Origin of the sequence: Acinetobacter yuyunsongii (assembly GCF_041021915.1) — a bacterium.
Classification (GTDB): domain Bacteria; phylum Pseudomonadota; class Gammaproteobacteria; order Pseudomonadales; family Moraxellaceae; genus Acinetobacter.
Genome location: NZ_CP157436.1, coordinates 57,672 through 115,342, shown reverse-complemented (window position 1 = coordinate 115,342; position 57,671 = coordinate 57,672). Strand labels below are relative to the sequence as shown.

The window sequence follows — 57,671 nt, the reverse complement described above, 5'->3', positions numbered from 1 at the left end:
TCCCTTTTAGCCATTCCATTTTATGAAGCAAATGCAAATGCAAATCTTCAATATGAAGTTGTATCGCCTCAATTTCAGTCTCAAGTGCAAACATTAAGTGCGACCATGACAACCAATTTCGCTACTACACAAGCGAACTTGCTTTATGCCATTCAGGAAAATACTAGACAGATTTCTTCAGCAATTAGTGTAGCAGTTACTCAATCAAGTGCAGGTGCAACACAAGTAATTGATGCAAGAAAAAATGCAGCACAAGGCTTGGCAACAGCGATCCAAGCAATAGGTCAACAAGATAAGATTATTGATACTGTTCTAAGTTATGGATCAACGGGTCAAGGCTATAATACTTGTAAAGTTCTTGTTGGTAATGCAACACTAAGTAATGGTAAAAACGAATCGCAAAAGCTCGCTGCAAAAATGGTTAATAATACCAGTACGGGTACAGGGCGATTAGTACACGATATTAATCAAGTTAATAAAGAGACTATTCAACGTCATCGTGAACTTTTTTGTACAGCAGAAGAAGCTGCAAAAGGTTTATGTACTGTAAGTAAGCTTGCAGGTGGCGACACCAATGCAGCTTTACTATTCCAACCTGCCAAAACGAATAGTTTAGAAGCTGAGGCACGTAGAAGTTTACGTGGAAATATTTTAGGTGCTCCAGATGTAGCATTGAATAGCGTCAACGGGATGACACCTAGAGGTCAACAATACTTATTTGCTTTGAACCGCAAAACAGCTTTACAAGCCTTTCCTGCCTATTCTTTAGCATCAATTGATGCTGCTAATCTTCAAACGATAAAAAATGAAAATGGTGAGCTGCGATCACCTAACCAGATGATCGATGATGTCATAGGTCGATACTATGGCACGGAAGAAGCAAAGAAATGGCAGGCTACAATGATGAATCAAAGTACACGAGGATTATTGGTTGAGATGGCACGCCAGAAAGGTGCAAATATTTGGCTCTTAAATGAGGATTATGAACGTGGTCTTCGACTTGAGGGTAATCTTGCATCACTGCTTTTAATCAGCGCAGATGAAGCGAATAGTAAAACTAAGAAAAGCTATCAGTCTATTGCAGGCCGATCTTAGGAGAATAATATGAATCGTAAAACTGGATTCTTGGCACTTTGCTTATTTAGTACATCTGTAGCTGCATATTACTGTCCACCTTATATGACACCTACATTTTTAACTCAAATGAGTACAGGCTTTGCACAGCTCAAAGCAACATTCACTACAGGTTTAAATACATTAGATACATCTGTAAGTTCTGCATTGCAACTCGAACGAAGTATGATACTTGGGGCAATTGGAGTTCAAACTCAACAAGAAGCTGTAAATGCTTCTAATATTGCACATGCAGATATGGAAATTGCACGTACAACAGCGAGTGCAATTGGGGCAATGAAACAATCAGACAGAATTAAAGATACAGCTCTCAATTATGGAGCAGCTGGTCAAGGTTACAACCCATGTCTAGTATTGAATGAACGTAGAACTATCACTGAGACACAGGAAAAGGATAAAGAAATAAGAGCTGATATGGTTTTCCAGAACGTTACAGCAGGAACAGGAAAGTTTGCAAATCCCATAAAGGCACAAGATGAAGCTTTGAAGCTTCACCACGATTATTTCTGCACATCCGAACAAGCAGCAGCAGGTCTCTGTTTGAGTGTAGGTGAAATGCAAGGAGCAAATTTACAAGCCTCTACGCTATTTGAGTATTCATCATCTACAGATAAATACGCTATGGCTAAAACCAGTTTTATTAATAATATGGTTGGTCTTCCAGATGCACCATTAAGTGCAACAGCAGCTAAAACTCCTAGAGGTCAGGAATATTTGCGTCAAAAATTTGAAAAAGATGCTGTAATTTCACCTGCGCTTAACTCTCTTATGGCTATTCAGTCAGAATTTACGGCTACACCAAATGGAACTGAGTCTGGTCAACCCGTAAAACCTTTAAGACAACAATATCGTGAGCAAGTAGATCGTTATCTTGGTCATGGTGAGGAATATAAGAACTGGAATCGAAGTTTAGTGGGACAGACTGAACGTGGAGTTTTAGTTGAAATTCTTAAAGAGGGAGCTTTGGAGCTTGCAATAATGGGTAATAAACATGCGCAAAATGAACGTATCGAATCTATGCTTGCTTCTTTAGTATCACAAGAAAATAAGAAAGTTAATTCTTTGACCAATAAAAATCTAGCAGGTTCAGCAACAGCTCCAAAGTAAACTTTAGAAATCTTTCATTTATGAAAGATATTTGAGGGTGGTTGAACCAGATTGAGATTTTGAAAAACTTTCATAAATGAAAGTTTTTCATATTGAGGATTGTAAAATGAAATGGTTAAACTTGGAAAATTACGGTCTAAATGTTGGTTTTAGACACCCGACAAAAAATCGTGACAAACTTGCTATTGTCTCAATAAATGATATTAAAAGATTGAATCATTTTTTTGATCTAGACCAATTTCAATTACACATGGAATCCATAGGTTTTAATCGTGTTAATTCTGAGAATTCTTATCCTAAATTTGTAAAAGCAGACAATAAAATTCAACCATCATTATTTAGAAAATTTCTAAATATAGATAACTCTAATATTGTTGAAATGCCTGAAAGTAATGCGATAGCTAGATTGAAAATTGATAAGGATCAGTGGCTAAGCTTTTCAAAAAGTCAAAATACACAAAAAGAATTCTGGTTTGTTGATTCAAAGGTTTATGCAGAGAAGTTCAAACTTGAAAGCTTTGCAGACATTGAAAAACAATTTAATGAGTTTAATAAAAATAAGGATGAACGATTCATAGATTTATCTTTTGAAAACCCGTTGCCAATAGATACATTAAAAAAATATGGATACGATAGTAAGATTTTTGGAGTTATCACATCTGATAAATCAATGCTAATGAACTTAGGATTTCCTGAATCTGCATTTAAAAAAGCAGATTTATCTTTTGTTCTGCCTGTAAGTGTTATGGAGAATAAGACGTTATTAGCTATATCAAATATAAAAGAAACACCTGAAATATTAGAGTATTCAGCGGATTCATGGCAGGAAGCAATAAAGGTACAAAATGCTTTGCCTGAAATTGCGAAGATAACGCAGAATTTAAAAAATTTTATTGAAAGTCCTGATGAGGAATTCATAGATTCACTTCTGTTGGAAATTAAGAAATTTCACGAAAAAGACTATGTGGATGTGTTATCTCATCAATTTAAAGCTGAACTAGCGGATGTAGGGATAAACAATAGCAACCAGAAGTTAGAAACTCTTATAGCATACATTCATAAAATTGATATTTATAACGAGTTAGACTCGAACAAATTAGAATTAATAAAAAAACAGCAGCAAAATTTTGAAAATATTGAACACAGTAAGACAACGGATGTTGTCATAGAAACAATAGAGAAAGGGAAGAACAGGACTGCCGATAGAATTGAAGATTATGGCGAAAATGTTTTTGGTGCACGAAAGCACTTTTACGAAAATAGAGATTCAACATTACTTGAGATAGAAAAAGATAGAAATCATTCTTTTGAAATATTAGTTGATAAATATAAAAAAAGCTCATTGTGGAACTTCAAAAAAGAGACATTGCCTCAGTTGGAGGATAAATCGAATGAATTATTCTTTTTTGCACAATCAATTTACAATATGATCCCAAATAAATTGAGTATGGCTAAAATTGATAAAAATAAACCTGAAATTTTCATTCAAAGATTAAAAGACTATTCAAAGTTTGTTGGACATTTTAAGGAAATTATTCAAGCAGGTATTGATTTACATGACCGCTACCCATTATCAGCTATGACTAACATGCTTGTAAACTATAAGAATGTTATAGATAAAGTAGCTTCAAATCCACAACAGTTTTACTTTGATGATCTAGATCCTGAGTCGCCAGAATTTAATGATTCATCTCGGTCTAACATCCGAGAGTTCATTAAAGGAGTAAATAGAAAATCCTCAAACTTATCAAAAACAATGTCTTTTCTTGAAGACGTAAAAGTCGGTTCAATAAAAGTTATGGTGAATACCATAAATGAGGATACTTCTGAAATAGATGAGATCTACTTTAGAAGATATGTTGAAACTGGAGGAGAGATTAATCATACAAATCAACTTTCAAAATATGAAATACCTCCTCATGCTAAATTGGAAAATGCTTTTTATACATTCGAGAAAGTTACAGGCCAAGATGGGTTTTTTCAAATTATAAGGAATGGGAGTGGTTTCAAAGATCAAATCCAGAAAGTTATAGAAAAGCTTAATTTAAGTCTAGAAATTCAAAAAAATATAACACCTGAAAAAGAGATTTCATATTTTAGAGCAAGTTATGATCCAAATTATAAGGATCTAGAATTAAATGACTTAGAAAATAAATCGGATAATGTCATTTCAGAAAGCAGTATAAAAATCACTGAAAGATTTGATTTAGAGTATAAAAAGCAAATCAAGCAAGATCAACCAGAACGTCTAGATCTTAGGTATCCTCAGATTCTCCAGAATTTGACACACGAAACATCAACTGACTATAGAAATAGTGAGGATGTTACAGTCGATGACTTTGGTAGGAATTTCGCATTTCGAGCTGTGCAATTTGGTAATTGGGTTACACAAAATGAAAGACAGGAACTACTAAACATTACTTATGATGGCTTAAGTGAGCTAAAAAATGTATTGAACTTGACTGACTCTGATATTTCATTTAATGGTGAATTGGCAATAGCATTCGGTGCAAGAGGTAGAGCAGGCAGAGGTGCAGCAGCAGCGCATTATGAGCCTTATAGTCAAATATTTAATTTAACAAAAGTACGTGGAGCAGGTTCAGTATCACATGAATGGTTTCACTCATTAGATCACTATGCTGCGAGGGTTTTAGAGGAACAAACGAAAAAGTTAGTTTACAAAAGTGGTAGTTTTAATGCTGTAGAGAAAAATTATTATTTGAGTGAACTCATGGCAGATGTTGATTATGAAAGTTCAAAATATATTATTGATTCAAACCCAATACTTAAGTCCTTTTATAATTTGCAAAAAAAATTGAATGGCAAAATGGAAGCTGATGAAATATTCACTAAAGAGGGTATAAATCTAATTAAAGTACGTTCTGAGGAAGTGATTGAAAACTCATTACAGAGATTAATAATAAAAAAAGACCAATTAATTAATGCTGTTAGAGAAATTGGCAAAGATGATGCTGCTCAATTTCTGAATAAAACGATGAGTGAGATTGTTGATAGTCTTTATAGACTTAAAACAATAGAATTGGATCAACATTATAAAAATCCCTTATTTATACCTGATCTTCGTTTGCATCAGTCTAATACTGCTAGTATGTATCGTGCTATTGGAGCTGCATTGAGAAAAGACAATATCTCTTTTGGAAGATATACGTTATCAAATCCGATAACTGAGGAAAGTAATCGGTTATTGAGAGCTAAAAATGAAGTTGGACAGGAGAGTATAGCCTCTACTAGAGAATTATACAGTCATCTCAGATTACACAGAAATGTAAAAGGACTTGAAAATGAAATACATGCTGTTGCTTTTCAAATAATTCAAAGCCAGATTTTACCCTTAGCAATTAGTGAACTTATACGGCATTCAGATCCTCAATATAATAAAATGAAAGAAAGATCACTGCGTATCTTGATTGATAGAGCAGAGGCATTTTTCAAAATTAACTCATCAAAAAATAATAATGATCTTTCATTAGATGCGATGTTTAATAAGAATAATTTCGCAAGTAAAGCTCGGTTACTCGATGTTACAGCTAATGCTTACTGGTCAAGAACCTGTGAGAAGTTTGCACGATGTGGAGAAGCATTGGTTACGGATCTCTTTAAAGAAAAGGGTGTAAGTGTGGGTTATATCGTTCAATGTATGGAAGATCCCAAAACGAATGGTGAAAGATCTGGTATTACACCCTCTGGCCAAGATAGGGTAGAGATATTGCAAAGTTACAAAGAGACCATGCAAAGTTTGCGTGAGTATGTTTTTAAACCAAAACATTCTGCTAAAAACACTCTTGAGGTGAACGCAGAGTTAGAAAATTCTGTGAGAGTATGATATGGAACTAAATAATACAAATTTTCAATTGAAGACAGTTTTACTCAGCTATTGTCGAATGCAAAGTGAAAAATTGAAATATAAATATATGGATGGTTATGTAGATCCAGAGAGCTGTGCAACTTATCTATATCCTGTAGTTTGTTTTCTTACAGAATCGGAGTTTATGTATTACTACAGCCGTAACAAAGATCATGATTCAGAGATACTTTTTGAATATGAAGAAAATAAAGATTTGTCATTATTTAAGCCGATTAAAGTAACACCGACTACTGCACTAAAATCCATATCATTTAGTATGATAGCCCCATTTTTCTATTTTTGGCTAAAGATGTTAGTTGAGCGATATTTTGACAAACTTGAACTCATTTATATACATTTTCCCAAAGAACAAATTTTTAAAAATTGACACTTTAAAATTTTTAAAATACTCTTAATGTATCTCCGTAGCAATGAGTCTGGCCATGAATACAACAATACGAAATACTTATGACATTGGCTCTGAACTTTTTGGTTTAAAGGTTCGTCAGGTAGCAAATTTGCCCAAAGAAAAAACTCAAGATTTCATAACGGAATTGTTGGACTCATATCCAAAATCTGATGGGCAGGGGTATGTTTCTAAAGAGAAATCAAAAAGAGGTTATTCGATAGAAGAAGTAGACAATAAAGTCATCATCACTTCATTTATCCATGTAGATCGAGAAGACTGGTATGAAATCGTTTGTGGGTTTGATTTCATCGAAAATCAAGTTTACATGTCTTTGATGACGGAGAGTAATTCAGAGATATTTAAGATTGGTGATGGAACTGAATCTTTTTCAACAAAAACAGTGTCTATAAATGAGTTTATGAAAGTGGGGGAGCAGGGTGAGCCGTCTAAATTTGAAACGCTCATAGGTTCACTAACTATTGCACTTTTCCCTGAGTCGCTGTTTGAAGCGTACTCATTGAAAGACGTTCTCCATTTCGGCATTCTTTTTTCAAAGTCTTATTATGAAGCAGATCAAAGTATAAATCTGACTATTAGGAATGTTCTAAGAGATCACCTTTCGGCTAATAATCCTCAAGACCACATTCTTGATCTGGAAACAAAAGCACATTTAATTAATGCTCCGTTTATGGCACTTAGATGGTAAACAAACAGTCAATAAAAATTATTGACCTGATTGCAAAAAATTATAGTCAAGGTCTGTCTCCAGATGAGTATTCTTTATTTAAGGCTGTAAATAAAAGTTCAGGTAGGCCAGTACATTTTGACTACTATGGTTTTTTTGAAAACCGTAAGATTTGTCTACTAAGTGAAGTTGATGAAGAAATTGAGATCACAGGAAAATCAAAGATAAAATTGTATTTTCGCAAAGAAACACTTCAAGTAGACTACTTGGATGCAATCACTGAAGAAGTGAAGTTGATGCCAATTTCAAAGATACTTTTATTGGAAAATACTCTTTTTTCTAAATTATTGAGTCCAGTTGGAGACTTCAAGTTTAGTATAGAGTTTGAAGTAAAAGGGCAATTTATTGAATATGGATTTATTCATATCCTAAAAGTTATACAATTACTTATAGAGAAAAATTTACCATTCTCTAAGTTATGTGACTTTTTGGATTCAGGAAAATTTAAACTGCAATTATTAGCAAATGGAGCTGACAATGTTTGAAGCCATTCAAAGTGATTCTGCAATTGAATCTTTGATAAAAGCTGAGGATTTCGTGCTTGTACGTGGAATAAATTCTACAGAGCTAATTGGTCAAGTTTCATTCGATAAAACTTGTATCTATCTTTCAATGGTAGATACCGAATTGAGCCGTATACTCATTAACTCAAAACTGTTGATTTCACGCATAGGTTCACTGAAAGAAATTATCGAAAAATTTCCAATCACTTTTTTTCATACAAAAAAGTTTATTGAATGCTCCACTGATGAAAAGGTAATAAAATATTCTTCAGATAGCTTATTTATAATTAAAGCTATGTACCATTCAATTGTACAAAATAATTCTTTGGAACAAGGCGAGAATAAAAATGCTATTGAGAAAAACTTAAAAGAAGCTGTAACGAAAGCAATTGAAGAAGAAGTTTTTATTTCAGATATGCACTTCTCATTGTCAGAATATATTTTTAAAAGACCTACTACTGACATGGAATATAAATGATAAAATATTATTGCTTTGAAGATTTACTGCTGACTGAAAATGATAATGAATTTGTAGGTTACTTAAATCTTTATTGCAATAAAGACAATGAGATTAAGCATTTAGATTTAAATAGTGGTTTAGATAGTAAATATATCCTTAATAAGTTTCAGCATATTTTACAGAATGGTTATGCTTCAATATTTTTTAAATATTCATTCTTTAATCAAGACTATACTAGGATTTGGGGAATTCACCACGTAATATTATGTCTTTATCTACATGAACAATGTTCTAAATACGGCACATATTTATGCAAAATTGATAATAAAAATCCAGAAATCGTTTTACCATTTTGGTATAAAAACAACTCTCAATTTCAGTTGGGTGACTTTGGTTTTGTATTGGAAAATTGCCAGATAGATCCAGAGACTACAGATCCTTTTTTTACATCTTGTGATGAAATTGTTTCAAATCTAAAGGACATTTGGAAGAACTATTCCAGTGAAGAATTTGATCATCCTTTTTTTAGGAACTTATTTTTCATTCTTATCCTATCTTCTAGTGGTAACTATTCAAATTGTTTTAAAACCGATCTTTTAAATACAAAATTCCATATTTCAAACATACTTGAATCTGCAATAGCAAATTTCTCTAATTTTTTAATTTGTTTTGATAATTTGATCTGTGAACTAGGTTTTACTAATACTAAACAGATTAATAAGGTTGAAGTTAATCTGGTTGACGATGTTGGAGAATTAACTGAAGCTGAATTCTCTGAACTAGCGTTTGAAATAACAAACTGGATTGAGTCAAATGGTAGAGTCAATACAGTCAAAATATCAGGAGAGGGCATATCTCTAAAACAGGATCAGGAACAAACTATTCATGAACCAGTAAACACTGAGATTCAACTTGATACCACTATTCTCATCAATCAGAATCTATGTGATTTTAGTTTTGATGATTTTAAAAAATTGTTTAGAGAAACCTGTATTCACTATGCAGAACAATTTTTTAAAATTGAGAAAACTTTACCCTTGCAAGGATTTTACATTAACTTTTTGGAATATATCGATGCCAACTTATTAAAGCAAAAAAGTAAAATCGAGGCTGTGCAGCTTAATTATTTAAAGTATGAACTCTTATTTTCTATGGCTTATATTTTTTCAAAAAATTATGTATATAAATTTTTGAGTGATAATTATCTGACACTTATCAATAATTCGGTTGCCTACTCAAAAGAATTAATTTCTTTAATTAATACAAAAATAAAATCTGTAATTATATTTTTGAAAAATAAGTATGAAAGTGCATATTCGGTAAGTCCAGAAGCATTCCAAAACTTTTCAACATTCCAAATAGTTTATTATTATTTGAGATTTTATTCAGAGTTTATTGTTGAAGTAAATATTGGTTTTTTTATTGATTTTGATAAATTGATGATTGAACAAAAATATAAAAACGAGCTTGAAAGAATTTCAAAACTTGATTTAAGTTTTTTTTATTATTTGACGGAGAACTCTCCCCGTCAAATATATTTGATTAAAAATTAGAAGAATGATCCAAAACCTTGTTCTTGATTGTTGGAATTTTCTTTTGTTACTTCATTCGAGCGTTGCTGCGAAAGTTGTTCTTTGGCCTTAATTTGCTCAATAATCTCTTTTTGCATTGGGTTGATTACGGGAGTTGCGGATTTTGTTATTTCATTTGAGCCATTTTCAAATTGGTAATTTGGCATAGACATTGTTCTTACCAATTCTTCTGCTTTTCTATAGTAGCTACTGGTGAAGAAGTTATTCGCTACTTCACTTAAAACAACTGAGTTTAACTTTGGATTGTCTAAAATGAGCGATTGGATATTATTGATTCCTAATCGGTTAAAGATGTTTCCTAAAGATTTTCGGTGGTCATTAACTTCTGGAATTTCAAGTTTAGCCGTCTTGTGCAAATTGTTTAAAAGCGGACTTGGTGAGAGTAGTCCAGTAAAGGGAATAACTTTACTGCATTTAATATCTGTTGTATCCATTGTAACCTCCATGCCGATCTACGGTCATATCTTAAGTTTATCGTTGCGGATTAAAGCTGTTTTCAATAGTAGATTTTAATACAACTTTTTGGGTGGTTGTGCTATCTCTTTCAATTTCTCTATGTTTAGAAACAATTTGCTTCTCAACTGTGAATTTTTGGCTTTCTGGTACGAATGCCAGTACGTTCTCTTTTGTTGATCTCACGAAATCAATTTTTGCTGAGCGTTCGCAGTTAAGATTCTTGATACATTGTAAAGTTTTAGTCAGAGATTCATCATTAACTTTTTCAAGTGAAGGATCTTTCATAAAGGCAAGGGCAGTCTCAAAAACGAGATTGTTTGCTTCATTCAGAGCTGTACGTTCTCGTTTCAGGTTGACCAAAACTTTATCATTGATGATTTGATGCTTTAAGGCAACAGAGCTATTGTCAACATCCTTGAGACCATGCTGTATCCTGTGTTCTAAAACTTTATTCAGCTTGTTATCATTTCCTGCCTGCATTGCATAACTTAGGATCTGATTAGCGTGCATTGTATTTAAAGGTGCAGATTGTTGCATATCAACAATCGATGCAAGTAAGTTTGTATATGATTTGGTACTACAATACATACCCGTAACCTCTAAAGATATTGATTCTTCCTAACTCATTAGTTGTAAACATAAATTTTTAAATTAATAGACGCTAAAACTTAACATTAAGTTTTACATTAAACACTACTATACAACTCGTATCAATTGATTGTAAAGAGATGGATCCGGAAATTTGAACAACTCCTATAAGTGATACTCTGCTCCTCAAATGATGTTATAAACATCAATATATGGAGTATTTTATGGCACGTAGACCAAGAAGAAATCATTCAAACGACTTTAAGGCTAAGGTAGCACTTGCTGCGATCAAAGCAGAAAAAACACTTGCTGAATTGAGTTCTGAGTTTGATGTTCATCAAAACCAAATTATTGACTGGAAAAATCAATTGATCTCAGCTTCCTCACAAGCTTTCGATCAATCAAAAGCTCCATCAGAACCTCCCATTGATCTTAAAAAGTTACATGCAAAAATCGGTGAGCAGGCATTAGAAATTGATTTTTTAGAAGGTGTGTTGAAGAAACTGGGCCGCTTCAACCACAAAAGTTAATCGATCACTCACTTCAGATTTCAGTATCTAAACAAGCTAAGTTACTGAAAGTCTCTCGTGGTTGTTATTATTATCGCCCAAAACCTGTTAGCTCATCAGATCTGAAGCTGATGCGATGTATTGATGAATTACATATGCAATATCCTTTTGCAGGCAGTCGTATGATGCGTGATTTGTTGAATCGTCAAGGGCATCATATAGGACGACGTCATACACGTACTTTAATGAAGAAAATGGGTATTCAGGCGTTATATTGCAAACCAAATTTAAGCCAGGCTAATCAAGCTCACCGTAAATATCCATATCTGCTCAAAGGATTGGCTATTCAGCGCAGTAATCAAGTGTGGTCTACTGATATAACGTATATCCCTATGGCAAAAGGCTTTGTTTATTTATGTGCTGTGATTGATTGGCATAGCCGCAAGGTACTTGCGCATAGGGTATCGATTAGTATGGAGGTGGATTTTTGTATTTCGGCTTTAAATGAAGCGATTGAAAAATATGGATCACCTGAAATATTGAATACAGACCAAGGCAGTCAGTTCACCAGTGATGCATTTATTGATGTATTGAAATCAAATGGCATTCAAATCAGTATGGATGGTAAAGGTCGATGGGTAGATAATGTGATGGTTGAACGATTATGGCGGAGCGTTAAATATGAAGAGGTGTATCTCAAAGCTTATAGCAGTGTCACAGATGCGAAAAAGCAATTGAGTGCATATTTTGAGTTTTATAATCTGAAACGACCTCATTCGAGTCTAGACAAAATGACACCAAATGAGTTTTACTATGATCAGCTACCCCAACAAAACAAGGTGGCTTAACTAGAGCGGAATATCACTTATAAATACGCTTTTAGTTGTTCAAACAAGTGGAACCACCTCTGTAATACTTTATTTTTCAAAGTGCTTTAAAAAATGATTAGAATCTCAACAAAAAAATAATTGCTCCAAAATTTTTAAAAATTGTGTATTACTAAAATTTAAATTAATATTGCCTATAGTAAAGAAAGTCCGTTTTTATGCGTATTCTTTACTCCAATTAACAAGATAGTAGAGCTACTTGTAAGCCTAGACAATTTATTTGCTAGGATAAAAAAGGATAACATTAATGAGTATATACTGCCCGTTTTCATCTGATAGTACCTGTCAGAATGATGCTGCTGTTGCGTTACTAGGCAAAATTTTTGGCCACGATTTCATTCAAGCGTTTGTAACAGGAAACTCACCTGCTGCAACTGCACCGCCTAGTGGCGAACTTGCCCCTGTGTTATTTGGTGCTTTAGGGCACATGGGACTTGTAGCTGCTGCTTTCCTTTTTCTATGTCTAATCTTTTCTTCTGTGATGCACACTGCTCAAGATGGAGAAGTATTTGGACAAGGAAGTAAAAAGGGATGGGTTGTAATTCGCTTTATTACTGCGGTGGTTTTCTTATTACCTACCGTATCTCTCTATAGTGTTATTAACATTCTCTTATTGATGATTGTACTGGCATCTAATGGAATGACCAATAAAGCGAATCGAGAATTCCTCCAGACTGCTATTCAGAATCCATCACCAAGTTTTGCTTCCATTGACAACTATGATCCCTATGGATATAGAGCCTTTGCGTTGCAGAAAATACGTCAGTATCAATGTACAAGGGTATTGAATGCTAATTTCAGTCCAGATGCTTCAATAGGCGAAAAAGTCTATCCTGATGGTTCAAGAAGTTATATTAAAACTGTTGGCGGTGAAAATATATTTCATGGTGAACTTGTTGATAATAATAAATATTTAGATCAAGGATATTTTGGAGCAATTTGTGGTAGCTCTGACTATATTGTTACTAATGCTTCAGCGTTAGGTACTAATATTAAGTATTTAACTCAGAATCCTGATTTGGATGATTATAAAACCTATAAGACAAGAATGATTCTGAATATTCAGAATTTAAAATTTCAGGGTATTAGTCGGTTGAATACTGCGATTACAGCTTATGTCAATAATTTTCCTGATTTGGCAGAAAGTCCTGAGTCTTATGCAACGATCTTTAAACAACGATTTGATCCGCTTGTCCTTGATAAAATAATCACAGATGAGATAGCGAGAACGGATTCCGAAATCACGAATTATTTAACTTCGCAGCAAAACTCATATATCCAAAAAACACTTGATTACTATGCTCAAAAAGGTTGGACTCAGGTTGCATTAGCTAAAAGACAAATGGGTGAGTTCCAGAAAGATATTTATGATGCTAAAGCTAAAGTCATATATCGTGGTACTAATCCTGACTTACAACGGATGAATCGTGAGGGTGTATCTAGTGAAAAAGAGAAAGTTATGTATAACGTTCTCGTTCGTCAAATGGATATGGCCATTAATGATTACATGAAAACCCCTACAGTTGTAACTAACTTGTCTACGTCTGATATGGAAAACTTAATTCCAGAGGATCTTACAAGTGAAGACGTTTCATATAAACGTATAGCAGCTGATGTAGAAGATGCTAATACAACTTTAGTTATGAAAACGATGCGAGTCTTTATCGATACGTTTGTTGGGTCTAGTGCGACCAATAATGTTGATGCTATTACTCGAATGCAAACAACAGGTAATGTTTTGCATATCGTACTAACTCAATTGGATGGTGCTATTTCTGGCCTGCGAATTGGATTAACTGTAGGTGGTGCAACAGGTGCAGTATTCTCAGACAACATTGGTACAGCTGCTCAGATAGCAATTGGCTTGGTTGATTACTTATCTGAGAAGTTAGCGAAAATCATGGTAATGGGTAAGTTGGTAGCAATTTACATGGCTATCATTATTCCTACATTACCGTATGTATTCTTCTTGATGGCTGTTATTGGTTGGGTGCTCCACATTCTTCAGGCAATGACTGGTTTGATCTTATGGTCGATTATGCACATGATTCCTGATAGAACCTTTGTTGGTTCGCAGATGCAAGGATACTTGACCGTTATTGCTTTGTTCTTCAGGCCTATGTTGTCTTTAATGGGATTCTATTTAGCATTTATGCTGTCAGATCCTATTATTACTTTTACTACAGATGTATTCTTCACAATCATGGGTGCAACTCAATTCACATCAAATGGATTCATTGCTGCACTATCACAATTTTTCTTCTTGATGGCTTGGGTGATCTTGTATTGCACGATCCTTTTACCAATCATCTTTTTGATATTTTCATTGCCGACTACACTGGCTGATAGTGTTATTTCATGGTTGGGTACGAATTTATCTCGTTCTCTTGGTGAGACCAATCTTGCACATAATGCAGGTAGTGCAGCTCCTAAAGCAGCAGGATATTATGGTGGTAGTGGTGGATCTGGTGGACAGGGTGCTTCACCTAATCCAAATGGTGGCGGTGGTGGACAAGGGCAAAGACCGCAGGGTGGTGATGGCACTGTTTTAGTTAATCGTGGATCTGGATCTACAGCAAAGCCATCAGGATCAGTTTCTAGTTTGCCTAATGCTAATCCTAGTTCTGTAGGAGCAGCTCCTCAACAGAACAATGTAGGGAGAGCAGTAGGACAAGGTATTGCGAGAGGGGGTATTGCAGGTGGGTTAGCTGCTTATGGTGCTTATAACGCAAGACAGGGGCTTTCTCAGCAAGCTGCATTAGGCACTGCACAGTTATCTTCATTCAATAATGCGAATAGAATGGCTATACCAAATTTCTCCAGTATGACGTTCTCGCCTGTATCGGGTCAAAATCAGTTATCTAAAACAGGCAATGCGCCATACTTACCACAATCAAGAAATTTCCAATCATCGAATACGGATAATAGAGGCTTATCACAAGATTCACGTCATTAATTGAAATAAAAAAAAGAGTTTCTTAAGAAACTCTTTTTTTTTAACAATGTTATTTGGATGAACTAAGTTTTGCTTTTAAATCATCAATTAAATCATCAAGACGATTAATTGTTGCATTGCCTTTAGAAATATTCAAATAAGCATCATTGAGTTGATTATTCTTTAAATTCAATTCACGTTGAGTGAGTAATAACTGTAATTTAACACGCTCTAACTCATTTGCGATTTGATTAACATAGTTTTGATCATATAAAACTTCATTTGGTAAAGCTTGACTTAAACTATGGTTATTATTCCCATTTACAAAATTTCGTATTTTTTGAGCAGCAATAGGTGTTTGAGTATCCATGTATTGCTGATACTCACGTTCTTTTCTATCGAGGACTGATGGATGAAACATTCCACCATCCAAACCGCCCTCAGAGTAAGGAAGATTATTCATGACCATCTCCTTTTTTAATATTTATATACATAAGGTAAGTATAAATAAATCAATATGGTAGTCAATTTTAGAATTGTAAAGGTTTTTTAAAAATTAGATATATCTAAAAAATAAAAACATGATGCTATAAAACTTGCATAATTCAGCAGTTTAGAAGAAAATTAAACACAGAATTAGATATTCAAAATTAGATATTCAGATGGTTTACCACTGAATGATAAAGAGGCATAAATGACAATTTTTAATTCAAAGAAGCAACTTTGCGTTGTTCTCTGTGCTCTGATGTATGGTGATGTCCATGCTTCAATGCAATTTGAATATAATCAGCCAAGTGGTCAGACAGGAAAGCCAACAAATATTGCCGTAGGGGAAATGCCCTTATCTGGTAATTTAATTGTTACTACCCGTTTTGGAATGGGGCGTACTAATTCGGATGGATCAGCACGTACACATGCAGGTCTGGATATTGTCAATACTAATGGCGACCACAAACTTTATGCTATTGCTGATGGTACAGTTATAGCAAATGACTGGTTAAATGGTGGCGGTAATTTCATACGAATAAGAAGAAAAGACAATAACGATGTTTATCAATATTTGCACTTGGCAAATCGATCACCAATTAATGTCGGAACAGAAGTAAAAAAAGGGCAATTTATTGGTACGATGGGGAACACGGGTGTATCTCGTGGTACTCATTTACATTTTGACTATGCTGTCCCTCAAAAAGAAAGTACCAGAGCACGTAACGCATGGTTAGGCAATTCCAGTAAGGGAGCTGATGCTAATCCTTTTCAAAACATTCAATCGGTCGGCGCAAACAGAAATGGTTTAAGTGGCTACTATGTTACAGATCCTACGCCTTATCTTAAAGATGATATACCGATTAATGCGAGTGCATATAAGAACTATCTAGGATCAACAATTCGGCAACAATTTAACATTCTGTATGGAGCAAGTTTACCAGTAGGTTCTGGTGCATCGCAGCCGAAATTTTCAGGCCTAAAATTTCCTTTACCGCAGGGTTATGGAGCTACTGATGAGCAACTTGCGAAATTAAATGTTTCGGTTATTGAAGCAAGACAAAAAGCTCTTGAGGATGGGACGATCACTGAGGCGCAGGCCTATGATCCAAATGTCACTTACAGAGAGCTTGAAGACATCTTCAGGGATACTGGCCAGATAGGTGAACAAGAGCCAATTAAAATTGATATTGGTGATGATCAGACGGTTAAAGGGCATATAGAAGATTTAGCGTATAGGCGGTTCTCATCTTCAGGATGGGCACAAGATATTGTAAAAGCCTCAAATCGATCATTATGGGTTGAACTTCTCAATATGGAAGTTGCCCGTAATCATATAAAAACTGAATTGATGCGTCAAAATGAGCGCATCGAAGCATTACTTGCTGCATATACCATTGCAAAGGCCAAATATATAGCAGGAAAAGTAGAGGAATTAAGACAGGCAATTGAAAGCGGTCGAAGCATAGCTTTAATTAGTAACTTAGAACTTGAAGATCTTCCTCCTACCGCTTCTGATTATCAACTTGCAACGTCTGTTGTAACTAAACGCAGTGGATCTAAAGCATTAACTCAAGAACAGAAAGATGCAATTATTAGAGTAGCGAAGAATATAGGTGCAAATCCTAATGACTTGGCTGCGGTAATTAGTTTTGAAACAGCAGGTTCATTTAGTACAAATGCACGAAACCCTAAAGGATCTGCAACAGGACTTATTCAATTCATGCAATATACTGACGGCACAGGTAATAAGAATACGCCTAGAAGCCAATGGGACTATTGGGGAATGACTAGAGACCAGTTCGGTGCATTATCATTCTCAGATCAGATGAAATATGTTGAGAAGTACTTTAAGGATCGTGGTTTACGTGAGTCAAAACCAACAAGTTTAGGCCAATTGTATAGTCTAGTCATGGGTGTACCAAGTGGAGGCTATACAATTGCTAGATACCCTGATGTGTTTAGAGATAACCCTGCATGGGATGTGAATGGTGATGGGGTCATCACTGGTGCTGAAGCAGTATCAGGATCTCAATTTAAATCACATATTCGTACCTATTTCCCTGAATATCCATAATTACGAGTAAGGAGAATTTTATGAAAAAAATTGGTTTGATCCTATGTAGTGCTCTCTCTGTAAGCATTTATGCTACCAGTGCTGTTGCGAATACAGGTCTTGATAATCAGTATTATCAAGCTGTTCAGAAATTACAGGACAATCCGTTATCTCTGAATGTTAAAGAGACAGACCAAAAATATATTGGTATTTACACATCGGTTAAAAATACGATGGTTTCTTTGAATGCTCAAAAGAATAGTTCTGTATTTAATCAGTTTAAAAATCAAATTGAGTCTGAATGCAATAAACTCAAAACGGGATCAGCTGAAAATGTCAGTTCTTCATATTGCAAAGCCAGTCTTAATGCTGCTATTTACGCAAAACTTTAATGTGAGGAAGAAAAAATGAAAATACAACCAGTTCTATTTTCTGCATTGTTATCTATTTCAACTTTTACGTTAGCCAATAATAAGTTTGAAGCTGAATTCAGTAATATTCAGGAAATTAAATATAACTGTGCCGATTCTTCCTATGGTGATGCAATCCAATGTTATGCAGGTATTGAGAAAAGACTAAATGGCTTAGCCGAGACAATAAAGGCTTCTAATACTGCAAAAAGTAAAGATGCAGCATGGAATAATTCTATGAGTGCTGTGAACTCTGTCTACCAAATCTGCAATAAGATAAATGCAATAAATTCTCCAATGGGGGGAGCTGATGCACTTACAGCAGGTGCAGCTTGTAAAGTGGATCTAATCGCTTTGAAACCATATAAGGCAGCAAAACTACTTGAACAGAAATAGTTAAAAAGGATAAGAAAATGTTTAAGATTGGCAACGTACCAGAAGTTGAGAAATTAGATCTCTCCAGTATGCAGAATGATTTTATAAAATCTTTCGTAGATGGTTTAGTTGCTGATCGTTTAATCCAAAAGGATTTAGTGATACTAGATCCTTTTGAAGATGATGACCAATTTCTTTCTTTTCAAATTTACTATCCTCAAACTCCTGAAAAAAGAGTAATTATTCAAATTGAAAGACCAAAATCTGTGATTAAAGTCTTTGTTGAAAGTGAGACTTTTTATTCAGGATCGGGTTATGAGTTCCTTATCCATCCCACATCTGCACTACTTACAGCAAAGCACGATGATATTGTAGAGATAGTGCATGGTAAGATCTTTTTCTTGGCATACAATTTGTTGAGACTAGCTGATGGTTATGAGTTCTTTGTTCAAAAGGATAATGAAGTACTCGAAACAAAGCATCCGATGATTGCAATCTATGAAACGTTTGTAAGTCCTATAGATCAGAACAGAACAATACTTTTCAATGAACCACATATAGAAACTGAATGTACCGATGTGTTGATTCAAATACGTCCTGATGAGAAGCTTGTATCGATCACTGGAGAGGGAATGTCTTTGGGTAGTATTAAATTGTTAGAGACATTTGTAAGCTTGAGTTACCTATACTCTGATATGGCTGTTGAATATTATTGTTAATACATTACCTAAAAAAAACCTCCTTTTTACGGAGGTATTTTTTTTTAATAATATTATTTATATTGTTTTTGGATAATTTTAAGATCGTTGATTAACTCTGCCAGATCGTTAAGAACTTCCACTCTTTCTTCCTCATCTTTAATTTTACCTTGAGACAATAATGAAATACGATCAAGACTGTCTTTACCTTTCACGGTAATATCAATGATCACTTTTTCATTGTAGTCAGGAGCTTTGGTAGTTTCTTTATTGTCTTTTTCTTCATCAATGACAAATTGATTTTTGAGCTTTTTCACTTCAGGCATACCAAGAGATTTACCTGAAGCAGCAAATTTTTCTACCCATTTGATAACTTCATCTGGATGTTCTTTAGAAAGGTTCGCAATTTCATACATGGCTGAGAAATCTTTACACATTCCTTGATTGTGCATCCATTCAAGATTATCAATAATGCTCTGGTGAACGTCTTTAGTTAGCGAAGCTACTTTACTTGTTTTTGCCTCATTAAAGCCTAAAGCAAGGCCAATTTGCTTCTGCTTGGCAATTTTGTTGGTGATCAGGCGATTGATACTGTGACTGAGATCAAAGATTGTCATGTCTTTACGCATGACATTTGCAGTCAACTGATCTAATTCTGAGAACTCTGCTTTAATCACGGCAGGAATCGTTTTTAAACCTGCTCTGAGTGCGTTTCTTCTGCGTCTGTTGCCATCTTTTACAATATAGCGTGTAGCATCATCAGGATGGGGAATAATGACGATAGCTTGCAATATTCCACGATCCTTGATGCTTTCCACCATTTCGTCTTCATCTTTATCTGATAGAAATTTGCGTGGGTTTAATGGATCTTCTTCAATGAGGTGCAAATCCACCTCAATTGACTCCATTGTTTTTGCGCCCTTTTCTGGCTCATTGCTTCCAGTGATAACGTCTAGTAAGTTCATGTCGATTCTCCTATTACTTGTCAGCAGCAAGTTTGAGCTGTTTTGAAATTTGCTTGAAAAGGGTAAAGAATGTCTTTTTAACTGGTCTGGTCGAATTCTTTTGGATATGCCATGTAGCGATCCCAAGCTCAGCTGCTTCTTCGATTACATTTTTTTCCGTGAAATGAAGAATGGAATCATTTTCTAAATAGATAAGGTTTGAAGCTTTTCCATCACGGTTAAGATCTGCCAAAGCAGTTTTTTGTACTTCAGATTTTTTATTTACTAAATTAGGTACAACGCCTCCCAAGATCAGATCAGGGTTCATAGCTTTTTTAATTTTTTGTGCAAAAGCAATATATTCTGAAATACCATCAACGGCATAACTTTTTAATAATGTTGGCATAACAACCAGATGAGATACGGACAAAGGAATAAGCAATAGATTTCCTAAAGTTGGTGGAGTATCAAAGATAATAATTGTTTTATGTTTCAGTAGTTTAGATATATTTTCTTTAAAAGTAGCCGTTTTTTCAGTATCGATACTGTTGTTAATATTAGCCAATGCTAGATTTGGTTGGAATACAGCAATTGCACCACTATTGATAGATAACTGTGAGTCTGACAATTCACTTAGGAATAGATCCACAGCATTGCCTTTTAAGACTGTGTTCGTATCCGATTTTTTTACATAAGCAGGTAAAGAGGCTTCTTTATTGTATTTTAATAAATGTTTAGAACTATTACCCTGATTATCTAAATCGATCAAGGCAACTTTGTAGCCTTTCTCAGCAAAGAAAAAAGCACAATGAACTGAGAACGTACTCTTACCTACACCACCTTTACTATTACCGATAGCAAGGATTCCTGAATCTTTTGCAGTGATTTTTTGCATCTTTTTATCCTTTTGAAATAGGGTGAACTCATGCACATTGCTCATCCACCACCGATAGTTAAAGAATAACTTAGATATAAAATTAATGAAAGTATTTTTCTTAAAAAAATTTCATTTATGAAAGTTTTCCAGATTATGACCTTATAAACACATCATCAATATTCAGTTCAATGTCACTTAATTGAATAGAATATAGCGATTTTAGTGTTTCTATTGCATCTGGAAAGAAATCAATTGCATTGCTCAGTTGAGGTTCTATGGAACTCAATGCAATATTAGGAATGGCACGATTCTTCTGCCCATTGATGTAAAAAACATTACACCAAGCAGGAAATATGAAGTTTGAATTAACTACTTCAAAAATATTAAGTAGTACACCTTGTAAATTCAGGGGTGAGGCTTGACCAAAAACGTTAGGTGAATTTAGAGTACCTAAACATTGTGAAAATTCAGTAGTTAATGAATTAGGTGAAATATGGTGAAACACATAAATTATTGTTTTTTTTAAATTATTTTCATTTATTTCTTTTTTATAAACTTGATTCCGTAGTAAATAAGATTCTGAATCTATAAATTCTGATGGAGCGATAGCATCATTTTCAATCATTTCATGGTAAACTATGATTGCTTTGTTAAGCATTTCAGAGCAAGCCAAAATATCTCTACGGTGTAAAGGGCTATTTGAATAGGTTAAACGATCTAGTAGTAATCCCTTATCTATTAGGTTACTCCGAAAAACTTCAATAAGAGTGACATAATCCATTTTTCTGGCCTATAGAAAGCGTGTCGTATTCGCTTTGAAATGTTGCTTGGTTATTGCAGTTTTCTGATGAATTACTGGAATTGGACGATCCGAAAAGTGTTCGATTTCAAGCTTGTTGAACCCATTGGAAGATTTCTTAATTTGACCTAAGATCATGTTCTTAAAAGTATCTTTTTTTGAACTTAAATAATCTATGTACATATCGCTTAAGGGGATACTTACAGTCAGACTGCGGATTGAAATTTTATTATCACTTTTGATATTTTTATTTTCATAATCAAGTGGTGGGAACTTAATGACCAGATAATTTTCAATAAAGGTTGCATACTCTATCTGGATCTCATTAAGCCACCAGAAATCCGCATCCTGACAAAAGAAAAGAAAATTTTCTGGATTATTATCGTCTATTCCAAATGCAAATAAACTTGCTTGTTGGGTCGATAATTCAATTGATGAGTAGGGGTTCTTTTTGTCGTAAAAGTAATTGAACGAGCTTAAAAACCTTAAAAGGTAAAGCCATGCACGTACTTTAAGCGCATTGGAAGAAGCAATTTCAATTTCATCATCTTTAAGTTCTTCAAGCGCATCGATAATATGAGGAGGTAATGCACTCATTATTTTTGCTCCAATTCTGGTTCAGATTTTTGTTGGATAAGTTTTTTATGTTCTGTGATGATATTTTTTAAGGCTTTATGTTCGCTTATCCCTTTAGATTGAGCTACTTCAGTAACCCATTCATAACAAACATTATCCAGAATACGTTCAATTTCTGTTTTTAGTTTCCTGCTTCTGGCTGATCTATTGTCATCCAGTAATAATTTCTCGATATTGGCATACTGACGAAGACGTTTAACATCACATTTACGAATATCAAGTAATTTACTGATCGAATTATCGTTTGCCCCCTGTTTAACGTAATTCACGTATTCATCCAGATTTGAATAAAGTCTTAAAGTTGTGATGATATGCTCATGGCCAGTTACGATGAGTCGTTCGGCATAAGTTGCTGTCTCAGGATCATCGATGCTGCGATTACCTTGAAAGATCATTTCATCAAAGATCTTCTGGTCATAGACATCACAGATAAGACGTGACTTTTGGCGAGTCGCCTCAATTAGATGTGACGTTCCATCGATGTGGAATTGACTTTGAATTTTTGAAAATTCAAGTTTGTTTAAAATTGCTAAAGCAATAATAAATTCCGCAGGTAAGTCGAACTCTAGGTCAAAGTTTTGAGTAATTGCCCGACTATATGACTGAATAGGTAAACGTCTTTCAACAATCCATATTGAAGTATCAAAGAAAGTAATGATCTCAGAAATTTGATCATCACTAAACAGTGGATACTTCTTATCAGAATCGAGAGGGTTTGCAAGGTTGGACTTTCCACCTTTCAAAAGATAAATGCTTTGGTCTTTATTACTTGTAAAGAAACCATCTTCTAACTGTGAAAAGTTAAATGTTTTAGAGTTTAATGATATTAAGTTTTTAATATCCTTGTAATATTCCTCTAAAGTTGATTTTCGGCGTTCCTTTCTTTCCATAAGTAACTCATGTAAATTTTACTAAAATTGAATTTCAGTGACGTTTTAAAAGCGTTTCAGGGAATTGAGCATCTTTTATGGTTTCATCATCACCATTATAAAATAAGCCTTTGTCACCCGTTTTCAGCTCATAGATCTCACTTAAGGTATTCATTAATACGTTGTATTCAGCTTGAGTACACAGTTCAGACTCGTAAAGGCACAATAAATAGCCATTACAAATCGAAAATCTACTATCAAACGATTCATAGTCTTCTACGGGTAAACCCATAAATACGCAAGTACCAATTGAAATATCTTTTAAATCAGTTAATCGTTTTATGGCACTAGACAAACGTGGGTTCTTCTTGGCCATTGCACTCAATATTTCTTTTTGAAGTATCAAATCCATATAATTCTCCAAAAATGTCCTATGTTAATGCTAAAAAGTGCAGCTCAGTGTTTAATTAACTTCTTGTAAGCAGCCTAGATCGCTTTGAGCTAATTTAGGTACACCCATCCGATCTTGAACTTTAGCAACTACGTCTTCAGCAATCTGCACCTGCTTATCAATCGATGCGTTTGAATAAAGATTCTGTCCACTTGCTGATTGGTTGTTTGCGCTGTACTTGTTGGCGACTGCAAGTGCAACGTAAATTAATAATATTGCAGTAATTACCATTAACGCTAACTGAATAGGGGTAAACGTGTACCCGAATATAGAAAAGGTTCTTGGTGTCGCAGGAATTACTGCTGATCCTACTGGAGGATAGTTCTGGCCAGAGATCATATTAACGGGATATTTAACTTGAGATCCTAAATTGTATGCGTCAGAAATTTCATCGAATACCTGAGACCATTGATCTTGAATGTACTGTTTAATCTCTGCATCATCATACCAATCTGCATCATCTTTGATGATTTGGCTTGGATAAACTTTTAATTTTATCGAAGCAAGCGAGAACTTTTTGGGTTCGCCACTATTATCCAAGACATTTGAAATGAGTATAAATGGTTTGAATGAAATGATCCGAAAGGGGATACCTTGTTCATCAGAATTACTTTGCTTATCAAAGTTGTCGAAGTCTATTCCATAATCAAACGAGGGTACATTCGGTAAAGGAACTGATACTAATTTGGGTGATGAATTCTCAATGGTGCAATTATCTTCAAATTCAATTTTTACTGATAAAATTTTTGCAACATCTTCAGTTGGATTACTGACAGCATGAATATTAGATTGTGATAATGGTTGATGAGAAGTTGCAGGCACTTTTACTTTAGCTTTTTTATTAAATAATTTCATGGCGATAATACCTCTCAGATTTTACCAAAGATCATTTCAAGGATACTTGCATCAGAGAGGCCAGTAGCCATTTTTGGTTGACCAGTCTTTTTGTTTAAGTAGAAAGCGGTTGGTACTGCAATGGTATTACTATTAGTACTTTGTTGAGTGGCTTGCACCAAGAATGCCTGATTCTCATCGATAGCTTTTTTGTCCGCTGCTGTAGCTTCAGGTAGGCCTGTAGTGTCTTTAGAGAATGCTTTATTCAACAAACTTGGATCATGTAATGTTGCAGCTGCAAGTTTATAGCCATCATCTGATTGTTTTAACAATACTGTAGGAATCCATTTGATTGAATATCCCTTTTCAACATATTTGCGTGTAGCACGGTATGCTTCGTGGCAGTTTGGGCAGCGTGGATCATAAAGTACATATAGAGTGTCAGTATCAGATCCTTTACCCTCTTTTGCACCTTTAAGTTTAGCCAGTACTTCAATTGCAGCAGGAGCAGGTTTGTTCCATTCTCCCACAATTTCGGCAAAATCTACGGATACTTGTTCCTGACCTAATGGTGTACCTAAATTGCTTGGATTTTCAGGCGTGCCATTTCCGTATTTTTGTTGCGCTGCTTGGAGAAGTGGAAGACTCACGCTATCCATAGTGTTTACATCAAATGCGTTACCTGTGATCACGACTTTTTCATCAGGTGTGGTAAAGACAACTTGAGGCGTGCCATTGATTAGGATCGTCCAAGCAAGAAGATTACCTTGTATTTTATTGACTTCTGAGATCGTGCCTAGACGTGCCAAGTTGGTATGCAATTCTTTGCTGTAGTCCTTGCTTTCAGCTGCAACTGAGTGTTGCTGTGAGCTTGTATTTGAGGATGTATCAGCTTTTTTTAGAACTAAAAAATAGACGATTGCAAACAAGAATGCAGCTATCAATAATCCAATGATTAAACTTTTAATTGATAATTGGGATTGAGTAGTTTGATTCCCAAGTGTTCTATTAGTCATTTTGAAACCTTTTGTTTGGTTTTATAACAAGATTGAAATAATGATAACTCATTTTAAAAAAAACATATATCCGAAAAATAAATATTTCTATGATGAGGCTGTGGTGATTTTTACTGAATCCAAAGCCTGAGCTGATTCAATTTGTGGGGTGTGGTGATTGAGATATATATCAGGCTGTTTGTATTTGTATCGCTTAAGAGCTTCATTGAGGCCAAGCCATCCATAACTGAAGTCTGGAGATACTTTCTTTCTTTTGTAATAGCATTCTGATGTGTAATGAGAGAAAGCTGCTAATTGTTCAACGAAAACACTTGGTCTACCTACGCTTTGCACCAAAGCCCATAAATTTCTGTCATACATACGCAACCAACGTAATTCGCAGGGTGCAATTACACCCAACATTCTGGCTCTGTAAATTGTGGCGATCAGAGCTGTTCTCGCATAAGCATGTTGGCTGAAAATTTCTTGAGCGACAGGATGATTCCAATATTTAGAAACTGTTTTTTCCAGTTTTTTTCGGTTAAATGACTGGTAACTTCTAGGTTTGAGATTTTGAGGGTTGATAAACTTTTTATCAGTGGTTAACTGTTTGTAGGCTACATGCCAAAAATAATCTAAAACTTGATCCTTATTTTTCAAGATCGACTTAAATTCTTTATCAGACATATTTTCATCAGTGGCACATGCTACTGGCAGGAAGATAGCAAATAAATTAATTTCCCCGTCCGTCAAATCCTTTGGAGAATTTAATAAATCTCCTAACTGGATATACATTTCCTTTTCAAATTGCTTTTCATCAAGTAACGGATACACATCATCTTTGGGTGAAGAACCAAAATTCTGTTCATCGTTGAAATCTGCAATTGACTCAATTTCATACTTTCTAAAACCAGAAACGAGCTTGTACTCCAGAACAAACTCTCTAGGAGAAAGCATTAATCTGTAAAAGCCTTTATCGTTTGGAACTTTCGATTGAACGAAATATGAAATGTATTTAAGGTGAGGGTAGAGCACGCTTAATTCGAGAATTAACGATTCAAGGTCGTGGTCTTTGACGTAACGGGTGTCTGGAATATCAACAAGGTTTTTACTATGTTTGTACCAGACATATCCAATCAGTGCTCCTGCAATCAACATAGATGGAAACAGATTGTTGATATAGTAAAAGTTAAAAGGAATTGCTTTTATATTGACTGTGCAATTCATTAAAGGGTTTAAGTAATGGTTGGGATCTGGATAACACAATTTGCTGATTGTATTGGTTGTAAAATTCAATATTGAAGCATCACTATTGGTGATCTTCTTAATTAATAGCTGCAAATACCAAAATGGAAGTTCAATGATACCAAATAGAGTTCGAGTAATTTTAACTATAGCTACACTGCCATAGTGCCATGCTCCCCAAAAGAAGCCCACAGTGACGAATATAATTGCACCTACGATGATCAATGTATCTGTACTTGAATCTGAGGTTCTGTGATTATGTTGATTCATGGTTTACCTAAACCCTAAGCAATAGAGATGTGATTCCAGTCATCTGATGGAGTGACATCATTTTCTGTTTTGGTTTCTTCTAAGTGGATCTGCTGCACAGCAACAATTTCTTCTGAATCAAGTTGCTCTGTATAACTATTAATCAGCAAAGCGGTTTGTAGATTTTCGTGGTTAAAGCTTGCACTCATAACAATAGTATTCCGTTTGAATTCCTCATCTCTCATTAGGTCAATGAATAGATTTAGAAAAGATCCACAACCTAATTGGAAAACTTCATTTTCTAATTTTGCGGTGGCAATTGGATCTTTGCGGATCTCCAAAGCTGTAAAGTACTGCGAGATCATGTAGGCCAGATAGTTTGACATTTCATACAGTGCTGACAGACAGTAGATTTCTCTATCCGTCTGATTGCGTTCTGATAAAAATTTGACCATTACTTCACTATTAAAATTAAGTGTCACTTTATCTTTGCTGCTGCCAAGAAAACCCACGATATTACTAACTGAACTTTTTGTGGGATGAGTGAAAAAGTAATAGATTAGGTGACTGTATAATTTGCCTGCATCAAAATTATTGACCTTTAAAAAGGACAAAAGAAATTCCCTTTGTCTTGTTGGCAATTTGTCTAAACTAACCGAAACTCTTAATCTGTGAGGTTGAGGCATGGCTTCACCTCAAGTTAGATTCTTGCCATAAACGCAGCACATTTATACATGCCTCTAGCGTTAGCGAATTCAGGGTCTTTTACGATCTGTATGTTGTTGTATTCAAGTTTATTGGTAAGTTGTTCACCTAGCGTGATAGAACCGCCACCAACAAGCAGAACTGCACCTAGATCCTTTCCGTCTCTTACATGCACTTTAACTTTATTGATGATCTGCTCGATAACTTTGTCTTTAGCTTGAGAGATTAAGTCTGATACATCGTGACTCTCTTTGCCAATCGATAACGTACCACTGTCTAAAGCTTTGTTTAATCGCCAGTCTGATATGTCTGATGACATCTTCAATTTAGCTTTAATGTTTTGATTGAGTATTGATTTAAGAGTAATGATGCCAACATCAAGTGTTCCACAACGTGAAGTTTGCATAGTTCCACCTTGAGGATTAATTACGGCAATATCAGTGGTTCGTCCACCAATATCAATTACGGCACATCCTCCCTCAAATAAGTCATCATACAAATCAGTTTTTTTCCCCTTATCTGTCATTAGTGCGTCAAAGTAGGCGCATTGCGCTTCAGATAAGACAATGTGCTTAGAAATGGAAATTGGATCTAAATTGTTAGAAGCTTCATATAAGTTAAAGACTGATTTATCACGTAGATTAATCATTAGGTTGTTTGTTTTATTTTTGATTAAGTCAACATTTTTTGTACCATCCTGACCTCCATAGAATCGGTTTAGAGGTAGGCCAGTAGCAATTTTAAAATCACGATAATCTTTACCGAATGCTTTATCTAAAGCTTGATATACAAGTGCGATATTGGCTTCGCTGACTGGATAATCTTCGGTACGTGTGTCAATGTGCTCTGAACAAAACTCATCAACAGTGTATTTATTGCCATTTACGCTGATAATCTTTCTATTGACATCATCGGGATCGCCCATGATTGTTGCACCAATGGCCACACGGGAGGGCATTCTGAATTGAATAGCTAACTCGCCATTGTAGATCTTAATTCCATCATGGCCATCGTCCACGCCAACAACTAATGATTTACTCATATAATTCTCCAATGTCTTAAAATCTTATCTTCTTTTTGGTGTCTTAACTTTCCCAAATAGGAAACACCGAATGTATTGAAATACGAATGAATAGGGGATCTTCCAAATATTCTCGATGCAATAGCAAATAGGTAGTGCAATGATCGCTCCATATAAAATAAAGCTAACTTTATTGAAGAACATTGCACCAAGAACAATGAAAAACAGTACTAAAACGTTGATTTTATAAAGTTGAGGAATGAGCCTTGTCTTACCCCAATCCATATAACTGTTATTTTTTTCTTCCATTAAACTCTCCTATGCTATGCAAGTAGTGCATCAAAACCTGCCTGCGTAATTCTATTTTCAGCAAGTAGTTTATGAGCCTGTACTTCAAAATTAGGTGATGAAAATGCCGTACCAGTTGGCTGATTCATAACTGAGCGTATTTCTTTAACCACACCCGAAAAACCATCATCACTAATTGCTATGTCAAGTAACTTGCTTCTGAAATCTTTGGTCATAAACAATGTTTCTCTTACAGCCATTTGTTTACCATCAATAGTTTCAACCAGACGTTGAGCAATTAAGGCATGAGCTGTAGCGATTGTTTCTGTGAGTTTTCGGTTTTGCTGCTCTTTTGGAACAAGAGCCAAAATACGAGGTAAGATATTTGCCACATCATTACTGTGAACAGTAGAAAGTACGGGGTGGCCTGTTTGTGACAGTTCAATTGCAGCAGAAAATGACTCTTGATCCCGTAATTCACCTACCAACAATAATGCAGGCTTACGTCTCATAGCTTCTCTTACAGCGAGGGCAAAAGAAGAAAAATGCTCTGGTACTTGGCTTTGAGAAATAACCGAATGTCTACTTTGAATCTCGTTATAACGGAACTCAATAGGTTCTTCGATTGTGATGATGTTGCCTTGAATGTGAGTATCTTCTTCAAGTATGTAGCGGATGAATGAAGAAAGAGTTGTAGATTTTCCCGAACCTGTTTCACCTGCCATGTAAACAATACCAATACGAGGGATACACTTCAGTAGGTATTCTAGTTCAACACCAATATCTGAATATTTCGGTGGCTTTGATGGGATCAAGCGCATTACGATCTGGAATGAGGTATTTCCCGTAAGATCCATACATGCAGAAATATTGCAGCGGAATACAACTTTATTGCGGTCAACAGCAATAACGTTGGTATTACCATTTTCACTATCTTCTGCCACAAATCCTCCTATACCCTCAGAGGAGTTAGGGTCGAACAAGGAGCATGAGTAAGCGAAATTAAGGCCAATGCCTCGTCTAATTGAAGAAAGTGCCTCAGAACCATTAATCGTTGTGAGGAAACAATCTAATTCGATCCCTTTAATATTCGTATATGTCAGAGCATAGAGCCTGCCATATCTACGAATAAGAATAGGGCGACCAGACAAGGCAAAAATATCACTGGCTTTAAAGTGCTCGGCAATGGTTAAAATTTTTCGTACATCAGTTTCAGATGTAAGTTCAAAATTATCAACACGGATGGTGTCATGCAGAAGCATTTCATAACCATGCTTTTTGAGCACTTTTTCAGGAATCGTAGCTACATTCCCTGACTGATAATAGCTATCAGGAATATCAATTACTTCCTGTTCAGGCAGTTCAGTAGGCATACTATTATCCATACTATTGAGTCTCGATAGCTACAGGGGTATCAGATTCACTTACTGTAGAAGTTTGGACAGGTTGTTTAACTTCTGACCGTGAAACAATCGAAAGAGTATTGGCTTTCCAATACGATGGATCATTAACGAATCGAGGTAACTCGGTAATCTGGAAGTTTGACTGATTAAGCATCAGGGCATTTCCACCACCTGCGAGAGAAATGTTTGTTCTCGCAATTACAGGCATCGTTATTTTTCCGTTCATTCGGAATTGATGGAACTTCAGCATCCCGATAAAAGTTTGATTTAAACGGTTAAGCTGATGTGAAAAGATGGCATCAGCTTCTTTGACACCATCCTCTATTCCACGATCCATAGCATTTTGAAATGCTTTCTTTTCCTGTTGGTTCTTCGGTTTAAGTTCGTTAGGTAATGAATCCACTCCCACCTGATAAGACTCAACATTAAAGTTTAGATAGTCTCTCCAGTTTGGTGGTAAATGAGAAAAACGGGCATTCTCTTTAATTTCGTAACGTGTACCCAAGACGGAGAAAGTCCGTGCATTGCCTACATCACTAATATTGTGTGCCTCAACAATGACAGGCGGTACAACAATTGTATTGATCATTAAAGGTTGAAAGTTATAAACCGTATCTAATTTGCGGTCGTTCGCTTTAACAACATTTGAAATTTCTTGAAGACGAGCACGTAGAGCGTTACGGGTTGCAGCTTCTCGTACAATCGTTTGAATCGCTTCAACACGAGCTGTATTTTCAGCTTGTTTTGCTGAATCTGATTGAGAAACAATAATTGGCGTTTGTTCTAAGTAGAACTGATAATTCGGTAAGTCAGCCATTACGAATCCCCCTTTTAACGATGGATTAATGTGATGGTTTTAGACTGCGAATCAAATTCAACAGTTGCAGCGTTACCTAATTGGAGTGCTGTATCTTTTACAAGATCTGCACCTGTCATTTTGCGCTTATGGAAATTGACAATAGGTAGTTGGCGAATGTTGCCTGCTTCAATGAAACGATAACCAAATCTGTAAGCCACACTTTGAAGTAGAGTTTGTGAATCCCCTACAAAGTCCACAACCAATACATCTTTATTGATGTTTGAATTAGTGATGGCAAGGTTATCTAAGTATTGGCGTTGAGTCAGGGCGTAAGTCTGTTGTTCTGCTACAGCATCCTGAGCAGCTTTACTTAATACACCTAATGGTGATTCAACATCAAATTTTGGTGAGGGTACATAGTAGTAACTCTGACAGCCTGTTAATGCTAATACTACTGAGAATGTTGAAAAGAGCTTCAACATGGACATTGGTACTTTTTTCATGTGTACACCATTTTTGATTCTATAATTGTTAGCCAAGTGCAACCGAGCATCTTGGTAAGCTAAGTATAAATTCTAAATTTTAAAAAATATATAGTATTAAAAAATAAAAATCTTTGACCTAAAAGTATGGCATATCAAATGCTCATGGTGTTTTCTTCGATACTTTATGACCTCAAAACCATGTCAATTTATTTCAAAAAACTCGAAATTAGGTACGCAACATTGAAATCTTAGGCGTAATACTTGCGAAATCTCTGCCATTTATAATTTTTGTATAGCAGAACAATGCAATTAACGTTCAATAGAAACCAAAATTTTATTCGTTACTGAATTTTGAGAACAATAAGGGGCAATCAAGGACAAATTAAATTTAATTTTAATAAGAAATTAGAATGAAACAATTATACAAATATAAATATTTCTAATAATTATTGATTGATCTCTTAAGTCTCAATTTTATAATCAGTTATTCTGATATTTTAAAAAATAAATTTATTAAAGTAATAATATAAAAATTTATAAGTTATTCAAGTTGAATTTTAATTTTTAAACCAATGCAAATAATAAAAAAGAAAATAATTTTTTTTGCGTAACCGTGATACCAGATGATTCGAGAACAAAGAATACTTTTTTTAAGTAATCTTAGGTATGATTGTGCAAGCAATCGTAGATTAAAAATTGGGTAACGAGCGAGCAGTTGATAAATTGACTGTCTTTTGAGCCTATAACTATTTTGAAACGATTGATGATTGGGCGCATGAGAAGCTCAATTTTTTGAACATTAAGATCACTGGTTGGCTTAAGGTAGAACAAAATATGACCGTAAACTCAGAATATGATATTAAAGCACAAGCGTATCCAAAAAGTATTAAAGGACTCGTTGAACGAGCGCAAAATTATTCAAATAGAACTGCTTTAAGATATACTAACGTTTGGAATAAATTATTAATCAAATACGGCGAAAAAGATAATATTGTCAATAATCCAGAAGCAGCCATGAATAATGTGGTTAATAACCTCATAGCTGAATATTCTAATAATGAGTATAGAGACTCAACCTTTAGGCAGTATCGAGCTGCTGTCATTTACAGATTGAGCGTAATCCTGTTGGATCAGGGTAGAACAGGAAATAAAATCTTATCTTTGCCCAAAGCAGCACGTTTTTTTGAAAGTTTGAAAAATGTAGAGCGTATTAATACAGATCAAAAGCAACCGAAAAGATCCAGTAGCAGCAAACTGAAATATTTTCCTAGAGACCTCTATGAGCATGTTGGGAAGACGCAAAACGAGGTTATAGGATCTAAATTGGGTGTGATGCTTAAGTGCTTTCTTGAAGCTAATATGTTACTAGGCTTGAGACCTGTAGAGTGGCTAAGTTTAAGATTGGCATGTGATGTAGAAAAGAAGTGCTTATGTTTAGTTGTCGATAATGGCAAGCATTCAAATGGTAGGGCGAATGGTGAAATACGGATACTGGATCTGCTTGAAGATGATCGTGAAAAATTAAAAAGCCAGTTAAGAATAATTCTAGGGTTTAAGAAGCTACTGGACAAAGAACTAGAAAACAAAGCTCGAAAGATACTTAGCCAACTAAGTGCAGATACAGGTGAGCAATACAAACTCTATATATCTAGTAGAGAACCTGATGAGTTTTTATATGAATATTATGGTGTGAATAGCCAACGAACCACCATTAACGAAGATCCCAATAACGGAGTTCCCATTAACGGAACAAAGACCACTAACGGTATAAATGGGTCAGAGGCACACGGCGATAATTTGAGTGGTGATTCCATCAACGGAGATCCCATTAACGGAATTAAAACCAAAGACGGAATACATGGTCTAGGTTCGCACGGCGATATTTTGAATAGGTCTTCCGATAACGGAGAGACCATCAACGGAATTAATACTGGTGACGGAATTGCAGGTGACGTAGCCAATCACGGCGCACAAAATAGAACAATAGGTGACGCAGCCATAAATAGCGCACGGCGTTCTGAGCTGCAAGGAGTGACCGCCAACGGTACAGATACCATTAACGGAATTAATCCAGTAGACGGAAGCAATACCGAAAGCGGAAGAAAATTGCACGGCGAGGACGGTCTAGGAGATACCGACAACGGAATAAATCCAGACAACGGTAAAAATCCAGTAGACGGAAGTAATGGGCAAGTTGATTCCCAACAAAGCGATAAAACTTTCAGCCGATCTGAAACTATCAGTCAATCCAAAACTATCAGTCAATCCAAAACTATCAGTCAAAATGAAATAATCAGTCCAGAACTTAAGCAACTAGACACGGCGCACGATGATTCAGTGAATACCGTATCTGGTGGAAATACAGTAGACGGTTTGGATTCCGAGAACGGAAATAACGCCGTCTTGTTCAAGGCATTAAATACAGCAGTGATTGAAAGTTATGTGGATAAGCACGGCGCAATCCAATATGCGTTATGCCAAGCCTATATGGATTCACTCCAAAGCAAGCTTTATCGTATATGTAATGAGTTCTATAAAAATAAAAAGCAAGGCTTGGTTGAGGAAATAGAGGCAAATAAAGCGAACGCAACTATTTACAGCACACGCCATCAAGCCGTAGCTAATCGAAAGAAAGCCAAGTGGAAGCTTGATGAAATTGCTGCATGGTTTGGACATGCAAGTATAGAGACTGCTTCAAGACATTATGGTAGGGCAGGACGAGCATGGGGGGAGTTGCCTTATTACAGGCCATCTCGTTCAAGTATTGAAATGGTTCGAGTACGTGAGGCGGTATTGGAGCAAAGCAAAACGCCTATGTCGGATCAAGAGTTAATTAATCAAGTTGTGTCTGAAGACTACTTAGATGGTCTTTTATGATTTTTAAAAAATGAATATATGTATTTTTTAAAAATATGATAGATTACTCTTAATCAGTAAATTATCTAGGTAGGAATTCAGGTGAATTTAGAACCCGAACCATTAGTAAGTATTAATGGTGTTCAATTGACAAATGCTCAAACAGTTGCACTCCGTGTGGCAGTCTCTAATTATCTAACTGATTTGCAAGATTCTGATCTTGGTGATGATCCGCACGGTAAGGCAGTGACTAAACTTTATTTGGCTAGGCTGCAAGAAGTAATTGAGCTGATGCACGGCGCAAATTAACTTTCATTAATGAAAGTTTTATGTTCAAGGATCAGCTTATGATTAATAGAAATAATCTTTCTGGTGAAATCTCATTTGGTTGCATCATGTGTGATGAATCAGATGATATTTGTTGCGATTGCCGTAAAGAATCAAGTTCTTATGACATGGGCTATAGAGCAGGGAATAACGGCCTTGAATCAAATGCTATTCATTACGATGGTAATTTGAAAGCGATTTATGAGGAGGGTTACGTGTGTGGTCGTAATGCACGGGCTAAACATTGAGAATCAAAATGAATAATATTCTAGATTTTGCAGCCAAAATCCATAAACAATTTTTTATCGGTGGTTTAGTTGTATTTGTTATTTTAGTGATTCTTATGTCATTAAATATAGATATAAACTATTTATTGATTCTGCTCGGACTCATCTTATCTTTCTTTACGGGGGGATTGGTGATTAATAATCTCTATATAAGAAGATTAAAAAAAATAAGTAGTGAATGATGCACGTATCAATCATTCCGATGATAGATTTTTACCGTCTTCGGAAATTATGAGTGACGCAGCCAGTCACGGCGCATTGAAATCAGTTGATACCGTTAGCTGTTAGTTATACCGATCATGGAATTAATTCAGGTAATGGATTTAAGACCGATAACGGAATAAATGTTTACGCCGTTGGTGTTTCGGCAATTGTCATTTGCTAATAAGGCAAAGTAAATTTTATGAAAACTAATACACATGAACTTTTCAATACAATTAACCATGAACATATTGGCAGAGAATTAAAAGAAATTCTTGTTGCAGAATGTGAGGATGGACGTTGGTTTGTTGAGAATAGAGGTGGTTCCACTTGTTTGAACAACTAAAAGCGTATTTATAAGTGATATTCCGCTCTAGTTAAGCCACCTTGTTTTGTTGGGGTAGCTGATCATAGTAAAACTCATTTGGTGTCATTTTGTCTAGACTCGAATGAGGTCGTTTCAGATTATAAAACTCAAAATATGCACTCAATTGCTTTTTCGCATCTGTGACACTGCTATAAGCTTTGAGATACACCTCTTCATATTTAACGCTCCGCCATAATCGTTCAACCATCACATTATCTACCCATCGACCTTTACCATCCATACTGATTTGAATGCCATTTGATTTCAATACATCAATAAATGCATCACTGGTGAACTGACTGCCTTGGTCTGTATTCAATATTTCAGGTGATCCATATTTTTCAATCGCTTCATTTAAAGCCGAAATACAAAAATCCACCTCCATACTAATCGATACCCTATGCGCAAGTACCTTGCGGCTATGCCAATCAATCACAGCACATAAATAAACAAAGCCTTTTGCCATAGGGATATACGTTATATCAGTAGACCACACTTGATTACTGCGCTGAATAGCCAATCCTTTGAGCAGATATGGATATTTACGGTGAGCTTGATTAGCCTGGCTTAAATTTGGTTTGCAATATAACGCCTGAATACCCATTTTCTTCATTAAAGTACGTGTATGACGTCGTCCTATATGATGCCCTTGACGATTCAACAAATCACGCATCATACGACTGCCTGCAAAAGGATATTGCATATGTAATTCATCAATACATCGCATCAGCTTCAGATCTGATGAGCTAACAGGTTTTGGGCGATAATAATAACAACCACGAGAGACTTTCAGTAACTTAGCTTGTTTAGATACTGAAATCTGAAGTGAGTGATCGATTAACTTTTGTGGTTGAAGCGGCCCAGTTTCTTCAACACACCTTCTAAAAAATCAATTTCTAATGCCTGCTCACCGATTTTTGCATGTAACTTTTTAAGATCAATGGGAGGTTCTGATGGAGCTTTTGATTGATCGAAAGCTTGTGAGGAAGCTGAGATCAATTGATTTTTCCAGTCAATAATTTGGTTTTGATGAACATCAAACTCAGAACTCAATTCAGCAAGTGTTTTTTCTGCTTTGATCGCAGCAAGTGCTACCTTAGCCTTAAAGTCGTTTGAATGATTTCTTCTTGGTCTACGTGCCATAAAATACTCCATATATTGATGTTTATAACATCATTTGAGGAGCAGAGTATCACTTATAGGAGTTGTTCAAATTTCCGGATCCATCTCTAATAATTGGGGTGATGTAGACTTTGAACAAATTGATGGTATTTCAAATCCACACATATCGCCGTATATCAATCCAAAATTTTTCAACAATGAAGATGATGTAATGGCTTATGCGATTAGCATTATTCGTACTGTAATTCCTAATTTTGAGCTTGATCGTGATGAACAATAGATACTATCTGGTTAAACACGGCGCACGGTTCAATACCGATAGTGGAATATATCGGTATTGGTGAGGTAGGTCACTGGCCTAATTCCGTAAGTGGGATGGATACAGTTAGCGGAATATTTACCGTCTACGGAATGAAACGCTTTCTTAAATGAAATTTTAAATGAGCAATCAAATGAATGAATTAACACCCAAAGAAGCAAAAGCAGTTGTGGAAAATGCTCCTGCATTTATTAAAGATGCTATAGATCAAACAGAAACTATGTACTGTCCTAGAACTGGTATGTATGCAATCAGAGGGCAGCACTTCGCAACCATGCAATACGAGCAGGGGGAGGATTCATTTGTCTCCACATTGAATTATCACAGTAGTTTTTATGATGAATATATCTATTTGTCTGCGTTGAAGTATCTTTATGAGCAGGCTGAATGACCTCGACTCAAATTATACGCACGGCGTATTATGTTGCTCTCTCCAGAGCAGTCCAATTCCGTAAGTGGTAATAATCCAGTTAGCGGATTATTACGCCGTGAATAGAATTGCTAATTTTGTCAATTGAATAATTTAAAAAAATCTATTAACTTTAAAAAAAAGATATTGCTAATTTTTAAAAATACTAAGACAATGTACTCACTAGATACTGTCACTTGAAGTGCAGTAATAAACAAGCCTCAGTCTTGATGACGAGATGATAAAGATGAATGAGTTAGAAGAAAAAGACTCGGAAATGTCGCAACCGACATTTGACCGATATAGTACGTGGGGTAATCCCCATAATCCTAATAATGTTGACTTCGCAACATTAGTTTTCTATTCGTCAATTCTTGATGTTCTATTGAATGTTTTTCTCGTAGTCATTGTGCTTTTAGTGCTTGTCATTGTTGGACTTGTGATTTTTATCTTCATCAATCCTGATTTCGTAAGATTCATTTTTGATGATGGTTCATCAGTTCCCTGCATATACAACCCACTGACAAAAACATTTACCCAATAGGGCTTTGATTATGACTGATCCAAATCAACCAAAACATTCAAGTCCTAAAGCTCCAAAAACCATAGACAGCCGTCTTGCTGAACGTGATGCAACGATCAAGGAAATTTCTGAACGTGTATCTAAGCAAAGGCTCTGGTTGGCTGCGTGCTTTGTTGTAATTCCTGCATTGGTAGTAGCTTTAGTTCTGCTAATTGTAATGCTTTCTAAAATGCCTAAAGCGGAAGCATTCCAGACAATTGACAACAGTGTCATCTGTAAGATCAATCCAAACGATAACCCTGCATTTACCAATACCAATATTGCAGAGTTTGCTAAAGAAGCTGTTCTTAATGCTTACTCCATCGATTATAAAAATGCGGATATTTCAACGACTGACGTATTACGCCGTTACTTCACGGATAAAGGTCGCTCAAGCTTTATCACCACATTAAGACAGTCTGGTTTGATTGATCAAATCAAACAGAACTATCTCGTCTTACAGACATCTGCGTTACAAACACCAGAAGTTACCAATGACAAAGGTATCGACAATTTCGGAAACCGCTTTTGGATCGTTCAAGTTCCTATTCGTATGGACTATTTTAACGGCAAAAACTCACCTGCTGACTCTAGAACGTATGTCGCTGAGATTCGTGTTGAAGTCACTCAACGTGATGTATTCAACCCGAAAGGTATTGGCGTGAGCAGCATTATTCTTAGAACTAAATAGGTGGTGGCAATGATGCAACAACTTAAGTTTAAAACTCTGGCAATTTGTATCGGTCTGATGATCGGATCAACTGCATACGCAGCTGATCCTGTGGCCAATCAACAAAATGCTCAAGGGCAACAACAGGGGCAGAACTTGGCTGCTCCTGCTCAGACTCAGACGCAGCCACCCCAACAGCAAGGTCAACCGCAGCAGCAACAAGCTCGTAATGACTACGTTGGACAAGCTCCACCAACAACCATCGATTTAGGAAGTGCTCAATCGTTTGGTTCGTCTTTCCCACCTCCAATGAATGTGAATCGTTCTAAAGAGGAAATTGTTGCTGAAGCTCTTGGTATGGCGTTGAGTCCACAACAAGTAAAGAACTTGAAAGATCTGTTCTTGCAGCAAGAACGTGATGCGTCTACGCCGTATTCATACACGGCGAGACCAATCGTGCGCTCATTGCCAGTAGATATTAGTCCTGCTACGCAGCCACCTGTAGTAAGACTGTCTAAAGGTATGCTTTCAAGCATTGTATTTAGTGATTTGTCAGGAAATCCGTGGGAAATAGATCATGTATCTTTTAACCATGATCTATTTTCAGATAATCCACCAGATAAGCCTAAACAGGATGAATCGGGTAATTATAAAGGTACAAACATCCTCTCAATTGAACCTCTCACAGCAACGGCGTATGGCAATGTAACGGTGACGTTAAAAGGTTTATCTACACCAGTCATTTTTATTCTTTCAACAGGACAGAATGAAGTTGATATGCGTATTGACGCACGATTATCAGGCCGTAGTCCGACAGCGGTAAATTCGGCACTCAGAGCTAATCTAAACTCGCTTTCGGGTGGAGTGATGGCAAACATTGATAGTCAGACATTAATGTTCTTGGATGGTACACCGCCACCAGAAGCAGAACGTGTACGGACTACAGATCCGTCACTGGAGGCATGGAACTACAACGGTCAGTACATCGTGCGTACCAGAGATACAGTTTTATACCCAAGCTATAAAACAACAGCACGTTCGACATCTGGAATGGGAATCTTCATTTATCCTGATCCGATTAATCAAATTACAGTTAGCCGAAACAATGGCACTGCAACTATATTTTTGAATAACTAAGGTGCTCTATGACTCAAGATAATCAAAACTCTCAGTCAGTACCTAACGATCAAAATATTGATGTAGGACAAACTGAACAAAATAACGGCGTTGATCTAGTTCAGACTGAACAAAATCAGAATACGCACGTTAATTCAGATGGTATCAACGATACTTATAACCCAAATGCCATTCGCCCTAATGATGCAGATGAGCGCATCAATATGAAGTTTGGTGAAAAGTTTATGAAGAACTGGAACGAGAATGGAATTTTTCGTTTCATGGTCATTATCGGTACGTTTATCGCAATTATTTTGCTGATTGGTATTTTTAAACTGTTCTTTGCAGGATCAAAAACACCAGACCAGATTGATGCTTCTAAGACTAAATTCGATGCACCTGAAACAAACGTAGGGCAGGCAGAAGAAGTTACGCCAGAACAGTACCAATATATTCGTCAACAAGAGGCGATTCTGGCTCAGCAAGCGCAACAACGTGGGGAGAGTTTCACTCCTCGTAACTTGGTGATTCGTCAATCCAACGGTCAAGGTCAGGCAGTATTGCCTGCTACCAATAACGCAGCGAATGGCGTTACGTCAGGGCAGGTAAACGGTACGTTATTTAATTCAACTCAAAACCTGTCATATAGCGGTAACACGGCGCAAGGGCAGCAAGTACCTGCCAATGGTCAGGCTGCACAAGGTCAGGTTCAACAGGCGCAATATTCGCAGCAACCGCAATATGTCCAATTAGCTCCTGATTATGCAAGTCCTGCTGCTCAGCAATACGTGCAGAACAATAATGAATTTGCATCTTGGTATGACCAAGAATCACAAAGACAGATTTCTGAGAATGAAAAATCAGAAACAACTCTGTATGGATTTGTTGAAAAGCAGATCAAGCGACTTTCTGGTGAAGATCAGAAAAACGGCGGTAATAAACGCACGGGTTACGCCGTATCAACTTATGCAGTTGAAAACCCTAATTCCGTAGATGGTACGAATACAGGTAATGGACAAATTACAGGTAACGGAAATCAAGGTAACGGATCTAACCTTAATTATGGTGGGGCAAATTCCGCAAACGGTACTAATACAGGTAACGGAAAGAAAATCCTCATTCCCGCAGGTACAAGAGTTACTGCACGATTATTAAATGATGTGAATACCGATGACGGTGATCAAGTGTTTTCCGAAATTATGACGGGGAAACTTAAAGGCCGTAAGGTAATTGGAAATGTCAGAAAAACTCAAGACAACATTCAGTTTACTTTAAGTCGTGTCTTATCTGATGGCGTTAAACCTGAATTTTCTATTGATGCTACTGCACAAACGCTACAAGGCTCTTTCGGTATGGCGACCTATATAGATCGTCACATTCTCAAGAACTCAACGGCCATGATTGCGAGTAGTGCTGCAAAGGGCTATGGCAACGCATACCGTGACTATCTGGGTAATACCACATACACCAATGGTGCTGTGATAGTGAATCAGGAAGAACCAAGTAACAAGCGCATCATGGGTAACGTGGTTGGTCAACTTGGTGAAGATTTCGGATCTAAGATCGACAGTATCTACGGCAATAAGCCGACTACATTTAGAACGCCAGTAGGCACTGTGTTCTACATCTTCATTAATAAAGACATTACAGAATAAAAGCATTTGGAGTTTTTGATATGAGTCAGAATCAAGATTTAGACCACGATATTGATGATTATTCTTATGAATCATCTACACATGCGCCTGAAACTGGTAAATCCAATAAAGAGAAATACATCATTATTGGTGCTGTGGTGGTCGGATTATTACTTGTTGTTTTCTTATTCATGGGTAAGAAAGGTGGTAATAAGCAGGTTGCTCAGGAAGTTCCAGTAGAGACAGCAGCAGCTCCTCAAGTAGCACCGTCAGTGCCGAATGGTGCGCCGATGGCTGATCCAAATATGGCAGCAGCAGGAGGTTTCCAGAATATGCCTGCGCCGTATCAGGAAACTCAAATGATGGAAGTTCCTGTAACTATGCCAAAACAGACTCAACCTGTTTCTGGTGATGTGACAATCAAGACTAGCAATGGACAAGACGTACCTGCATATAGCTACGAGGGTCAACAGTTAATTAGCCAGTTCAATGCAGCGAACAATTTACCTCCAGTGTATGTTCCGAATACTCCTGCACCTGTTAATCCGAACAGCCCACAAGGACAGATGCAACAACAGGCTGCTATGACAAATCAAGAACTGATTCAGGCTCAAACTGAAAACACTCAATTACGTGCACAGTTAAACAGTATGCGTGATGTGGTTCAACGTCAGCATATCACCATTGGTCAACTTCAATTGTTAATCAAAAATACCCGTGCGAATCAAGGTGCGAACGTTGTAACGCTACGTGAAACTAAAAAAGGTGTTGCAGTAGGTAAAGCAATACCTGCCAATCAAGAAGTGATTGCGACTGTGGGTAATCGTGTATGGCTCACTGATGGCCGAAATACAAGTTCTTATGCTGTAGGTGATCGCTTACCAACAGGCTACCGAGTTCTTGATGTAAACGAACAATCTGGTGAAGTTTCGTTCACTAAATAGTGATCAAGGAGTCGGAGCATGGAATTTGTTGAGGTATTACAGAACTCAGGAACGTTAATCGTTGCTACGACAACAGTTGTTCGTTACGCATGTATTTTATTTGGATTCATTATCTTTGTAAGAGCAGTTTTCGACTTCGTTGGTGTAGTAGATCCAGTCAATGCAAGTCGATATTTAACACAAATTCGCCGTCCATCTGCGATGGGTGTTTTTGTAAAGATGATCATTGCAGTGATCATGGCGCAATTGGGTTTAAATCTCCAATTAGTCGATGTGATGGGAAGTTTTATGAGTGATACGACACCTGCTGCGGTCACTTATTACGACTATTCACAAAATGTTGGAAATTCTTATACAGCGGAACTGAATCTTACTGTTTTGGTTCTAATCGGTGTGTGTCAGCTAGTTGGACTACTGGCACTAATGAAAGGTCTATTTATCTGGAGAGACAATAGTGATGGCATTGGTAAATCAAGTAATGCTCAAGGCTTTGTCTATCTCATAGGAGGAATGCTCGCATACAAAATAGAAGAAGTTCATGCTTTAGCAGCAACAATTTTTGGGCTTGATTTTTTCAAAATCATCGGGCTTACCTAACAACTTTTTAATAACTGTCTAAGTTGGTCGATCCACTTAGATAATAAATCTAAATCATTGATTTTTCAAAGAAAAATCTAAAAAGGAAAAGTGAGGCGAAAAATGTCTTTAAATATCAATAGCTTACAGCAAACAACTAGCAACGCTTATTTAAAAGCAGGTGTGTTTTTAACAATGTGTAGCATGGCAGCATCTTCTTTTGCAGATACAACTGCTTTAGAGGGTGGTTCTAAACGTGGTGCAGCTGCGGCAGGTGAATCTGTAGGTGACATTAAAGATCGTGCTACAGGTGGTCTAAATGATGCAATGGCATTTGGCCAGTTAGCAATGATCTTTGTAGGATTCGTTCTGTTTGTCTTGGCAATTCTGGATTTTACCAAAATCGGAAAACCTGGTAGTGATGCGACTGCTCCAAAAGCAATTGGTAAATTGGCTGTAGGTGTGGTCTTGGCAGGTTCAGGCTACTTCTTCTTCTCTGGTGCGAACTCAGCAGCAGGAAACGTCTAATTGACGCAAATGGGATAATAGGCTTCCTATTATCCCATTACCTCAAAAAGGAAATGAAAAATGAATTATTTGCAAATGGACACTATCTCTGATGCAGAAAAATACCTGCACGTAGTTGATTCAAATATTTCTGTTCCCTTTTTTGCTAAGCATGATCATCGTTGCTATTTCTGTGATTTTCAGGATTTAAAGTTTCTAGAAATTCACCATCTTGACGGAAATCACAGTAATAACAATGAATCCAATTTAGTACCTGCCTGTACCCTATGCCATCGTGTACATCATCTGTCGTGGTGTCTCTCCGATAAGGCCGCTTCTTTAGGTATTTGCCACGATCTCGATCAGGTTCAGGTAAATCACATTGTCAGATTTATGATTGTGTTAGCTCACCATCCTGATAAAGCTATCAATGTTTATTTTAAGTCAGGTGGTGTCTTTGCCTCTCTTATTGATAATTTAGCCATGCAGTTTTCACGTCCCAATATTGATCTGGAACAAGTGCGTAATAGCATTTTTACTGAATATCCTGAAGCTGAAAAAGATGTTAAAGAAGCCCTGATTGATGATCGTATTAATGCTGCTTACATTCGCCAGTCGCTAGCTTCAAATGATGGTTTGGAACGTCTTATTAATGCGATCAAGGTGATAAAAGGTAAGGGTGGTCAGATTAAGCAAGGTTCACTTTTTCCTTTCGTTTTACTATTTAATGAGAATATTTTTAATCAGGATCAAATTCAGTATTATTTATCATTAGATGAGTTTAATTCTAATAAATGGACTCAAATTTATGAGCAAAAATTGCTTGCAAATTTGAGTAAGTGAGGTCTTATGTTCGATGAATATTTACAACCTTATTTATATAAATCAGTTAGAAACTTAAATCATTCTACACAGTTTGATTTTTTAAATGGTTTAAATCAATTAAATATATCAGTTAATCCAGAGCTTAATAATATATATCAGAACTTTGGCAGTTTTTATGAGTCGAGACTGAAATTATCGAATCAATATGAGCCATTATTCCTCTCGACATTTTCAAACTATATTATTGACTCCTTAGTAAACACTGATTTGCCTTTACTTGTGCCGTTTGAGACGTTGACAGAAGAACAGAAAAGTCAAATCTATGATGTTAAGCCTGCCATGTTAAAGGTCATAAAATTAACTGATCAACCTCTTAGCTCCAGAGCAATTAAACGTCTTGCTTTACTTGGCATGAATACAAATTTACCTATCATTTGTTCTGACCAAGAAATTTGTATGTTCAACAAGCTTGAGCTGACTTATGAATTAATTCACCAATTTGATTGTTGGACTTTCAAATTCAATATGGTGAATCACACACGTAACTCTCTCTCTATTTTTGACAGAGATCACATGCAGAGATTGAACCTTATTGCCAATGATTTACTTGGTGTGGATTTAGGTATTTTTTCTTTCCTTTTTAATCAAAAGGTAAGAGGGGATTTTGCAAAGCGTCTAGATAATATTGAAGATATAGAAATTGCCGTCCATGCCTCAGAATTGGCTGATGATTCTGGTGATCTTTTTTTTCATGTAGGTTATCAGGAAAATTCTTTTAAATCGCAGTTTTTTAAATTACTGGATCAAGATTTATTAGCTTCAACATTTTATCTAAAGAAGTATATCGATACTAAACAAGATTATAAGGTGCTCGACTTTAAACAGAAATCTAACAATATTATGTCGTTCTTATTGTTGTATTTTGCTTTATATCAAAAGGATGCACTTAATGATATTAATCAACTATTCCAAACTAATTCGGATGTGAACCACCAGACTATTTTAAACAAGATATTTTCTTGCTTTGATAATCGTACTTTTACTTCTCAACCGTTATCAATCTCTTAAAAAGGTTAAATTATGGTAAATGCTAAACAAAAAACAGATACTAGAAGTACTGTTAAAACTAATAAAGCAAAAGCTAAACCGCCTGTTGCTAAACCTTATAAGCCGAGTGCCACGATTTCAGCAGTTGAACTGGTACTGGTCTGGCTCGCTAAGATGTTTAAGGCATCGGCAGAAGATTACTGTGAAATTGAAACGGTGGACGGTCACTACAATTTGGTTCTTCAAAATGGTGCTTTAGTTACCTTGCTGCGTTATGACGGTATTAGATCCACGATTGATTATAACGAAATCTTTCTCGGCCAGATTGATCGATTGAATAGCTACCTGAGAAACCCATTCAAAACCGTTGGCCATAAATTGATGTGGGTATTTAGGCGAGATCTGGATGGTAATGCAGGTATTGATCGTATTATCGAGATCCAAAAGAAAACGGCAAGTACTCTTGGTTTGAACTTGAACTCATTTATTGATGAAAACAAAGCCATTTACGAACCTTATCTATATGATGAACAAAGCTATATTGCCGTTATCACTCATCCTCGATTACTAGATGCAGCTGAAATTAAAAACGACCATAAACGCATTGCTGACTTAGCGAAACGTTATGAAATCGGCACAATGAAAGATGCACAAAATCTGTTGCACGGGTTGCCTGCACTAAAAGCGATCCATGATACTTTTGTTCAGGGTATTATCAACGAGCTTGAACATTCTGACTTTAAAGGTGTGGTAGAAAAACTGGATGTTAGTGGTGCTATCACATCGATTGGTCGCATGATGAACCCTCGTTATTTTGATCCGAACTATAAGCCATTCATTCCTAATTCTGGAATGCCTATCCCTTTGCGTTGGAAATCTCGTCCGAGTCCTAATGACTATTCTGAAGTGCTTTATCCAAAGATTTCAGATCAGCTGATGATCCAGACCATTACCCCACTGGATAGTAAAGATAAGGCAGGTGACATCACTGCGCCAAAAGGATCTGTAGAGGTCGGTGATCTGGTCTATGCACCTATTCCATTGAGCGTACCTCCATCTCCAAGTTTTTCGGGCATGTCATCAATTATGCCAACTTTTGCTGATTTCTTTGACCGTATGAATCAGCAGACGACTGAATTAAGTGATGGATCAGTACGGGCAATTCCGTATGCTGTTTCTTTCATGCTTTCTGGAGATGGTATGGCCAGTATTGGCCTTAAACGTGCTTTGGCTTCAGTTGTTGCATGGCAAGGTGCAGACAATGCCCAATTAAAGTCAGCAGGTGATGCCCTACAGCGTTATGCGGACTTTGGCGGTACAGTGGTCGGTTTACAGGTCTCTGCGATGACTTGGGATGAAAAGACTGAAAAAGGGTTAGAACGATTACAAATTCGCAAATCTAAGCTCTGGCGTGCATTACAAAACTGGGGTCATGCAGCTCCACTTGAGCGTACTGGAGACGTGGTTCAGGCGTATCTTACTCATTTCCCTTTAGGCTTTAATCATCACGCACCTCTAGCAGCTGCTCCCTTACCAGACGCATTACACCTACTTCCATTGGATCGTCCTGCATCACCGTTCAAAAAAGGCACAATGGTTCAAAGAACACCTTGTGGAAAGATGGTGAAGTTAGAGCACTTCTCCGATGAACTTGCCTATAACTATACGATTATCATTGGTTCAATGGGTTCGGGTAAGTCGATGCAGATGAACAATGAGTTGTTTGAATCTGTTCTTGCAGCAGGCCTAGACCGTATCCCTTATATTTTTATCACAGACGTTGGGATGACCTCATCAGGCCTAGTCTTTGGTATTCAAAATGCTTTGGATACTTCTCGAAAAAATCTGTGTGTGTATCGCAGGATCTCACGTACTAAACGGGATGCTATTAATCCGCTAGAAACGGCTGTTGGTTTACAACATCCATTGTCAAATGAATTCGCAGAAATGAAATCCTTTCTGGTGACACTTGTTACCCCATCGGAACTCGATAGACCAGAAGCGGAAGTATCAAACGTAATTTCATTGATCCTGAAAGAAACATTTGATTTCTTTGCCACAGATAATGACCAAGCTCAACCTAAGCTATATCAAATTGGCCAGAGTACTGAACTTGATTTTCTATTGAGAGAACTTCGGATCAACATTGATGTGAGTAAGCAATTAAGATTGCATGATCTGGCTTTACTGTGTCATCAACGTGCAGAATCGATTTTAGAGCGTGATACGGCTAGTCAACAGCGCAAAAACAAGCTATATCGTGCTAGAAACTTGGCTCACCGCTATGCTATGCCTATTCTCGCTGACTGTATTGCAGTGACTAAGTTTGATACAGTTAAACGTATTTATGGCAATTATAAATTAAGCAATGGTGATTACATCTTGGATGCGATTGCCCGTGCCATGTCTCAAGTGGCAATTGATTATCCAAACTTCAATAACTATACCGAATTCGATATTTCTGATGCCCGTATTGCTTCAGTGGATCTACAAGATGTGATTGTGAAAAACAATCCAAAGAATAACTCGTTATTCTTCCAGATCATTCGCATGTTCTATAAAAAACGTATTGCCTATTCAGAAGAAGACTTACAACGTGGTGAGATCCCTGATACCTATCTCGAATACTATTCAAGACTGGTTGCCGAGTTGAAAGTTGACCGTAAATATATGGTATTTGATGAAATGCACAACATTAAGTCAGACCAGACCATGCTTGCTGAATTAGAACGAGATAGCCGTGAAGCCCGTAAATGGGGTATTGCCTATTATTTAAGCTCACAATACATCAGTGACTTTGGATTACTGGTGAAAGCTGCTCGTAGATTTGTTGTTTGTTCATCGGGTTCACCTGAAGAACGAAAAGAAATTGTTCAGGCCTTATCCCTTACGCCTGCTCAAGTCAGTCGTTTGACAACGGCAGTAGGCCTACGTCCAACAGGTATGACTTATTTATCCAAAGTGATCAATAAGCAGGGGAATGAATTTGTTCAGTTCCTCACTTCAATGGTTGGTTCAAAACGCCTGTGGTTATTAACCACAGATCCAGATGACCAAGCTGTACGCAGCATACTTCGTAAACGTTATGACTTGGATACAGTCATCAATATGTTGGCCATGATTCACCCTAGAGGTGTTAAATCAATTATTCAGGTCAAAAAGGAAGAACGTGCTTTAGAACTCGCCAGTAGTTCAATGAGCATTGATCAGCAGCAAGCAGCAGTTGAATCGGTTTATAACGAATTGGCTGATGATATTGTAAATACCTATAACTATATCAATAGTCGTAGTGTGGCTTAAGTTGGTACTCACAGAGAACTTCCATTTAATTTAGGAAGTTCTCTTTTTTTATAAGAAAAAGGAAAAGTTGAAAGATGGTTGCGCCTAGACACGATGGAACTACAAATCAATTTGAACCGAAAGATTTACGTGTAGATACCCGTGATATATTTCAGAAAATGCACCAAGCATTGCTGAAATCTGATGGGTCTCAGTTATTTGCCATAGTTATTTCTTCGCTTGCCGTATTAACAATTTTCTTTCCCTTTTTCTTAATTCTTTTAACGCCAATCGCCTTATTAATGATCCGTTTGTACTTAGTACCCAAAAAACGTTTTCATAATATGCCCTATCGAGTGCCTAAACATGCCAAGATCCCTGACGGATCTTTTGATGCTCTGGCCAGAAAGGTTTCCTTGTGGAAAAATCCTGAGAAAGCATGGGGAGATGGTACATATTACTATGGTGTTGACCGCATCACAGGACAACAGGTTTGGAAAACAGACAGTGATGAAAGAACCCATGACCTGCTCATTGGTACAACGGGTGCAGGTAAGACTGAAACGATTAAAATGATCCTGACCAATCCATTGCTGCAAAATAGTGGATTTATCATTTCTGATGCAAAGGGTACAACGGATCTAGTCGCTGAATTAATGTATTTGACTGCTCGTTTTATGCGTCAAGACGATATGTTGGTGACTAACTTTATTACCGCAGGGCGAGACTTGCTTGAGAAGCAAGAAGATAAGCTCAGTAACACATTTAACCTGATGTCATACACCAGTGCAGCCATGCTAAGTGAACAGTTGGTGTACCTACTGGATGACTCTGGTGGTTCAGGTGGTGATATGTGGAAAGGCCGTACAATTATGTACCTGACCGCATTAACCAATATTCTGACATTTCTTCGAGATCGTGGCCTATTACTACTTCAGCCAAAAACTTACGTTGAATATCAGGAACTCAACTTAATTATCCGTGTGGCCTACGGAGAGGATTTTGAAAAATATTATAAAATTTTTGGTGAAAAATACATCACAGCTGTAAGTCCATTACGTGCCTATCTTGGCTCTTTGGCAGGTTTTGATGAAAGCAGAATGTACAAACAGGATGCAAAAACCAATGAACAGCACGGCTATGTAATTATGAGTTTTACCCGTGCAATCAGTGATCTGTCATTTAACTTTGGTCATATCTATGGTGATAAAGCCTCAGAAATTGATATGTTCGATGTGGTATTGAACAGACGTTGTTTACTGATTGTTTTACCTGCTCTACAAAATGCTCCAGATACGATCAAAATGCTTGGAAAACTCTGTGTCGGATCATTGAAGCAAATGATGGCAGGGGCATTGGGTAACAAGATTGATGGTGTGGTACGAAATGTTATTGAATCGAAAGTCACAGCCTCCAAGACTTGCTATAAAGTTGTTCTGGATGAAGTCGGCTACCAAATTGTGGCAGGTCTTTCGGTAATTCCTGCTCAAGCTCGTGGCCTATCTTTCAGTATGACCTTTTCCGCACAAGACGTTTCGGACATTTTACGTGCAGATGAAAAAGAGGGTGAGGCAATTATTGCCAATACCAATACAAAAACTATCGGTCGTATTAACTCTGGTGAACAAGGCCAAACTTATACCCGTGTTAAAGGGATTGTCAGTGATACCAATCAGGCCACGATTCAGGGCTACAATGTTGAGACAAGTGAATTATTCGGTACGAATTACCGACAGTCCACAAATGTAGGAATTGAGAAACGTCCAACAGTTTCTTATAAATCATTGGCCACTCAGCAAGAGGGGCAATTCACAATGATTATTGCGAAAAAAATTGATGGTGGTAAAAGTGGCGTATTGTCTGCGATCCAAATGCAGACCATGTATGTAACACCACCAAAATTAAATAAGATCCGCTTAAATGATTTCGTATCAATAGAAAAGGAACTTTCATATTTTGACCATATCGAATATGAAGACCAGATTGCGAAATTAGCCAGTTTCATTGAAACTGGTACTTTGGCTCAAAGTTGTCCGAACTATGGCAAAATTGAGGCAATAGGAGCTGAGAATCGGGGTATTCAATCTGACTTAGAAAATATCGGGGCAATATTCAACCAAAACCAAAGTAATGTTGGTTCGTCATTCTATGCTGCACTCAGAACAATTCAGCTGATGCTTGAAGCAAGTAGCGTGAATGATTTTGCGTCTCCATTCTATGAGGTGGACGTAGCTGATAGTTCATTCAATGATGAGCTAGATAATGAAATTGATAACTTATTCGCTGAAGTTAAAGTGGAGAATGAACAACTTGCTTTTGTATTGGATGAGACCAACAAGATCCAGACTCAACAGCAAGCAGATTTACGGCCTGAAGAAATTTTGAAAAATATAGATCATTATTTGAAATTAAACCAAAACGAAGTTCAAACGGTCACTGAAGTTCAGGAGTTCGTTAAAGGTAATAACTTCATCGATGCGGAGCAGCTGTATTCAAATGAGTTTGCTCAACGTGTGCAGGCGCATTTGAAGTCTTCAGATATTTTTATTTCCCATTTCTCCATTCCAAGTATAGAGGATCTACAGCAGCTTGATCAGGCAGCATTAGATACGCAAAAGTCACTAACGAGATATGTTGACGAATCTATGCTTGAGCTGTGTGAGGAAGATGCGATTCAACGCTATCAATATGTGGAAGACTTTATCAATTGTCGTGATGTTTCAGTGCAGCAGATGCAAAAGGAAATTAAAGATCAGGACGTTGAAATTTTACAAAGTTTAGAAAAGTATTATGAAATTATCTTTTCTCAAATCAGTAAAAACCTTAAAGATGAATGATGATTAAAGCAAAAAAGACTGGTTGATCCAGTCTTTTTTTGGCCTAAACAAAAGGGAATTTGATATATTTACAATTATTTAGATTAAAACTGATTTGGGGATGCCATGTTAACTAGAACAGAGCAAAGTCATCATCTGAGTACTGCATTTGCAAATTTGAGCACATCAATAACATTTAAATGTCAGCAAGGATTGTTCGATGATAATCATGTAATGGAGACCATTTTACCAACTTTGCTGAATCACCTTTATGGTTTGGGTTTAATGAATCTAAATATAGTCAAGCATAACCATCCTGCAATAGATCTTGGTGATTCTATTATGGGTAAGGCTGTTCAGGTTACAGCAGATGGAAGTAGATCCAAGATGGTGGATACGCTCGAAATGCTAGAAAAGCATGAATTGGATAAAACTTATAAGGATATAACTTTTTTAATAATATCCAATGATCCAAAAATTAATTTTCAAAGACAAGGTTATTCAATATCAGTAAAGAATTTAGGGGATATTGCAAAAGACATTGGCCTGTTGCCACCTGAAAAATTCGATGTTATTTATAATTTTTGTGAAAATCAGTTTAGATACTATTTTACCAATAATACTCAAAGTTTTTTCCAACCAAAAGTATTGCCATCTAAAGATCCTAATATAGATATTAGTAATTACATGAAATCTAATGGATTCACTCAACCTTATAATGTATCAATTGTTGATATGCGAAATGGTCTCATATTATTGAAAGATACCCTTTCTGGTTTAAATGATGATCAACGTTGGTTTATCCATAAACTAATGAATTACGCAATTAATTATAAAGAAGATAAATGGTTTGAGTATTGTATTGCCCCTTATAGTTATATGGTTTCAGGTTTGCAACCAAACCAATACTTTATGTTCAAAACAACTGCACAAAGCTTAGAGGCTATGAAAATAGCATATTATGAAAATGAACCAACATGGAAGTTTGACTTTCCTTTTTTTGGACTGTCTTTTAGAACTCAAATTGAGGAATATAATTTTTTCAGTGGTCTTTGTTGTTTTATACATGAGAAAGGTGATTTAGGTTTATTAAAGAAAATTATAATTGATTGTGATTTTTCAGATATTAATTAAGAATAATTTGCCTTGAAAAAAGAAAGATTCATGGTTTATAGCATGAATCTTTTGGCTATTCCGTATAGCCATTTTTTAGATTATTACTGGTTTTATATTTGCGAGTGAGCGTATAATGCCTCTGCCTCATTTTCATAAATTAGTTCTTCATTTTTGAATTGATCGAGGGTAAGTTGTCCACTCATTAGGGCAAGTCTAATACGAAAATTATTAAGAATTATTTTTTCCTTTTTCGCTAAAATCATCCATCCTGCACATATCTTTTCGCTATTCATTAAGGCGAATTTTACATTTTCTAATAGCTCAGGGATGTTGTATTTAATCTCAAGCTGTTTACGCATGTTCTCCAGTTCAATAGGATCTATATCCTCATCGATGATCCAGTCTAATTCATCATCGATCTGCTCCATTGCTTCATCGTATGGCTCTCTGGCATCTTTACTAACAGTTTTATGACATGGGAAAAGTTGATCATCAAATTTCATATAATTGATGATCTGCAATATACGTTCAGGTCTTAAATAGCCATTGCCTTTTCTGAAAGGGCACTCTTTACAAGCAGCTTTAAGATCAAATGAGTTATGTTCATTACACATAAAGGGTACTCTAAATACTTTAATTCAACGGCTTGGTTAGGATCAATTCTAGAAGATCTTTGATGGATTTAGCTGTCTCTAGATCTCCACGTTTAAGAGCATTCTGGTATGCCTTTCGTTCTGGTTCTAAACGAATACTCAGGTCTTTAATAACTTCTGGTTTTAAGGATGTCTTTTTAGCATCAGATAGAGCTGTATTCTGTTCGGCGATCCATTGAGTTAAGAGGGACTTGTCCTCAAACTTGCCCTTTTGTAGTGTAATGGATCTGTTCAGTCTGGCTGTATCATCTTCAAAGTATCCCTCGAAGATTAGACCAAGAAGATTCTTGTCACCTGCATCGGCTTCAAAATGAAGTTCTTTATCGATATTACCCTTATCATCGAGCGTAAATATCACTAAAACCTTATTCTTGGATTTGGTAATGCGAATGCCTGCGTGGACATATAATTTTTTTTCGCCTTTTTCCATAATAATATTCTCAGGAAATGCACTAAAGATTAGCGGTAGTATTTTCGCCATGTAGCAGGATAAATAGGATTCTTATCGTTCCATAAGCCAAGTTTACGATATTTTGCCCTATTTTCCGCATCAACATAGGATTGGTCATTGCCATATTCTCTTGAATACCAAGCAAAACCGTTTTCTACAAGGTTTAAATTGACGTTGAGATTACCTATGTACACCGTGCCAATGTTTCGCTTATACAGATCCATTTTATTTGATTTTACATAGACAACTTTCCCATAAACCAGACTGTTTAAAAACTGTCGTGAAGCTTGGCCATAAGGTTGAGTCGGTACACTACTATTAGGGTGAGAAGTTTCTGGCGCATCAATATTTTCTAAACGTACAATCTGTTTTTGATTGTTTGAAATCACAGTGATCGTATCGCCATCAGTTACGCTATATACCTTTCCAGAAAAATCTGCATAAGTATTTGTAGTTAAGAGACACACAACTAAAGTTGAAAAGCTAAATATTTTCATGGATATTCCTATTTTTTAAGTTCTGTATGGAGTGGATAATTCATAAGCTGACCAATCTTTTGCCAAGCCATAAATCCATACTTTGCCCGTAAGTAGTCGGTCGAAAGGATTGCAGCACAATCTTTGATATTCCATAGTTCTGGATTACCGCTTTCTATGCGTTCTTTTCGTTTATTTCTGTGCAATTTCACGTCATTAGAATTGCGTTTGGCTTTATCTTTTTTATCTAACATTAGCTTATTTCCTTTTATCTATTGTTAGAGTAAATGCGCCTGTAAAAATGTTTGGCGTGTAATAGCTATTTATTGATCTGTGGAAGATATGATCAACTTTCATTAAAAGCTCAGTCAGTTGAAGTTTGTCTTCAATCTGGAATTGCATTCGATCTATGTACAACAATTTTGAAAGAGCAGCCTTAATTAAAAATGCATCACTGATCCCGATTATAGGTGCATCAGTGTTTTTTGTCTTTTGGCTGAAGTTATTGTGCGGATTGACTAGAGGGAGGAATTTTTCAAATATTTTTTCTAACACCGTGAATGTGTTATCGGAAAAATTAAAAAAATCAGATTTCGTATTGGCATTGTCGCCAACAAAACTAATTTGTACAGTTCGCATAAGTGCCTCTCAGTTCTCTTGGAATCTGAAAAAATTTAAAAACAATGTTCATCAGTCATTTCTGATCTGATATACGCACTATAATTATATCTTAGCATTAAGTCAATATATTATATTTAATATGTACAAAGTACATATTAAATATAATTTGAACTTTTATTGATTATATGCACAATGCACCTATAAGGTAATTTTCGTTTTTTGTGCTTTATACATAGTGAGGCGACACTATAGGTCTCTTTTTGGCATTTTTTGAAGTCAGAATGCTTCAAAAAGATTATACTTAGTGGATGTGAAAGATCCTAATTAAGGGTACTTGATATTTATTAAATATGGCGCATTAATTGCGCCATATTTTCTTATAGAGAGTTTGCAATTTCTTCTTTATTTTCTTTTTCAATTAATTTTATATTTTGCTTTTTTTCAAAAGCATCTATGGAGTTGACGCATATTTTTATTAATTTTTTTGCCCATTCTGGTTCTTTTATTGCAACAGCATCATCAATTGCAAATTTTAAGTTGTTATAGAGTTCCAATTTTTCTTTCCTTTCTAATTGTAAAAATGAAATATATTCGATTGTATTTTGTAATTGTAATTCGGCCTTATTCTTGGTTTCAGCTTGATTGCTCATTAGATCCTGATCTACCGCACTCACCGCATAAAACATGGTCTGAAGTGTTAAGTTTACTTTATTAAGGGTATCCCTTTCGGTATTGGCTTTAAAATCTAATTTATCATTTAGGTTTGATATTGCTTTATTTAGGTCGTGCCAGTCGTTTTTGGTGCAAATATATTGCATCATGGGGATAATGCTTTTACCTTGCTCTGAAGCCATTGCACGTACTAGATCACCTGCAATTTCAAATGAATTATCTGTTGTATTTGATGAAGCAAGTTGGTGCTTTTTTTCATCCAATTTATTAATCAACCATGTTGTAAAAACTGAGGGATCAAGGGCATTTGTTGTTTTCTTCAATGAAATTTCAGGTACTCTGCTATGAATTTGATGAGCTAATAGATTGGGTTTATCTGATGTTGATTCTGTCATTTCGATTTTTTTATAAGCTGATATTTCGTGTAAAAGGTTATTCAGAATGTCAAAACAATGCTGAGTACCATATTTAATTTCCAAATCATTCCAGTCTGATATTTCATTCGCTTCATCTTTTTTTACTGGTGGAATTAAAACATTGCCATTAACCGCATTTGCAGCTTCTAGAGCTTTTGTTACCCCTCCATTTTGACCTTTGCTTAATTGTTCTTTTAAATCATTATCTGCAACTTGATAAATACTCGCATTTGGAAAACGCTCTTTAATGGCAACTGCGACCGATAAGAGATTATTCTTATCAAAGGCTGAGAGAATACATGGTTTATCTTTACTGATCCGTGAGAAGCTTTTACCTGTTGAATATCCCTCTGATATTGCAAAATGTTGATCGTCTAGTGAGGGTAGGCGATTGATCGGGCAAAATGTAGCTTCTTTCTGGCCAGATGAAAGGTTAGCCTTAAAAAACTTATGTGCACCTTTATTGTCTCGATCTGGAAAAGAAGAAATGGTTTGCACATTTACAATTTTTAAATCTTTATTGTAGTAAGGCGTAATTAATGTATTCCTGAGATGATAATTTTGAAACCACCCATGAGTGAAATATTTAGGTTTTTCATAATCAATTATTTTTCCTTTTGCTTTGGCTTTTTGAATGGTTCTAGCAACAAGCATGTGAAAAGATTTTGCAAATAATGGCTGATGAACTATCTTTCTGCAATTAAAAAGATTGAGATTATCATCTGTGATTAACTTTGCTTTTAAATACGGTATTTCGTTTATTGACTTAATCGGGATTGCTCTTGCAAACTCAATACGTGACCAAGTTGCAGCAATGCGCTGTCTTGTATTTAGGTGGCGATCTCTACGTCTCTTTTTAATGGTATTTAGTTTTCTGCGTTTTTCTTCTTGCCTCTGTTCTTGAGGGGAAAGTTGCTTTTTTTTGAGTTGTTTAGGGTCTAGATGCCAGACTTTTTTTACAATGCCTTTATCGTAATTACTATACAAAACACTCGGCACATCATAGTTAAAATTTAATCTATACCATGCCGATTTTGAATTTCTGTTTTTGCCAGTTCGTTCAAGGCAAGTTACCCACTTTCGACTTCCATCCGTTACAAGCTTGTCGAATGAAACATCCAGTCCCTCGCTACGCAAATAGTCAACAAACAGATCCTTAGCATCTGCTTCTGAAATGTCTAATCTCACCGTTATTCTCCTTATCTTAGCATTCTAGATGTCTAAGCTATTAAATCTTTTGGGTGTCTTTTTATTGTAGCATCAAAAAAATTAAGTATTCATTTTACAATTTTATTATTGTGTACATTGTTCACGTTGCAGATAAGAAATTAAAGCTAATGACTCTATTTTTGTTAAACTGAGCTTGGTGAAATCTTCAATCAAAACGTGTTTAATTGTTGCATCCATATCATTAAGACCAAACTCATCAAAATAGATACTAAATATAAATTTATGGATGTCTTGTCCATATTTATATAGGAATAGTGATTCAGAGTGAGATTTGGTAATTATTTTGAGAGCTTGAACTACTTCTGGATCTATTTTTTTTAAAACTGATGCGGTATGTTCTTCCAGTAGTGATATGTA

55 protein-coding genes (2 of these 55 cut by a window edge) are annotated in these 57,671 nt (G+C 36.1%); 30 read left to right on the top strand and 25 right to left on the bottom strand.

What is annotated here, in order from left to right; genetic code table 11:
* The 8 genes from ABLB98_RS14780 to ABLB98_RS14745 form a co-directional block, all read left to right on the top strand.
* A protein-coding gene (locus ABLB98_RS14780; RefSeq protein WP_061403670.1) for a hypothetical protein crosses the window boundary here: on the top strand, positions 1-1,095 show its 3' portion. The gene continues 30 nt to the left of window position 1, outside the view; the window shows 1,095 of its 1,125 coding nt (coding positions 31-1,125); the start codon falls outside the window, past its left edge; its stop codon occupies positions 1,093-1,095.
* A 9-nt stretch (positions 1,096-1,104) separates the two neighbouring features.
* Positions 1,105-2,241, top strand: a complete 1,137-nt coding sequence (locus tag ABLB98_RS14775) for a hypothetical protein (RefSeq protein WP_209798081.1) — start codon at positions 1,105-1,107, stop codon at positions 2,239-2,241.
* A gap of 106 nt (positions 2,242-2,347) precedes the next feature.
* The gene (locus ABLB98_RS14770; protein WP_240016423.1) at positions 2,348-6,085 is read left to right on the top strand and encodes an LPD1 domain-containing protein; all 3,738 of its coding nucleotides are present in this window, start codon (positions 2,348-2,350) and stop codon (positions 6,083-6,085) included.
* Position 6,086: 1 nt separating this feature from the next.
* Positions 6,087-6,494, top strand: a complete 408-nt coding sequence (locus ABLB98_RS14765; protein WP_227552798.1) for a hypothetical protein — start codon at positions 6,087-6,089, stop codon at positions 6,492-6,494.
* Between the two features lie 55 nt (positions 6,495-6,549).
* Positions 6,550-7,221 carry a hypothetical protein gene (locus ABLB98_RS14760; RefSeq protein ID WP_318342569.1) on the top strand — a complete coding sequence of 224 codons (672 nt, stop codon included), beginning with the start codon at positions 6,550-6,552 and terminating at the stop codon, positions 7,219-7,221.
* Positions 7,215-7,745 carry a hypothetical protein gene (locus ABLB98_RS14755; protein WP_348883435.1) on the top strand — a complete coding sequence of 177 codons (531 nt, stop codon included), beginning with the start codon at positions 7,215-7,217 and terminating at the stop codon, positions 7,743-7,745. Before ABLB98_RS14760 ends, ABLB98_RS14755 begins: the two co-directional genes overlap by 7 nt.
* Positions 7,738-8,241: a hypothetical protein gene (locus ABLB98_RS14750; RefSeq protein ID WP_061403675.1), complete on the top strand. Its 504-nt coding sequence runs from the start codon at positions 7,738-7,740 to the stop codon at positions 8,239-8,241. Before ABLB98_RS14755 ends, ABLB98_RS14750 begins: the two co-directional genes overlap by 8 nt.
* Positions 8,238-9,776, top strand: coding sequence for a hypothetical protein (locus ABLB98_RS14745; RefSeq protein ID WP_240016386.1), 1,539 nt, complete (start codon positions 8,238-8,240; stop codon positions 9,774-9,776). The genes ABLB98_RS14750 and ABLB98_RS14745 overlap by 4 nt, the downstream gene beginning before the upstream one ends.
* On the opposite strand, the gene ABLB98_RS14740 is transcribed toward ABLB98_RS14745, so the two are convergent.
* Both ABLB98_RS14740 and ABLB98_RS14735 read right to left on the bottom strand, forming a co-directional pair.
* Entirely contained in the window at positions 9,773-10,249 is a 477-nt protein-coding gene (locus ABLB98_RS14740; protein WP_318342570.1) for a hypothetical protein, read from the bottom strand. The two genes, ABLB98_RS14745 and ABLB98_RS14740, sit on opposite strands and share 4 nt — an antisense overlap.
* Positions 10,250-10,286: 37 nt before the next feature.
* Positions 10,287-10,808: a hypothetical protein gene (locus ABLB98_RS14735; protein WP_348883434.1), complete on the bottom strand. Its 522-nt coding sequence runs from the start codon at positions 10,806-10,808 to the stop codon at positions 10,287-10,289.
* A 275-nt stretch (positions 10,809-11,083) separates the two neighbouring features.
* On the opposite strand from ABLB98_RS14735, the gene ABLB98_RS14730 reads away from it, so the two are divergent.
* Positions 11,084-12,216, top strand: a protein-coding gene (locus ABLB98_RS14730; RefSeq protein ID WP_225530522.1) for an IS3-like element ISAba14 family transposase whose coding sequence is annotated in 2 segments (ribosomal slippage) — positions 11,084-11,336 and positions 11,336-12,216 — 1,134 coding nt in all. Because the reading frame shifts where the segments join, the coding sequence is not laid out codon by codon here.
* 286 nt (positions 12,217-12,502) lie between these two features.
* Complete coding sequence (locus ABLB98_RS14725) at positions 12,503-15,211, top strand: DotA/TraY family protein (protein WP_151685069.1); 2,709 nt, start codon at positions 12,503-12,505, stop codon at positions 15,209-15,211.
* A gap of 49 nt (positions 15,212-15,260) precedes the next feature.
* Here ABLB98_RS14725 and ABLB98_RS14720 read toward each other — a convergent pair whose 3' ends face one another.
* Entirely contained in the window at positions 15,261-15,653 is a 393-nt protein-coding gene (locus ABLB98_RS14720) for a hypothetical protein (protein ID WP_240016384.1), read from the bottom strand.
* Positions 15,654-15,884: 231 nt separating this feature from the next.
* Between ABLB98_RS14720 and ABLB98_RS14715 the strand changes: the two genes are divergently transcribed.
* Genes ABLB98_RS14715 through ABLB98_RS14700 form a run of 4 tightly spaced genes read left to right on the top strand, consistent with a single transcriptional unit; the run spans position 15,885 to position 19,236 of the window.
* Positions 15,885-17,753 carry a M23 family metallopeptidase gene (locus tag ABLB98_RS14715; protein WP_240016383.1) on the top strand — a complete coding sequence of 623 codons (1,869 nt, stop codon included), beginning with the start codon at positions 15,885-15,887 and terminating at the stop codon, positions 17,751-17,753.
* 20 nt (positions 17,754-17,773) lie between these two features.
* Positions 17,774-18,124: a hypothetical protein gene (locus ABLB98_RS14710; protein WP_044424405.1), complete on the top strand. Its 351-nt coding sequence runs from the start codon at positions 17,774-17,776 to the stop codon at positions 18,122-18,124.
* Between the two features lie 15 nt (positions 18,125-18,139).
* A complete protein-coding gene (locus ABLB98_RS14705; RefSeq protein ID WP_348883521.1) occupies positions 18,140-18,538 on the top strand; it encodes a hypothetical protein in 399 nt (132 codons plus the stop codon).
* A gap of 17 nt (positions 18,539-18,555) precedes the next feature.
* The gene (locus ABLB98_RS14700) at positions 18,556-19,236 is read left to right on the top strand and encodes a hypothetical protein (RefSeq protein WP_240016381.1); all 681 of its coding nucleotides are present in this window, start codon (positions 18,556-18,558) and stop codon (positions 19,234-19,236) included.
* Positions 19,237-19,289: 53 nt separating this feature from the next.
* Here ABLB98_RS14700 and ABLB98_RS14695 read toward each other — a convergent pair whose 3' ends face one another.
* The 14 genes from ABLB98_RS14695 to ABLB98_RS14630 form a co-directional block, all read right to left on the bottom strand.
* Positions 19,290-20,180: a ParB/RepB/Spo0J family partition protein gene (locus ABLB98_RS14695; RefSeq protein WP_061403608.1), complete on the bottom strand. Its 891-nt coding sequence runs from the start codon at positions 20,178-20,180 to the stop codon at positions 19,290-19,292.
* 13 nt (positions 20,181-20,193) lie between these two features.
* Positions 20,194-21,054, bottom strand: coding sequence for a ParA family protein (locus tag ABLB98_RS14690; protein WP_044424285.1), 861 nt, complete (start codon positions 21,052-21,054; stop codon positions 20,194-20,196).
* Positions 21,055-21,187: 133 nt separating this feature from the next.
* Entirely contained in the window at positions 21,188-21,817 is a 630-nt protein-coding gene (locus tag ABLB98_RS14685; protein ID WP_348883520.1) for a hypothetical protein, read from the bottom strand.
* 9 nt (positions 21,818-21,826) lie between these two features.
* The gene (locus ABLB98_RS14680; RefSeq protein WP_044424287.1) at positions 21,827-22,432 is read right to left on the bottom strand and encodes a hypothetical protein; all 606 of its coding nucleotides are present in this window, start codon (positions 22,430-22,432) and stop codon (positions 21,827-21,829) included.
* Positions 22,432-23,361 (bottom strand): hypothetical protein, encoded by a 930-nt coding sequence (locus ABLB98_RS14675; protein ID WP_044424288.1) that lies wholly within the window; start codon positions 23,359-23,361, stop codon positions 22,432-22,434. The genes ABLB98_RS14680 and ABLB98_RS14675 overlap by 1 nt, the downstream gene beginning before the upstream one ends.
* 34 nt (positions 23,362-23,395) lie before the next feature.
* Positions 23,396-23,752, bottom strand: coding sequence for a hypothetical protein (locus tag ABLB98_RS14670; RefSeq protein WP_240016378.1), 357 nt, complete (start codon positions 23,750-23,752; stop codon positions 23,396-23,398).
* Positions 23,753-23,803: 51 nt separating this feature from the next.
* Positions 23,804-24,646 carry a hypothetical protein gene (locus tag ABLB98_RS14665; RefSeq protein WP_348883518.1) on the bottom strand — a complete coding sequence of 281 codons (843 nt, stop codon included), beginning with the start codon at positions 24,644-24,646 and terminating at the stop codon, positions 23,804-23,806.
* Positions 24,647-24,660: 14 nt separating this feature from the next.
* Positions 24,661-25,641 carry a hypothetical protein gene (locus tag ABLB98_RS14660; protein ID WP_153518780.1) on the bottom strand — a complete coding sequence of 327 codons (981 nt, stop codon included), beginning with the start codon at positions 25,639-25,641 and terminating at the stop codon, positions 24,661-24,663.
* A gap of 87 nt (positions 25,642-25,728) precedes the next feature.
* Entirely contained in the window at positions 25,729-27,135 is a 1,407-nt protein-coding gene (locus tag ABLB98_RS14655) for a hypothetical protein (protein ID WP_240016376.1), read from the bottom strand.
* 14 nt (positions 27,136-27,149) lie between these two features.
* Positions 27,150-27,800 (bottom strand): hypothetical protein, encoded by a 651-nt coding sequence (locus ABLB98_RS14650; protein WP_348883517.1) that lies wholly within the window; start codon positions 27,798-27,800, stop codon positions 27,150-27,152.
* Between the two features lie 14 nt (positions 27,801-27,814).
* Positions 27,815-28,861, bottom strand: a complete 1,047-nt coding sequence (parM, locus tag ABLB98_RS14645) for a ParM/StbA family protein (RefSeq protein ID WP_227552800.1) — start codon at positions 28,859-28,861, stop codon at positions 27,815-27,817.
* A 302-nt stretch (positions 28,862-29,163) separates the two neighbouring features.
* Positions 29,164-30,501 carry an ATPase, T2SS/T4P/T4SS family gene (locus ABLB98_RS14640; RefSeq protein WP_225761876.1) on the bottom strand — a complete coding sequence of 446 codons (1,338 nt, stop codon included), beginning with the start codon at positions 30,499-30,501 and terminating at the stop codon, positions 29,164-29,166.
* Positions 30,502-30,514: 13 nt separating this feature from the next.
* Positions 30,515-31,348, bottom strand: coding sequence for a type IV secretory system conjugative DNA transfer family protein (locus ABLB98_RS14635; protein WP_061403616.1), 834 nt, complete (start codon positions 31,346-31,348; stop codon positions 30,515-30,517).
* Between the two features lie 14 nt (positions 31,349-31,362).
* A complete protein-coding gene (locus ABLB98_RS14630) occupies positions 31,363-31,833 on the bottom strand; it encodes a DotD/TraH family lipoprotein (RefSeq protein ID WP_044424294.1) in 471 nt (156 codons plus the stop codon).
* Between the two features lie 816 nt (positions 31,834-32,649).
* Between ABLB98_RS14630 and ABLB98_RS14625 the strand changes: the two genes are divergently transcribed.
* From ABLB98_RS14625 to ABLB98_RS14610, 4 genes are all read left to right on the top strand, one after another.
* Positions 32,650-34,692, top strand: a complete 2,043-nt coding sequence (locus ABLB98_RS14625) for an integrase (protein ID WP_348883514.1) — start codon at positions 32,650-32,652, stop codon at positions 34,690-34,692.
* A gap of 81 nt (positions 34,693-34,773) precedes the next feature.
* The gene (locus tag ABLB98_RS14620) at positions 34,774-34,980 is read left to right on the top strand and encodes a hypothetical protein (protein ID WP_129264279.1); all 207 of its coding nucleotides are present in this window, start codon (positions 34,774-34,776) and stop codon (positions 34,978-34,980) included.
* A 38-nt stretch (positions 34,981-35,018) separates the two neighbouring features.
* Entirely contained in the window at positions 35,019-35,246 is a 228-nt protein-coding gene (locus ABLB98_RS14615; RefSeq protein WP_369028939.1) for a hypothetical protein, read from the top strand.
* Positions 35,247-35,254: 8 nt separating this feature from the next.
* Positions 35,255-35,467 carry a hypothetical protein gene (locus ABLB98_RS14610; RefSeq protein ID WP_044424297.1) on the top strand — a complete coding sequence of 71 codons (213 nt, stop codon included), beginning with the start codon at positions 35,255-35,257 and terminating at the stop codon, positions 35,465-35,467.
* 396 nt (positions 35,468-35,863) lie between these two features.
* Here ABLB98_RS14610 and ABLB98_RS14605 read toward each other — a convergent pair.
* Positions 35,864-36,996, bottom strand: a protein-coding gene (locus tag ABLB98_RS14605; RefSeq protein ID WP_225530522.1) for an IS3-like element ISAba14 family transposase whose coding sequence is annotated in 2 segments (ribosomal slippage) — positions 35,864-36,744 and positions 36,744-36,996 — 1,134 coding nt in all. Because the reading frame shifts where the segments join, the coding sequence is not laid out codon by codon here.
* Positions 36,997-37,427: 431 nt separating this feature from the next.
* On the opposite strand from ABLB98_RS14605, the gene ABLB98_RS14600 reads away from it, so the two are divergent.
* From ABLB98_RS14600 to ABLB98_RS14545, 12 genes are all read left to right on the top strand, one after another.
* Entirely contained in the window at positions 37,428-37,685 is a 258-nt protein-coding gene (locus ABLB98_RS14600) for a hypothetical protein (protein ID WP_129264286.1), read from the top strand.
* Positions 37,686-38,257: 572 nt separating this feature from the next.
* Positions 38,258-38,956: a DotI/IcmL family type IV secretion protein gene (locus ABLB98_RS14595; protein WP_061403623.1), complete on the top strand. Its 699-nt coding sequence runs from the start codon at positions 38,258-38,260 to the stop codon at positions 38,954-38,956.
* A 9-nt stretch (positions 38,957-38,965) separates the two neighbouring features.
* Complete coding sequence (locus ABLB98_RS14590; protein ID WP_348883329.1) at positions 38,966-40,072, top strand: DotH/IcmK family type IV secretion protein; 1,107 nt, start codon at positions 38,966-38,968, stop codon at positions 40,070-40,072.
* Positions 40,073-40,080: 8 nt separating this feature from the next.
* Positions 40,081-41,706, top strand: a complete 1,626-nt coding sequence (locus ABLB98_RS14585; RefSeq protein ID WP_129264288.1) for a DotG/IcmE/VirB10 family protein — start codon at positions 40,081-40,083, stop codon at positions 41,704-41,706.
* A 20-nt stretch (positions 41,707-41,726) separates the two neighbouring features.
* Positions 41,727-42,629: a hypothetical protein gene (locus ABLB98_RS14580; RefSeq protein WP_240016371.1), complete on the top strand. Its 903-nt coding sequence runs from the start codon at positions 41,727-41,729 to the stop codon at positions 42,627-42,629.
* An 18-nt stretch (positions 42,630-42,647) separates the two neighbouring features.
* Entirely contained in the window at positions 42,648-43,226 is a 579-nt protein-coding gene (locus ABLB98_RS14575) for a type VI secretion protein (protein WP_129264292.1), read from the top strand.
* Positions 43,227-43,328: 102 nt separating this feature from the next.
* Entirely contained in the window at positions 43,329-43,733 is a 405-nt protein-coding gene (locus ABLB98_RS14570; protein ID WP_129264294.1) for a hypothetical protein, read from the top strand.
* A 60-nt stretch (positions 43,734-43,793) separates the two neighbouring features.
* The gene (locus ABLB98_RS14565; protein ID WP_348883330.1) at positions 43,794-44,555 is read left to right on the top strand and encodes an HNH endonuclease signature motif containing protein; all 762 of its coding nucleotides are present in this window, start codon (positions 43,794-43,796) and stop codon (positions 44,553-44,555) included.
* A 6-nt stretch (positions 44,556-44,561) separates the two neighbouring features.
* Positions 44,562-45,605 carry a hypothetical protein gene (locus tag ABLB98_RS14560; protein WP_348883331.1) on the top strand — a complete coding sequence of 348 codons (1,044 nt, stop codon included), beginning with the start codon at positions 44,562-44,564 and terminating at the stop codon, positions 45,603-45,605.
* A 12-nt stretch (positions 45,606-45,617) separates the two neighbouring features.
* A complete protein-coding gene (locus ABLB98_RS14555) occupies positions 45,618-48,884 on the top strand; it encodes an ATP-binding protein (RefSeq protein ID WP_348883332.1) in 3,267 nt (1,088 codons plus the stop codon).
* A gap of 74 nt (positions 48,885-48,958) precedes the next feature.
* Positions 48,959-51,700: a hypothetical protein gene (locus ABLB98_RS14550; RefSeq protein ID WP_348883333.1), complete on the top strand. Its 2,742-nt coding sequence runs from the start codon at positions 48,959-48,961 to the stop codon at positions 51,698-51,700.
* Positions 51,701-51,805: 105 nt separating this feature from the next.
* Positions 51,806-52,813, top strand: coding sequence for an SMEK domain-containing protein (locus ABLB98_RS14545; RefSeq protein WP_045124700.1), 1,008 nt, complete (start codon positions 51,806-51,808; stop codon positions 52,811-52,813).
* Between the two features lie 92 nt (positions 52,814-52,905).
* Here ABLB98_RS14545 and ABLB98_RS14540 read toward each other — a convergent pair whose 3' ends face one another.
* The 7 genes from ABLB98_RS14540 to ABLB98_RS14510 all read right to left on the bottom strand — a co-directional run.
* Positions 52,906-53,409 carry a hypothetical protein gene (locus ABLB98_RS14540; protein ID WP_052659787.1) on the bottom strand — a complete coding sequence of 168 codons (504 nt, stop codon included), beginning with the start codon at positions 53,407-53,409 and terminating at the stop codon, positions 52,906-52,908.
* 19 nt (positions 53,410-53,428) lie between these two features.
* Positions 53,429-53,878, bottom strand: coding sequence for a hypothetical protein (locus tag ABLB98_RS14535; RefSeq protein ID WP_151725948.1), 450 nt, complete (start codon positions 53,876-53,878; stop codon positions 53,429-53,431).
* Positions 53,879-53,907: 29 nt separating this feature from the next.
* On the bottom strand, positions 53,908-54,396 hold the full coding sequence (locus tag ABLB98_RS14530) for a thermonuclease family protein (RefSeq protein ID WP_045124702.1): 489 nt from the start codon (positions 54,394-54,396) through the stop codon (positions 53,908-53,910).
* Between the two features lie 8 nt (positions 54,397-54,404).
* The gene (locus tag ABLB98_RS14525) at positions 54,405-54,629 is read right to left on the bottom strand and encodes a hypothetical protein (protein WP_044424310.1); all 225 of its coding nucleotides are present in this window, start codon (positions 54,627-54,629) and stop codon (positions 54,405-54,407) included.
* Between the two features lie 4 nt (positions 54,630-54,633).
* The gene (locus ABLB98_RS14520) at positions 54,634-55,014 is read right to left on the bottom strand and encodes a hypothetical protein (protein ID WP_045124703.1); all 381 of its coding nucleotides are present in this window, start codon (positions 55,012-55,014) and stop codon (positions 54,634-54,636) included.
* A gap of 359 nt (positions 55,015-55,373) precedes the next feature.
* Positions 55,374-57,272 (bottom strand): DNA primase, encoded by a 1,899-nt coding sequence (locus ABLB98_RS14515; protein ID WP_348883335.1) that lies wholly within the window; start codon positions 57,270-57,272, stop codon positions 55,374-55,376.
* Positions 57,273-57,377: 105 nt separating this feature from the next.
* Positions 57,378-57,671: the 3' portion of a hypothetical protein gene (locus ABLB98_RS14510; protein WP_246891180.1), read on the bottom strand. 138 nt of this gene lie beyond the right edge of the window; only the last 294 of its 432 coding nucleotides appear in the window; its start codon lies off the right edge, out of view; its stop codon occupies positions 57,378-57,380.

Excerpts from the sequence above, each read along its gene's own strand:
- ABLB98_RS14775 (WP_209798081.1), top strand. The coding sequence starts at position 1,105 with ATGAATCGTAAAACTGGATTCTTGGCACTTTGCTTATTTAGTACATCT.
- ABLB98_RS14770 (WP_240016423.1), top strand. The coding sequence starts at position 2,348 with ATGAAATGGTTAAACTTGGAAAATTACGGTCTAAATGTTGGTTTTAGA.
- ABLB98_RS14765 (WP_227552798.1), top strand. The coding sequence starts at position 6,087 with ATGGAACTAAATAATACAAATTTTCAATTGAAGACAGTTTTACTCAGC.
- ABLB98_RS14760 (WP_318342569.1), top strand. The coding sequence starts at position 6,550 with ATGAATACAACAATACGAAATACTTATGACATTGGCTCTGAACTTTTT.
- ABLB98_RS14755 (WP_348883435.1), top strand. The coding sequence starts at position 7,215 with ATGGTAAACAAACAGTCAATAAAAATTATTGACCTGATTGCAAAAAAT.
- ABLB98_RS14750 (WP_061403675.1), top strand. The coding sequence starts at position 7,738 with ATGTTTGAAGCCATTCAAAGTGATTCTGCAATTGAATCTTTGATAAAA.
- ABLB98_RS14745 (WP_240016386.1), top strand. The coding sequence starts at position 8,238 with ATGATAAAATATTATTGCTTTGAAGATTTACTGCTGACTGAAAATGAT.
- ABLB98_RS14740 (WP_318342570.1), bottom strand. The coding sequence starts at position 10,249 with ATGGATACAACAGATATTAAATGCAGTAAAGTTATTCCCTTTACTGGA.
- ABLB98_RS14735 (WP_348883434.1), bottom strand. The coding sequence starts at position 10,808 with ATGCAACAATCTGCACCTTTAAATACAATGCACGCTAATCAGATCCTA.
- ABLB98_RS14725 (WP_151685069.1), top strand. The coding sequence starts at position 12,503 with ATGAGTATATACTGCCCGTTTTCATCTGATAGTACCTGTCAGAATGAT.
- ABLB98_RS14720 (WP_240016384.1), bottom strand. The coding sequence starts at position 15,653 with ATGAATAATCTTCCTTACTCTGAGGGCGGTTTGGATGGTGGAATGTTT.
- ABLB98_RS14715 (WP_240016383.1), top strand. The coding sequence starts at position 15,885 with ATGACAATTTTTAATTCAAAGAAGCAACTTTGCGTTGTTCTCTGTGCT.
- ABLB98_RS14710 (WP_044424405.1), top strand. The coding sequence starts at position 17,774 with ATGAAAAAAATTGGTTTGATCCTATGTAGTGCTCTCTCTGTAAGCATT.
- ABLB98_RS14705 (WP_348883521.1), top strand. The coding sequence starts at position 18,140 with ATGAAAATACAACCAGTTCTATTTTCTGCATTGTTATCTATTTCAACT.
- ABLB98_RS14700 (WP_240016381.1), top strand. The coding sequence starts at position 18,556 with ATGTTTAAGATTGGCAACGTACCAGAAGTTGAGAAATTAGATCTCTCC.
- ABLB98_RS14695 (WP_061403608.1), bottom strand. The coding sequence starts at position 20,180 with ATGAACTTACTAGACGTTATCACTGGAAGCAATGAGCCAGAAAAGGGC.
- ABLB98_RS14690 (WP_044424285.1), bottom strand. The coding sequence starts at position 21,054 with ATGCAAAAAATCACTGCAAAAGATTCAGGAATCCTTGCTATCGGTAAT.
- ABLB98_RS14685 (WP_348883520.1), bottom strand. The coding sequence starts at position 21,817 with ATGGATTATGTCACTCTTATTGAAGTTTTTCGGAGTAACCTAATAGAT.
- ABLB98_RS14680 (WP_044424287.1), bottom strand. The coding sequence starts at position 22,432 with ATGAGTGCATTACCTCCTCATATTATCGATGCGCTTGAAGAACTTAAA.
- ABLB98_RS14675 (WP_044424288.1), bottom strand. The coding sequence starts at position 23,361 with ATGGAAAGAAAGGAACGCCGAAAATCAACTTTAGAGGAATATTACAAG.
- ABLB98_RS14670 (WP_240016378.1), bottom strand. The coding sequence starts at position 23,752 with ATGGATTTGATACTTCAAAAAGAAATATTGAGTGCAATGGCCAAGAAG.
- ABLB98_RS14665 (WP_348883518.1), bottom strand. The coding sequence starts at position 24,646 with ATGAAATTATTTAATAAAAAAGCTAAAGTAAAAGTGCCTGCAACTTCT.
- ABLB98_RS14660 (WP_153518780.1), bottom strand. The coding sequence starts at position 25,641 with ATGACTAATAGAACACTTGGGAATCAAACTACTCAATCCCAATTATCA.
- ABLB98_RS14655 (WP_240016376.1), bottom strand. The coding sequence starts at position 27,135 with ATGAATCAACATAATCACAGAACCTCAGATTCAAGTACAGATACATTG.
- ABLB98_RS14650 (WP_348883517.1), bottom strand. The coding sequence starts at position 27,800 with ATGCCTCAACCTCACAGATTAAGAGTTTCGGTTAGTTTAGACAAATTG.
- parM (WP_227552800.1), bottom strand. The coding sequence starts at position 28,861 with ATGAGTAAATCATTAGTTGTTGGCGTGGACGATGGCCATGATGGAATT.
- ABLB98_RS14640 (WP_225761876.1), bottom strand. The coding sequence starts at position 30,501 with ATGCCTACTGAACTGCCTGAACAGGAAGTAATTGATATTCCTGATAGC.
- ABLB98_RS14635 (WP_061403616.1), bottom strand. The coding sequence starts at position 31,348 with ATGGCTGACTTACCGAATTATCAGTTCTACTTAGAACAAACGCCAATT.
- ABLB98_RS14630 (WP_044424294.1), bottom strand. The coding sequence starts at position 31,833 with ATGAAAAAAGTACCAATGTCCATGTTGAAGCTCTTTTCAACATTCTCA.
- ABLB98_RS14625 (WP_348883514.1), top strand. The coding sequence starts at position 32,650 with ATGACCGTAAACTCAGAATATGATATTAAAGCACAAGCGTATCCAAAA.
- ABLB98_RS14615 (WP_369028939.1), top strand. The coding sequence starts at position 35,019 with ATGATTAATAGAAATAATCTTTCTGGTGAAATCTCATTTGGTTGCATC.
- ABLB98_RS14610 (WP_044424297.1), top strand. The coding sequence starts at position 35,255 with ATGAATAATATTCTAGATTTTGCAGCCAAAATCCATAAACAATTTTTT.
- ABLB98_RS14600 (WP_129264286.1), top strand. The coding sequence starts at position 37,428 with ATGAATGAATTAACACCCAAAGAAGCAAAAGCAGTTGTGGAAAATGCT.
- ABLB98_RS14595 (WP_061403623.1), top strand. The coding sequence starts at position 38,258 with ATGACTGATCCAAATCAACCAAAACATTCAAGTCCTAAAGCTCCAAAA.
- ABLB98_RS14590 (WP_348883329.1), top strand. The coding sequence starts at position 38,966 with ATGATGCAACAACTTAAGTTTAAAACTCTGGCAATTTGTATCGGTCTG.
- ABLB98_RS14585 (WP_129264288.1), top strand. The coding sequence starts at position 40,081 with ATGACTCAAGATAATCAAAACTCTCAGTCAGTACCTAACGATCAAAAT.
- ABLB98_RS14580 (WP_240016371.1), top strand. The coding sequence starts at position 41,727 with ATGAGTCAGAATCAAGATTTAGACCACGATATTGATGATTATTCTTAT.
- ABLB98_RS14575 (WP_129264292.1), top strand. The coding sequence starts at position 42,648 with ATGGAATTTGTTGAGGTATTACAGAACTCAGGAACGTTAATCGTTGCT.
- ABLB98_RS14570 (WP_129264294.1), top strand. The coding sequence starts at position 43,329 with ATGTCTTTAAATATCAATAGCTTACAGCAAACAACTAGCAACGCTTAT.
- ABLB98_RS14565 (WP_348883330.1), top strand. The coding sequence starts at position 43,794 with ATGAATTATTTGCAAATGGACACTATCTCTGATGCAGAAAAATACCTG.
- ABLB98_RS14560 (WP_348883331.1), top strand. The coding sequence starts at position 44,562 with ATGTTCGATGAATATTTACAACCTTATTTATATAAATCAGTTAGAAAC.
- ABLB98_RS14555 (WP_348883332.1), top strand. The coding sequence starts at position 45,618 with ATGGTAAATGCTAAACAAAAAACAGATACTAGAAGTACTGTTAAAACT.
- ABLB98_RS14550 (WP_348883333.1), top strand. The coding sequence starts at position 48,959 with ATGGTTGCGCCTAGACACGATGGAACTACAAATCAATTTGAACCGAAA.
- ABLB98_RS14545 (WP_045124700.1), top strand. The coding sequence starts at position 51,806 with ATGTTAACTAGAACAGAGCAAAGTCATCATCTGAGTACTGCATTTGCA.
- ABLB98_RS14540 (WP_052659787.1), bottom strand. The coding sequence starts at position 53,409 with ATGTGTAATGAACATAACTCATTTGATCTTAAAGCTGCTTGTAAAGAG.
- ABLB98_RS14535 (WP_151725948.1), bottom strand. The coding sequence starts at position 53,878 with ATGGAAAAAGGCGAAAAAAAATTATATGTCCACGCAGGCATTCGCATT.
- ABLB98_RS14530 (WP_045124702.1), bottom strand. The coding sequence starts at position 54,396 with ATGAAAATATTTAGCTTTTCAACTTTAGTTGTGTGTCTCTTAACTACA.
- ABLB98_RS14525 (WP_044424310.1), bottom strand. The coding sequence starts at position 54,629 with ATGTTAGATAAAAAAGATAAAGCCAAACGCAATTCTAATGACGTGAAA.
- ABLB98_RS14520 (WP_045124703.1), bottom strand. The coding sequence starts at position 55,014 with ATGCGAACTGTACAAATTAGTTTTGTTGGCGACAATGCCAATACGAAA.